Here is a 57,671-nt window from a genome sequence, read left to right as displayed (position 1 = left end):
TCGGGGCCGCCCAGTGGGGAGCGAGTGCTTCGCTTCCAGCTGGATGCCGCTGGCGAGGTGCTGAGCGAAGAGGCGGGCCCGCTCCTGCCTGGCGTGATGGCGCTCGCCGCGGACCACCCGGAGCCGTGTGACGACTCGGCTGAGCTGCTGGCGGCCGTCGCGCCCAGCACAGGGGCGCGCGTCACGGTGGAGCATGGGCAGGGGATCAGCCGCGTGTGGCTGGACCTGCCCGGCGCGGAGCGCGTGCTGGTGTTCGAGGCACCGTGCATGGTGGCCGCGCCAGCCGTACTCCACGGGCCCGAGGGGCACTTGGTGGCGTTCCACCACGACCTGCGCGAGGACCGCCTCGAGACCGACGTGGCCAAGTGGATCGCGCTGCGGCTGGTGCGTGATGACGGCCAGGTGCTGGAGCCGGCGGCGCCCATGACCGACCGCGACCGCGACCGCGCCGACGTGGAGCAGAGCTTCGAGTTCCCCGCGCTGGCGGTTGGCCCGCGTGGCGCGGTGGCGCTCTTCGGGCGCGGCTCGCACAATTTCTGGCGTCAGGATCTCGATGCCACGGGCTTTCACGCCCGCGTGGCGCTGAGTGACGGCGAGTGGGGCTCGCGTGGGCGCTGGGTGACCGTCGCTGCGGTGCAGGGTGCGGACGGGCAGCGCTTGCTCACGGCCCAGCGCGACCGGCGCGGTGTGCTGCTGCAGTCCCTCGAGCCGCCGCTCGGCGAAGCGCCTGCGTGGGTGCCGGCCGAGGTCCGCCCGCGCGTGACCCCCGCCTCGTTGGTGGCCCGCGCCCCCGAATCCGACCCGGCGCGCGCTCACGGGCTGCAGACGTTCTTCGGCGACATCCAGCAGCACAGCGCGCACTCGGACGGTGTGGGCAGCGCCGACGAGGTCTACCTGCGCGCGCGCTACCGCTACGACGACGACTTCGTGGCGCTCACCGACCACGAGTCGTTCCTGGGCAAGCGCACGGGCCCCGGCGAGTGGGCCTACCTGCAGGACGTGGCCGACCGCTTCGACGAGCCGGGCGCGTTCGCCACGCTGATCGCCTACGAGTGGACCGGCAAGATGTACCCGGGGCCGGGCCACAAGTGCGTGTACCTGCCGCGCCGTGGGCTGCCGCTGGTGTCGCGCGACGACCTGCCCGAGGGCGGTGACCTGGTGCGCGCCGTGCGTGCGTTGGGCGGCATCGCGTCTCCGCACCACATCGGCTGGACCGGCTGCGACGAGCCCGGGCACGACCCCGAAGGGCAGCCCGTGTGGGAGATCTGCTCGTGCCACGGCTGCTACGAGCACGCGGACCACCCGCTCGGCATGCGCGGCGAGCACGTGCACCAGCTGGCCGACGTCATGCTGAAGAAGGGCCTGCGCTTCGGCTTCACCGCGTCGAGCGACAGCCACGGCCTGCTCTACCACCACGGCGAGGCACGCAAGCGTGACCCGTACCGCACGGGCCTGACCGCCGTGCAGGCGCCCGAGCTCACGCGCGATGCCGTGTTCGAGGCGCTGCGCACGCGCCGCTGCTACGGCACCAGCGGCGCCAAGATCCTGCTCGACATGCGCGTGGATGGCGAGCCCATGGGCAGCACGCTGCAGCGCACGGGCGCGGTGCAGGTGAGCGCGCGAGCCCACGGCGAGAGCAGCGTGGCGCGCCTCGAGCTGATCACCCGCGACGGCGTGGTGGCCACGGCAGCGGGCAGCGACCGCGACGCGGTGATCGAAGCCGAGGTGAGCGCGGACTACGTGTACGCCCGCGTGGTGCAGCAGGACGGCGAGATGGCCTGGGCCTCGCCCGTGTTCATCGAGGGGTGAGCGGCGCCGAAAGGGTGCATCATCCGTAGATGAACCGCCCTTCCCTGCTGGCCCTCGCGCTGACCACGCTCACCTCCTCCCTCGCTGCGTGCAGCGGCGCCTCGAATCCGGCGTCCACCACCACGCCCATGGACGGCGCGGACTCCACCGTCACCATCGAGGACGCCATCCGGCACCTCGAGCGCGGCGAGCCGCTCGACCGCGTGTGCTTCGGCGAGTCTCCGCGCGGCGACGTGATGTGTGCGGTGGGCTCGCGCAGCATCCAGGACGGCGCCACCCTCAGCATCCGCGTGCTGGGCCCGGAGCCGGTGGAACTCACATACTACCAGCACCCCGAGGGCCAGCAGTTCCTCGAGGTGGACCCCGCCGTGGTGGACCGCAACGCCATCGCGAACGCCCGCAACCTCGCAAACGCAGGCGGCTTCGAGCCGCTCGCGGACCCGGGCGTGATGGTCCCCCCGGGCAGCGACTCGTCTGTGGGCGTGCAGGTGCTGCGCCGCACCCGAACGCGCACTGGCCAGGAGGGCGACCCCACCACGGGCGAGTGGCCCGTGTTCCGAGACACGCTCGAGCTGCGCTGCGGCGAAGAGTTCCGCACCATCCCGCTCGAGGGGCCCGCGTTCGGCCACACCGTGGGCGAGCCCACCATCACGGCGCGCGCGCTCGCGGACGGCACACTGCTGCTCGCGGCCTCCGTGAGCTTCAGCCTCGAGGGCGACCAGGGCAGCGCGACCGACGCGGTGATCATCCATCCCATCGCCATCTGCGAGTAGCCCCCGCAGGCTATCGTGTGCGCGTGCGTGCCCACGCGCTCCCGCGATGGGTCGTGGATGACGACGAGTCGATTCGTGCCGAGAATCTAGCGAACGCGCCAGATGCGTGTGGGGACGGTCATGCCCACGCACTCGCCGGTACCCGCCGCGTCGCCGTTGGCCTGGCTGCTCATCACGAAGATGGAGCGCGTGGGGAAGTGGAAGGCCGTGGTGAAAGGCTTGCCCATGCGCGCGTTGGTGCCCGCGCCCGCGACGTCGCCGCAGGTGTTGGGCGCGCCCACCAGCGTGCTCGAGCCAGCGGTCAGCAGGTCGGCCTGGCGCAGCGTGAAGCCGTTGTACTCGGCCCAGTACACGCTGGTGCCGTCCGAGGTGATGTCGCGCGGCCGGCTCAGCTGCGCGAGCGCGGGGTTCGGGCTGTCCTGGTAGCCTGCGGTCCCCGAGCCCAGGAACACGTCCAGGTAGCCGGTGGCCACGTTGTAGCGATAGATGCGGTGGTCGCCGTTGTCGGTGAGGAACAGGTTCCCCGAGCCGTCGCTGGTCATGTAGCGCGGGCTGCCGAGGCGCGCGGCGCTGCCGTAGCCCGTCTGCGCGGCCGTGCTCGGACACGTGGGTGAGCTCGGCCCCACCAGCGTGCGCACCGCCGTGGTGGCCGGGTCGAACGAGCGCAGCGTGCCGCAGTTGCCGTCCAGGAAGTAGACCTTGCCGTTGTAGTAGGTGAGCCCGCGCAGCTCGCCGATGCCCGCGGCCGTGCCGAGCCCATCGCTGTGGCCGCCCCACGCGGCGGTGCCGGCTTCGATCTGCGGCAGGGCGTTGCACGGCAGCCCCGCGCTCTCGCACGCGGCGATGTCGAGCGACATGATGTACGGCCCGAAGTTGTTGGCCGAGCCGTGCGCGTACCACAGCGTGGTGCCGTCCGAGACGGGGGTGGTGGCCGCGCCGGTGAGCCCCGAGATCACCGTCTGCACGGTGCAGCTGCCCGCGGCCGCGAGCGCGGTGATGCAGGCTGCGATGTCCACGCGGGTGATCGCCCCCGAGCCCTCGACGGCCATCCACAGGTACGTGTTGTCGGCGTACATGGTGGTCACGCCGGCCACGCTGAGGAACGGCGAGATGTTCCCGAGCAGGTTGCAGGTGGGGTTGCAGCCGTCGCCGTTCATCAGGTCGCCGTCGTCGCAGACCTCGCCCGTGTCCATGTTCCCGTCGCCACACATCGCACCCACGGGCTCCAGCTGGCACGTCGCCGAGCAGCCGTCGTTGGGGGCGTTGCCGCCGTCGTCACACGCCTCGCCCTGCGCCGCCTCGAGCATCCCATTGCCGCACGCGGAGCCCACCTCCAGCACGCAGGCCGCGCTGCAGCCGTCCCCCGAGTTCGGGTTCCAGTCGTCGCACTCTTCCCCGCGCGCGTAGTCCACCACGCCGTCGCCGCACGCCGGGCAGCGACACGTCGCGCGACACACGTTGGGGCAGGCACCCGACGCGGTGTTGGAGTTGTTCGCGCCGAGGTCGCACGACTCGCCCGTCTCCGTGGTCCCGTTGCCGCAGGTGGTGGACTCCACCGAGCACGTGGCCGAGCAGCCGTCCCCCGGCGCGTTGCCGCCGTCGTCACACGTCTCGGTGCCGCCGTATGCCGCGATGTACATGAAGCCGTCGTTGCAGCTGGCCGCCTGGCAGGTGCCCGTGGGGCCGTCGGGGCAGGCGTCGGCGAGGATGCCGTTGCCGTCGTCGCAGGCCTCGCCGCTGTCCACCACGCCGTTGCCACACAGCGGCATCACGACGGGGCCCTGGTCCGTGGCGGCGTCGTCGATGGTGCCGTTGTCGGAGGGGCCCTGGTCGGCAAGAGGCCCCTGGTCGGCGGCCGGGCCGTCCCCCGAGGACCCACATCCCCAGCCAAGAAGAGAGAGGGAAACAAGCAGGATGAGTGCGCGCATGAAGACACCCCCGGTGACGAGACAGCGATAACACTATCACAGTGTCAGTGGGCTCGTCGCTAGGCTTGCCGATGCCCGGGGGCCCGCCCAGACTAGGCCCGATGTCCCTGCTCACCACGCCCCGCGCGCTGTTCGCGCTGCTCATCGCTCTCAGCGCCAGCGCCTGCCTCAGCCCCGAGTCCGCCAGCGGCGAGGTGGCCAGCGCCGAGACGCAGCAGGCCAACCAGTACACCACCAACGGCGTGGTGCGCGGCATCGACCGCGACCGGCTGAGCATCACCATCCAGCACGAGGACGTGCCGGGCTACATGCCCGCCATGACCATGCCCTTCAGCCTGCGCAGCGCGAGCCAGGTGGACGGCCTCGACGTGAACGACGCGGTGCGCTTCACCTTCGCGGCCGAGGGCGGCGGGCGGCACGCCATCGTGTCCATCACGAAGCGCTGAGCCCATGCACAACCCCGTTGGCGTCTCGCTCCCCGAGCTGCTCGAGAACTTCGAGTTCCTCGACGACTGGATGGAGCGTTACCGCTACATCATCGAGCTGGGCAAGCGCCTGCCGGAGATGCCCGAGGCGCTGCGCACCCCCGAGAACAAGGTGCTGGGCTGCCAGAGCCAGGTGTGGCTGGTGGTGGCCGAGAGCGACGACCCCGAGCGCATCGTGTTCGAGGCCGACTCCGACGCGCACATCGTGCGGGGCCTGGTGGCCATCCTGCTGGTGATGTTCAGCGGCAAGACGCGCGACGAGATCCGCGCGCTCGACCCGCGCCCCACCTTCGCCGAGCTGGGCCTCGACCAGCACCTGAGCCAGGGCCGCAGCAACGGGCTCTTGTCCATGGTGGGGCGCATCAAGGCGCTGGCCGCGGCGTAGCGCTCCCGTGCGCTAGCGCTTGCGGCTAGCGTAGTACGCGGCGATGCGCGGGTGCTCCCCGATGCGGGCGCAGTGCGCGGCGAGCGCGGGCGTGAGCTCCTGCACGAAGGTGGTGGGGATGTGGTCGAGGTAGCCCGCCGTGAGGGCGCGCACCTGCACGAAGACCTTGAGGTCGGCCACCGTGAGGCGCTCGTCGGCGAAGTACTGGCCGCCGCCGCGCGTGAGCAGCTGGTCGAGGCCCTTCAGCAAGCAGGTGAGCGGGCCCTTCACGAGCGCCTCGCGCGCGTCGCGCATGGCGTCGCCCTTGAGGCCGAAGGTGCGCCCCAGCTGGTGGCCGATGTCCTCCACGGCGTCCAGCGCCTCGTCGCAGTAGAGCGCCTGCAGCGCGTCTTGGGGGTAGAGCCCGGCCAAGCGGCCCACGTAGCGGTTGAGCGCGTTCGACTGCGTGACCTGGGCGCCGTCGATGGTCATCACGGGGAGGGCGTTGAAGCGCAGGGTGCCGCGCTTCTGGCCGAACTCGGGGAACGCCCAGCGCTCGTCCTCGAAGGGGATGTCACCGATGTGGAAGGCCAGGCGGATGGACTCGGCGCGGCCGCCGTCCATGTCGAAGTAGGTGAGCTTGTAGTGGGTCATGGGGCTCTCCCGTAGCACGAAGGGATTTCTCAACGCCCAGGTTTCGTACCAGAGTAGGACCCGTGAGCGACCTCCTCCACCCATCCGGCAAGGCAGCAGACCCCGTCGTCCGGCTTCGCGGCCTGATCCGCCGAAAGACCACCGAGAAGCAGCGCTTCCAGAAGGAGATGGAGCAGCTCGACCTGGCCATGGGGCCTCTCCGCGAAGCGGCGCAAGAGGCGCTCACGGTGGACGGCGAGGTGCACGCGCGCTTCCAGCAAGCGATGGCCAAGCCGGGGCTCTCGAAGGCGAAGAAGAAGCAGGTCCGGGAGCTGTACGAAGAGCTGATGCGCGACGGCGTGCTCGCCCCCCCTCCCGGCGCGACGGAAGAGGCGGACGACTGCCCATGCCCGGCGTGCACCGCGGCCCGCGCCGCGCGAGGCGGGCGCAACGACGCAAGTGAAGCGGAGGCGGGCGCCGAGGGCTTCGACGGGACACCGTTCGGCGCTACTCCGTTCGAGGGACGGCCCACGGGGAGCATGCCTGCCGACCACGCCGCCGCGAAGAAGCCCGACCGCGACAAGGGGCTGCGGGCGCTATACCACAAGCTCGCGCGGCAGTATCACCCCGACCGAGCGGAGGACGACGCCGAGCGCGCCGCGCACGGAGACGTGATGCGTCAGGTGAACGACGCCTACCACAGCGGCGACACGCAGCGCTTGCTGGAGCTGAGCCGTGAGCTCGGCATCGACGTCGAAGGGCTCGTGGGGGGCACGGGCCTGCTCCAAGAGCTGGTGCAGCAGTACGAGAACCTGAAAGCCGAGCTCCGCGCGATGCGGGCCAGCTTCCTGGGCACGCTGGTCATCGACACCCGCCGCGCCGCGCGCGACCGCAGCGACCCTCCCCTCGAGATGCTGCTCGCGTACGAAGTGGCGAAGCGCGACGAGCTCCGGCGAGTGCGCGACTTCGTAGGCGGCTTCGTCGAAGGGAAGGTCTCGCTCACGGAGCTGATGGAGGGCCCCCCGCGGGACGATGCCGAGGAACTGGAAGGCTTCGGAGGCCTCTCGGGCCTGGACATCTTGGAAGGCCTCGACGACTTCGACGACCTCGACCCGGAGGACGTGGCGTTGCTGCAAGAGGTCCTGCGCGGCGACCCGCGGGGGGCCGCGTTCGAGAGTATCTTGCGCGCCGTCGGGGAAGTCGTGAGGAGCACCGGGCCGGTCAGGCCTCGCAAGGCGCGGGCGAGCGCCAAGGGCAAGAAGAACGGTCCACCGAAGAGGCGGTGAGGCACCGCGCCCGGTGGCTCACATCCGAACGACGAGCTTCCCGAGGACGCGGTCGCTCTCCATCAGGGCGTGGGCCTCCCGCACCTGGCCGAAGTCGAACGTGCGCACCCGGAGCGATCGAATCCTGCCCGCCGCGATACCGGCTGCGATCGCGCCTAACGGCGAGTCGATGAGCGGCAGAGCCGCCGTGCCGAGCAGGCCGCTCGGGAAGAAGCTCAGCCGTATCGCGTTCGGGAGGTCCTGCATCAGATGCAGGTTCTCCATCACCGGGGGACCTCCGAGCAAGCCGATGACGGCGACACCGCCAAACGGCTTGAGCGTCTTGATGGTGTCGCGCAGGGTGGCGGCGCCTACCACCTCGAGCGCCGCATCGACCCCTTCGGGAAACGCGCGCCTCACGTCCTCGTGGACCTCGCCACCATCCACGACGACCAGGTCGGCGCCCACCTCACGCAGTCGCGGCGCGTTGTCTGCCGAGCGCGTCGTCGCGATGACCTGGGCGCCGAGGCTCTTCGCGTAGACGACAGCCGCCATTCCAACGGAAGCCGTGGCCCCACGAACCAGCAGAGTCTGGCCCTTGGCGAGGCCGAGGCTCTTGGTCAGCGCACCCCACACCGTGAGGTACGACTCGGGCAGCGCCGCGAGCTCCTCCCAGGACAGCGTCGTGTCCTGCAGGTCGATGACGTTGCTGCGCAGCACCGCCACCTCTTCCGCGTAGCTTCCGCTCCGCGAGAACTGCAGGCCGCCCATGGCCGTGCCGACCCTCTGGCCCGCCGCGAACGTGCCGGACGGATCCGAGATCACCTCGCCCACGGCTTCGATGCCGGGCACCACAGGAGTGCTGATGGGGCCCATCTTGCCGGTTCGGCGATAGACCTCGGCCCGGTTCAGACCGAAGGCGCGGACGCAGATCGTCACCTCGTCCGCCTTGGCCTGCGGCGCGGCAACCTCAGCCAGCGTGAGCACCTCGGGGCCGCCAGCGCGTTCGATGATGTAGCCTTTCATGGTGGTGCCTCAGGCTGGGGGTTGGTTGGTGGCAAACAGGTAGCGGTGGATGCGCCACTCACCGCTCTCGCGGCGAAAGACGAAGAGCTCGTTGTTGCCTTCGGAGACTTCGGAGTCGGCGGCAAGGATGCGCGTGCGGCCGGCGGAGCTGGTGCGACCCCAGGCCCAATCGCCCGCCTCGTGGATCTCGTGGACTTCGAACCGGACACTGAGCTTGAGGGTGGCGAACACCTGCTCGTAGCCGGCGCGCACGGCATCGCGGCCAACGAGCGCGGGCGCGTGCTGCGGCATGAAGACGGGCTCGCTGCCGTACAGCGTCAGGATTCTCTCGACGTCGCTGGCGTTCAGCGCGGTCTCGTACTGGGCGATCAGGTCCTGGATGGTCATGGGCGGTTCTCCTTGGGCAGCGGTGACTCGCTGCCGACTGAAGAGACATAGACCTACCGGATTTGAAACATCAGGCCGAAGAATGGCACCATGCCTTCCACAAATGGAAGGAACCACATGGACCTCAACGCGACCGAGCTGTTCATCGCCGTGGTTCGGGCGGGCAGCCTGTCTGCGGCGTCACTCGAGACCCGGGTGCCGCTGGCCACGCTCAGCCGCAACGTCCGCCAGCTGGAGGAGCAGCTCGGCGTCCAGCTGCTCGAGCGCACCGCACGGGGCGTGAAGCTCACGGACGCGGGCATGTTGCTGTACGAGCACGCCAGCCGCGGCATCGACGCCCTGCACGAGGGCGAGCTCGCGGTGACCAGCCACCAGCACGTGCTCAAGGGACGTTTGCGGCTGTCCATACCCCCGTCGTTCGAGCCCTGGTGGGAGCTGCTGGCCGCCTTCCAGCGGGAGCACCCGGACATCCAGGTGGTGGTCTACACGACCGAGCGCGCCGTCGACCTGAGCGCCGAGGGCATCGACGTCGCCCTGCGCATCGGGCCCGTGGTTCACGAGAGCCTGGTGGCGAAGCGCCTGCTGCGGTACCGCCACATCCTCGTGGCGAGCCCCACCCTGATCGCGCGCTGCGGGATGCCCACGAGCCGGGACGCGCTGCTGACGTTCCCGGCGGCCATGTGGGTGCGCGACGCGAACGCTCGGCGGCCCTGGCGTCTCGGCGAGCGTGAGGTCGAACCGACGCCGCTCCTGGCCGTGAACGACTATCTCCACCTGCGCCGACGCGCGATCGCGGGAGACGTGGTGACGGAGCTCCCTCCGTTCCTCGCGGCGGAGGCGCTCCGTGAGGGGCGGCTCGTGACGCTGCTGCCGGACCACCCATTCCCCGAGCAAGAGGTGAGCTTGCTCTACAAGCGGCAGCCGCATCCTTCACGGGTCATCCGCGCGTACCTGGACTACTGCCAGCGGACTGTGGCCGGCTACCTCGGTGGAGCTTGAGCCGGACACTCGCCGCTTCGTTCTCTTGCGCGCTGGAGGACTAGATCAGGCAGGCAGGGGTTCAACGACGGGGTGGGCCACCCACCGTTGGCCACCTCCACCCCGCGTGTCATCCTGCGCGGGCGCGGTCGACACCCGGCCCGCTTCGAGGACGTCTGGACATGAATGCTCTCAGGGTGCCACGCGGCGGGGTCATGGCCGCGTGGTTGGTGTGGATGGTTGGGGTGGCTTCCGCGATGGGTGGGTGCACTCTCCTCTTCGGGGCGGATGAGCACCAGGGCGGCGTGCCGGACGGCAGCGTGGACCTGGGCGCGGACACCGGGATAGACGCGGCCGAAGCCTGCGCCGAAGACGCGGACCGAGACGACGACGGCGCGGACGCCATCGAATGCGGCGGCATGGACTGCGACGACACGCGCGACGACGTGTATCCGGGGGCTCCCGAGATCTGCGCCAACGACGTGGACGAGGCGTGCGGTGGCGCTGCGCTGCGTGAGCTGTTGGCCGTCGAGTCCACGGTGACCGAGCACCCCGCGCGGACACTCTTCAGCTTCGACCAGCTCGACCTCGAAGCCACGCCCTTCGTGGCGCCCATCAGCCTGGCGTCCACCACGGCTGGCGAGAGCTGGTTCGTGGCCGCCTCCATCGAGTCGGACGGCGGGAACAACTCGGCGTTCATCATCCGAGCCACGGGCAATGATCCCACGTCGTTCGTGCAGATCTCGAACTACATCGCCGCCCCGCCCGAGCTGAGCAACCTGGTGAGCATCGCGGTCATCCGCGATGGGAACACGCCCGCCGATCCCGACATGGACCTGATCGCCGTGCGGCGCAGCCCCGATGGGAATGACATCGCCGCGTACTACGGCGACATCGACACGTCGGGCACCGACATCGCCATCACCAGCCTGGGCGGCATCACCACCACGGAGGACGTCTCGTTCCGGCCCGGCGGAATCATGACTGGCGGCGCCGAGCCGCCGCGCTGGGTGGTGGGCGAGATCGGCGCGGCCTCCCTGCCGGACCGCCTGAACTCGTGCCGTCAGGGCTCGCCCGCCACGTGCGTGGAGGTGGACTCCACGCTCGCGCCGGCGGAGTCCAGGGACCCGGTGAACGCGGCGGGGTCACCCTCCGGCCACGTGTTCTTCACCACCAGCAACGGGAACCTGGCGGTCTGGGACCTGACGTCCAACGGCGAGACCATCGTGGGCGCCGCGGACGTGATCTCCGATGCCACCACGATCCAGGGCCGCCCCGCGGTGGCCCAGGTGGGCGTGATGGCAGGCGCCCCGAACCGGCACCACTACGTGCTCGCGCTGCGCTACCAGGTGCAGGGCGGGGCCATCCGCCTCGCGCTGGTGCCGGTGGTGTGCAGCCGCGCCCAGACGCTGGGGACGTGCTCGCTGGGCGATCGCGTCGAGGTCACCGGGACCTCCGGTACTCCCTCGGGCCCGCTGGCCATCGTGGGCTACGGGGCTGGCCGCTTCGCGCTCTTCTTCGGCACGCGCGCGGCGGCCGGTGACGCGCTGCGCATGCTGACGGGCAGCTATGACGTGAGCGCGCCCGACGACCCCATCAGCCTCGGTGGGACGCGCGTGATCGAGGCCTTCCCCGGCAACAGCAACCGCCTGCGCGACGTCGCTGCGGCGTACCTCGAGCGCGTCACGGAGCGCTCGGTCATCTCGGTCATGTGGCAGGACGGAACCTCCCAGATCGCGCTCGACACCACCGCCTTCTCCTTCTGCCAAGAGCCATGATGCGAGCCCTCCCCATGACCATCGTCTTCCGTTCACCCTCCGCGCGCAGGCTCGTGGGTGCGGCGCTGTTGCTGTTGGCCACGCTGCTCGGCGCCCCAATGCAGGCCACAGCGCAGCCCTCGGAGTCGAGCGACCAGATCGCCCGCGCGCACTTCCTGGCGGCCACGGGCTACTTCGACACCGGCGACTACGAGTCCGCGCTGCGCGAGTTCGAGCGCGCCTACGCGCTCACGCAATATCCGCAGCTGCTCTACAACCTCTACGCGTGCCACGAGCGCTTGGGGCAGCTTCAGCCCGCCATCACGCGGCTCGAGCAGTTCTTGGCGGCGAGCCCCGAGGCGCCCAACCACGCCGCGCTCGAGGAGCGCTTGGTGAACCTGCGGCGGCGGCACGCGGCGCAGCAGAGCGGGGCCGGCACCACGCCGCCCAGCGATGACCCGCCGCCCACGCTGATGACGCACCCCGAGACGGACGAGCCGGGCGAGACCCAGCGGGCCGGGACCGACGTGGGTGACCCCGAGCTGGACGAGAGCACGGACACGAGCAGCAGCGGCGGCAACGGGGCCGCGATCGCCATGTTCGGGGTGGCGGGCGCGGGTGTGGTCACCTTCGCGGTGGCTGGGCTGATGACGCGCAGCGAGGACCGCGCGCTGGCCCGCACCTGTGGGCGCGACGGCGCGCGGAACTGCACGGACGCGGAGGTGCGCGGCCTGCGGCGGCGCTCCATCACGGCCGACGTGGGGCTGTCGCTCGGGGTAGTGAGTGGCGTCATCGGCCTGGTGCTGTTGCTGGTGCAGGGCGACGACGACACCGATGACGACGACGTGGCGGTGCAAGCCGACGTGCGGCCCGGCGGCGCGTCCGTGACCGTGGGCGGGCGCTTCTGAAGAGCTACGACGCCGTGGTGATCGGCTCGGGCCCCAACGGGCTCGCGGCCGCCATCCGAATGGCCGAGCGGGGCGCGCGCGTGCTGGTGCTGGAGGGCATGCCCACGCTGGGCGGCGGCATGCGCACCGCCGAGCTCACGCTGCCGGGCTTCCATCACGACGTGTGCGCCGCGGCGCACCCCATGGGCGTGCTGTCGCCGTACCTGCGCACGCTGCCGCTCGAGCGCCACGGCCTGGTGTGGGACGCGGGCGAGGCCTCGGTGGCGCACCCGTTTGCCGATGGTCCCGCCGTGCTGCTGCGGCGCTCGCTCGACGCCACCATGGAGGAGCTGGGCGGCGACGCGGCCACCTACAGCAAGCTGGTGCGGCCCTTCTTGAAGGACCCCGAAGGCTTCCTGGGCGACGCGCTGGCGCCGCTGCGCCTTCCGAAGCACCCGCTCACCATGCTGCGCTTCGGGCTCTTGGGGCTGCGCTCCGCGGTGGGCCTCGGCAGGCGTTTCGAGGGCGAGCGCGCGAAGGCGCTCTTGGCGGGCTGCGCCGCGCACTCGGTGCTGCCGCTCGAGAAGCCGCTCACCGGGGCGCTGGGCTTGGTGTTCTTGATCACGGCGCACGTGGCCAACTGGCCCGTGGTGCGCGGCGGCTCGCAGATGCTGGCCAACGCGCTGGTGGCGCACCTGCGGTCGCTCGGTGGCGAGCTCGAGACGGGGCACTGGGTGCGTGGGCCAGCCGACCTGCCGCCCGCCAAGGTGTACCTGTTCGACACCAGCCCCGACCAGCTGGCGCGCATCGCGGAGGACGTGCTGCCGGGGGGTTACCGCAAGCGCCTGGGCAAGTACCGCTTTGGCCCCGGGGTGTTCAAGCTGGACTGGGCGCTGGACGGGCCCGTCCCGTGGAAGGATCCGCGCTGCCTCGAGGCGTCCACCGTGCACGTGGGCGGCACGCTGGGTGAGATCGCCGCGGCCGAGGCGGCCGTGTGGCGCGGCGAGCACCCCGAGCGGCCCTTCGTGCTGATGGTGCAGCAGGCCGACATGGACGCGAGCCGCGCGCCCGAGGGCAAGCGCACGGGCTATGGCTACTGCCACGTGCCGGCGGGCAGCGACGAAGACCTGACGCAGGTGGTGGAGCGGCAGATCGAGCGGTTTGCGCCGGGCTTCCGCGACCGCATCCTGGCGCGGCACGTGACGCGCACGCCGGACCTCGAGGCACACAACCCCAACTACGTGGGCGGCGCGGTGACCGGCGGCGTGGCCGACATGTTCCAGCTGTTCACGCGGCCCGTGGCGCGCCTGAACCCGTACAGCACGCCCAACCCGCGCGTGTTCCTGTGCTCCGCGTCCACTCCGCCGGGCGGCGGCGTGCACGGCATGTGCGGGTTCTACGCGGCCGAGAGCGCGCTCCGGCGGATCCCCAAGCAGACGGCGCGGGGCTTGCTGGAGTAGCGCCTACGCGGCGCAGTAGCGGGCGAACATGCGGCTCGCCTCGCGTGCGATGCGGGCGGAGTCATCGCCGCGCGTGAGGTTCAGGACGATGCCCTCGCTAGCGTTGACCACCATGCGCGCGCGGACCGCCACCTCGTGGGAGTCGAGGCTGCTCGTGGGGTCGGAGAGGAGCGTGCCCACGAGGTCGATGGCCTGAAGCCGCAGGACCGAGAGGCGGGCTTCGAAGGCGGTGTCGGTCGCGGCAGCGAGCTGGCGCAACACGGTGGGGTAGGGGGCAATCACCCTGAACCCTGCATCCAGCGCCCGCTCGATGCGGTCCTCCACAGTGCCCGCGGGCGCCGCGACCACCGGCGCCACGGCCAGCATGAGGCGCTCGATCAGCTCGGCGGTCAGCGCGTCGAAGAGGGCCTCCTTGGTGCCGAAGTACTGATACAGGGACCCCACGCTCACGCCCGCCTTCGCGGCGATGCGCGCGGTGGTCGCTCCCTCGAAGCCGTGGACCTCGAGAACGTGAGCGGACGCCTCCAAGATGGCCGCCACGAGCACGCGCGCGCGCTCCTGATTCGGCACTCTTCGTGGGGTTTTCGGGGGTGATGACTTCATGGCGGACGGAGCCCGGAACGCGAGTGGAGAGCGGAGCGGACGGCGCCTAGATCTAAGCACATGATCGACACGACACGAGAGCTCATCCCGCAGATTCCTACCTGGCCCGTGGTGGGCCCGCTCCCCTTCGTGCTCACGCGCGAAGGGATCATCCCCGGGCTCACGCGCATGGCCGACCGCTTTCGGCGCGAGGGCGTCTTCCGTGTGCCGCTGCCCGGCATCCCAGACCTCACCTTCGTGTGCAACGCCCGGCTAGCGGCCGAGGTGGTCGACGACGAGCGCTGGGAGAAGGTGATCGACCCGTTGATGCTGCGCGTTCGTCTGCTGGGAGGTGACGGCCTCTTCACCGCGCACAGCGACGAAGCGGCGTGGGGGGCGGCGCACCGGGTGCTCGCGCCCGCGTTCGCCGGGAGCGCGATGGAGCGCTACTTCGACGCGAAGCTCGAAGTCTTGAACGAGCTCCTGGATCACTGGCAACGCAGCGAGAGGCCGGTCGACGTGGTGGGCGACACGATCAAGCTCACGCTCGAGACCATCTCGCTGGCGGGCTTCGACCACCGCTTCGGCACGTTCGACCGCCCGAAGCTGGACCCGTTCCTGATCGCGCTCGGCCGCGGCGGGCAGGAGATCGTGAACGGCGCCTTCCGACCGCGCCTCAGCCAGTGGTACGAAGCGCACAGACAGCGCGCGTTCGAGCGCGACGTGGGGGCCCTGCACCACCTGGTGGATCCCGTCATCGCCGGCCGGCGCGCCATGCCGCGCGACGCCTGGCCGAAGGATCTGCTCTCGCGGATGCTGACCAGCGCGGACCCGAAGACGGGCGAGCTGCTCAGCGACGCCAACGTGCGCTACCAGATCCTGACCTTCCTCATCGCTGGGCACGAGACCACGGCCGGCCTGCTCGCGCTGGCGCTGCACTACGTGGCGCGCGACCGGGCGCTGGCTGCTGCCCTCCGCGCCGAGGTGGACGAGGTCTTCGCGGGTGGGACGCCGACCTTCGCCGCCGTCCGCTCCCTCGAGCGTGTGCGCTGCGTGCTGGACGAGACGCTGCGGCTCCACCCGACGCTGCCGTTCATCTCGCGCGGTCCCAAGGAAGACGCGCTGCTCGGTGGCCGCTACGCGGTGCAGCGCGGTCAGCCCGTGGCCCTCTTGCTGTCTGCCATCCAGCGGGACCCGGAGGTCTGGCCCGACCCGCTGCGCTTCGATCCCGACCGCTTCCTGCCCGAGCGCGCGCGCCAGAGGCCGGCGTATGCCTACAAGCCCTTCGGGGTGGGTCGCCGCACCTGCCTCGGGCGCAGCTTCGCGCTGGTGGAGGCCACGCTGGCGCTCGGCATGATCGTGCAGCGGTTCGAGTTCGACGACCCGGGCCCGCTGCGCCTCGCGCTGAGCCCGGTGCCACGGCCGCAAGCGTTTCGCCTCGGCCTTCGAGCGAGGCGCCCGGACGCGTAGACGAATCGTGGGGGGCCCCTTGCAGCGCGCTTCGGGCCCGGCGCCGCATCTGATACGGTCCGCGCATGCGCATGGTCGAGAGCATGGTGAGCGGGATCGAAGGCACGGCCGAGGTGCTGTATCCGGAGAACGACTTCGGAGCGCCGGACTGGCGCAGCACGGACGTGGCGTCGCGCACGCTGCGCTACCTCGAAGACCTGCCGCCGCACCGCACGCAGCTGGTGGGCGCGCTGTTCGTGGCCGCCGACGTGATGCTGCCGCTCTCGCTGGGGGAGCGGCCAGGCTTGAAGCGTGTCCCCCTCGCACGTCGCCGGGAGGCGTTCGAGCGCTGGTACAAAGAGCCCTTCTCGCCCATGGGGCAGTTCGTGGGAGCGCTCAAGGCCACGCTGGCCATGACCTACTTCGGGCACCCGAGCGTGGTGCGCTACATCGGGCAGGTGACGCACTGCGACCGGCCCAGCGACCCATTCCGCATCGACGTGGACGTGGACTACCTGGTGCGCGACCGCGCGCGGGTGTCGGCGGTGGAGAACTCGAAGGGCGGCAACGCGTGATCCACCATCTCAAAGACCTGACGGGCGGCTTCGACGACCACGCCGACGTCATCGTGGTGGGCAGCGGCGCGGGCGGCGCCGTGGCGGCTAGGAACTTCGCGGCCGCTGGGCTGCGCACGGTGGTGCTGGAGGCCGGCCCGCAGATCGCCCCCGAGGACATGACGCGCGACGGACCCGGCTTCATGAGTCAGTACATGTGGGACGGCGGCCTGCGCATCATCCAGGCCAAGTCCCCCGTGCCCATCATGCAGGGCCGCTGCCTGGGCGGCAGCACCGTCATGAACTCGGCCATCATGCTCAAGATCCCGGACTGGGTGCGGCAGGACTGGTCGCGCAGCAACGGGCTCCACTGGCTGGAGGGCCCCGAGCTGGACGCCGCGTTCGAGCGCATCTTCGAGGGCACGCGCACGGCCCCCACGCCCATGTCGGTGATGGGCCCGCGCAACCGAGTGGTGCAGAAGGCGCTGGCTGCCGCCGGGCAGCCGGGCAAGGCCCTGCCGCGCGCGGTGCACAACTGCGAGGGCTGCGCCGACTGCCTGGTGGGCTGCGCGAGCGGGGCCAAGCAGTCCACGGACCGCAGCTACATCCCCTATGCCGTGAAGGACGGCGCGCGCGTCTACACCTGCGCGCACGTGGAGAACATCGAGATGGAAGGCACCCGCGCCGTGGGCGTGACGGGCCGCGTGGTGGACCCGCGTGGCCGGCGCAGCGTGGGCACCTTCCACGTGCGCGCGCCGCGCATCGTGCTGGCCGCCGGCGTCATGAACACGCCCGTCATCCTGCAGCGCAGCGGCATCAACCCGCGCGGCCGCATCGGCGCCACGCTCAACGTGCACCTCACGGGCGGCGTCATCGCGCGCATGGAGGAGCGCGTGGACCCGTGGATCGGCGCCACGCAGGGCTGGGGCGCCATCAGCGAAGACATCCGCGGCATGAAGTTCGAGTCGCTGTGGGCACCGCCGGGCCTCTTGCTGGCCAAGTGGGGCGGCATGGGCGAGGCGTTCCTGCGCGAACTCTCCGAGATCAAGTACATGGCCGTCATCGCCATCGTCTACCGCGGGAAGTGCAGCGGCAGCGTGAAGGCCGACCGCCACGGGCGCCCCAACATGAAGTTCCAGGTGCCGGACTTCGAGGCCCGCAACGTGTTCCGCGGCATGAAGATGGCCGCCGACGGCTTCTTGGACGTGGGCGCCCAGTACGTGTCCACCGGCACCATGCCGGGCGTCCCCAGCAAGCTGCGCAACAAGCGCGACACCGAGCACCTGCTGAGCTCGAAGCTGGGCGCCAAGCACATGATGATGACCGGCAACCACGCCTTCGGTTCGTGCCGCATGAGCGCCTCCGAGAGCGAAGGCCCCGTGGACCCGAGCGGCGCCGTGCGCGGGGTCGAAGGCGTCTACATCTGCGACACGAGCATCTTCCCGAGCCCCACCGCCGTGAACCCGCAGGCCACCTGCATGGCCATGGCCGACGTGCTCACCCGGCAGATCGCCGCCCGAGCCTAGAGTCCACGTCCCCTCGTTGTCGTTGTCGTTGTCGTTGTCGTTGTCGTTGTCCTGAGCGTGGACGGCGACGGCGACGGCGACGCTCCTCCACACTGAATCATCCTCGCAGGCCCAGCGTCTGTCGTCGCACCGCGCGACCCGCTCGCGCCCTCCCCCCTTCGATAGACCCCCATGAAACGCATCTCCCTCCTCTTCCTCATGCTCCTCATGCTCGCTGCCCCCGGCTGCAAGCGCGGCGAGACCTCCAGCACCACGCCCGACGAGACCACCGAGGGCACGTCCGACCCCCGCCTCTCGGCCTACCACTGGCAGCTGGTGGACGCGACGAGCGCTGACGGCACCCGCCTCGACGCGTTCTTCCCCAACCCCGAGCGGCCCGTGACGCTGGACTTCACCGACGGCCGCGTGTCGGTCTCGAACGCCTGCAACCGCATGGGCGGCAGCTTCAGCGTGGCGGACGGCGCGTTCTCGGTGGGTGGGCTGATGCAGACCGAGATGGCCTGCGAAGAGCCGCTCATGCGCGCCGAGAGCGCGATCGCGGGCGTGCTCGGCGGAGGCGGCACGCTGCAGCTCGAAGCCGACGACGTGCTGGTGCTGACCACCCCAGAGGGCGACACGCTGCGCTTCCGCGGCGAGCCCACCGCCGACACGCGCTTCGGCACCGCGGGCGAGCGCGTGTTCTTCGAGGTGGCCCCGCAGCGCGTGGCCTGCCACCACGCCATGATGCCGGACTACCAGTGCCTGCACATCCGCGAGGTCCGCTACGACGACAACGGCCTCCAGGTGGAGCACGGCGAGTGGGAGTTCCTCTACCAGGACATCGAGGGCTACACCCACGAGCCGGGCACCCGCAACGTGGTGCGCGTGCTGCGCTACCGTGTGGCCAACCCCCCGGCCGATGGGTCGTCGGTGGCCTACGTGCTCGACATGGTGGTGGAGTCCGAGCTGGTCGAGAACTGAGCCCGGCGCTAGGGCAGCGACCCTGACACGACCTCGCCATCCACCATGGTGGCGTCCACCCCGGTCTGGTGAATCTCGTGGAGGGGCAGCTCGAAGATGTTGCCGGCGAGCACCACCAGGTCCGCGCGCTTGCCCACCTCGAGGGAGCCCACCTGATCTTCCATGTGGAGCTGGTGGGCCGCGTCGAGGGTGTAGCCACGCACCATGTCCTCCACGCTCGTGCGCGCGCCGACACCGCCCAGGATCGGCGCGCTCGGATCGCCGATGGCCTGGCGCGTGGCACCCGCTTCGATGTTCCAGAGGGGGCTCATGGACAGGAGCTCCTCCCCCGTGGCGGGGAAGTCGCTGCCGTAGGTCACGCGCGCTCCGGACTCGATGAGCTCCTGGAGGCGGTAGAGGCGCATCATGCGCTCGGGACCGATGACGAGCTCCTGGCCCGCGTAGTCGGAGGAGTACCAGTACGGCGTGGTCTGGGCCGTGACGTCGAGCGCCGCGAAGCGTGGCACGTCGGCGTCCGTGATCTGCTCGACGTGGGCCAGCGTGTGGCGCGTGTCCGCGTCGGGGTTCTCGGCGCGAGCGAGCGCGATGGCGTCCAACGCCTCACGCACCGCCCTGTCACCGATCGCGTGGATGTGGACGTCGATGCCGGCGCGGTCGATGGCGACCACGAACGGGTTCAGCACGCTCGGGTCGAGCAGAACCGCGCCCGACGAGCTGGGCACGTCGGTGTACGGCTCCAAGTAGGCTGCGGTGCGCGCCTCGGTGGTGCCGTCGTTGTGGATCTTGATCATGCCCATGTGCAGAAGGTCGCCGTCGAAGGTGCTGCGCAGCTCCGCGAAGCGCTCGATGGCGGAGGCGACCTGGTCGGGGTGCTGAATCTGATGCGAGGCCACCACGCGAAAGGGGAGCAGGCCCCGCCGATCCATGTCGGCGAGCGCCTCGAGAGCCTCGGCTTCGAAGGAGGACATCCCCGCGTCGTAGACCGTGGTGATGCCCACGCTGGAGAAGAGCCCATAGACCAGGTTGTTGGGCCTCGCGGCGGCCGTCGCGTCGAAGGCCCCGAGCGCGGCGAGGTGGGGCATGTAGGCCTGGGACTCGACCAACCAGCCGGTGGGCGTGCCGTCGGGATCGCGCTGGTAGTAGTGTCGCCCCGGGATGGGGTCGGGGGTGGACGCGTCGATGCCGAACTCCGCGAGCGCGGCGGAGTTGACCCAAGCGCTGTGGCCGCCCTGGTCGATGAGGATGACGGGGCGGTCCGAGACCACGCTGTCGAGCATCTCCCGGCGTGGTCCGTCGGGCCCGAACGCGGTCTCGTCGAAGCCGAAGCCGAGCACGAAGGCGCGGTCGGGGTAGCGGGCCGCATAGGCCTCCACCTGGAGCACGACGTCCGCCGGACTCACCGACGACGACACCCGCAGTGCATAGGCCAGCCCGGCCGCCTGCACGGGGTGAGCGTGCGTATCGATGAACCCCGGAAGCACCAGCCGTCCGCCGAGGTCCACCGTCTCGGTCTCGGGGCCGACGAAGCGCTCCACACCATCCGCATCGCCCACGTAGACGATCTCGCCGTCGCGGATGGCGACCGTGGTGGCGCGCGGCATGGCCTCTGCGACGGTGTGGATGGTGCCACCCGTGAGCACCAAGTCCGCGGGCTGCAGAGGGCTCGCGCAGCCCACCCACACGACGCCCAGAAACACACTGACCAGGAGTCGTGAGCTCGAGCAGCTCGCCAGCGTCAAGGGAGCACCCACTCGTCGATGAGCACGCCCTCGGGCGGCGCGCGGAACGCCTCGGCGGGGCTCCCGGGGCCACTCCCCGGAGGGATCCACCCCGCCGGGATGTTGCCGAACACCCGCCGAGGAGGCTGGTGGGGCTGACGGCGCGGGTCGTCTTCGAGCAGGACGCCAGGCCGAGCCTCGAGGGCAGCGAGCCCCATGCTGCCGATGCCGGCGGCGCTGTGGCAGCTCAGGCAGAACGCATTGCTGGACGAGTCCGGGCGCGGCACGCCGGCACGCAGGGGCCCCTCGGGGAAGATGATCGCGTCGCGGATGGACTCGGTGCCCGCGGGGATGCTCGCCAGGGTGGCGGCGTTGTCGGCGCTGTAGTCGTGGAAGCAGGCATAGCGCGCTCCCTCGGGGCGCCCGGCGGCCGCAGCCACCTCGGCGTGCGCCCAGGCGGGGTAGCGGTCGGCCTGGGCCCCGAGCACGTCGCCGCCGAGCTGCACCAGGGTGCCACCCGCGTGGTTGCAAGCCACCTCGGCGTCCACGGCGTGAGCGAGCACCTTGAAGTCGTCCACCCAGCCGCGCACGCCCGCGTCGCGGTCCCCCGAGCGGCGGTCCGGGCCGCGACCGAGGAACAGCTCGCCTTCCGGGACGCCGAAGTACGGCCGCGTGGGCTCGAAGCGATCCAACGGGAATCCATCGACCAGCAACGTCAGCTCGCGGTGGTCGCGACGCACGTGCCACCCGAGGTGAATCCAGCCGGTGTCGTGAGGCGGGAGCGCCACTTCGTGCTCCACGCGCTCGTTGAACACGTACTGCAGCGTCTGCCGGTCCACGAGGCGCACGGACGTCCCGTCGGGGAACGAGATCAGCGCGCGGGTGGCGCCCTCGGTGGTGCGCGGGTCGACGAACAATCCCACGTACCAGTCGTCCGTGGTCGGCTCGGGCTGCGCGGGCGTGGCGTAGCGAATGCGGTTGTCACCATCCAGCCAGAAGCCGCGGCCGTAGAACCCGCCGAGCGCCACCGGCTCCGAGCGGCCGGTGCCTGCCTCCACCACGCCATAGGCGGGCACAGGCAACACCAGCGAGGTGGCCGCGTTCTGGATGTGCACGTCCACCTGCTCGCCGGGGATGATGGTGTAGCTGCGCTGGTTGCTGATGCCCAGGTTCAAGCCGAGCCTGCGCTTCTGGCCGTTCCAGTGGATGGGCACCCCCGTGGTCGCGGGGCCTCGGCCGCGGTCCTCGCGCACCTGGGTGACCGACGCCTGCATGTTGGACACGATGTACGCGCGCGGATCCAAGAAGTCGTCGAACACCACCTCGTCGGTGGCCACGCCGGTGTTCATGATCCACACGACGTCGCGGGGCGTGATGGTGCGCGCGGCCGGGCGGTGGTTCAGCATCGCCTGGAACGAGTCGAGGATGTTGGCGTTGCCGGGGTACCCGGGGATCTGGGCATCGAACCCGCGGCCCGATCCGAAGCGCACGGACACCGGATCGCCCGCGTCGTCTCGGTAGAGGTCCACCAGGTAGTGGGTGTCGGGGCGCACGCCCACCGACCAGTCCACGTTGTTGATGAGCGCGTCGAGGTGGACGAGCTTGCCGTGCGTCCAGAGGCCCGCGACCAGGAAGCCTCGATCGAAGTCCCGCTCGTACTCCAGCTCTTCACAGCCCGCGACCACGCAGCGCCGTGGGTAGTCTTCCTCGGACTGCTCCGTGATGACGCCGGGCACGCCGGTCATGAAGACGTTGGCGCCTTCGCGGTCCACCCACGGGTAGCTGCCGCCCATGTCCTCGCCATCGCCGAGCAGCTCTCCTTCGCTGTCGCGGAACGGGTACGCCGCGAGGCCGTAGCGCGTCATGTTCGGGTCGAAGGGCGCGTGGGTCATCGGGTGGAAGTCGGTCCAGCGCGTCACGTCGCACGGGTCGGCGTCGTCGGGGAGCACGGAGTAGACCAGGTCGTACGGGCGCGTGAGCTGCTCGCCCGTTTGCGGGTTGGTCCAGTAGCGGTTGGCGCCGCCGAGCCGCCCGGTGAGAAGCCGCCCGTCCATGGTCACGGCCACCTCGGCGAGCTCGGGCGAGTTGGAGATCTCGGCTCCTCGGACGGAGGTCCCCAGCTCCACGCGGACGATGTTGGCCTGCGCCGTCTTGGGCGACGCCACCTCGACGGTGACCGGGGTGCCCCAGATGTACAGCGTGATCAGGGGCACCGAGATGGAGCTGATGACCGTGAAGTCGTAGCAGTCGTTCGCGAGGTCCGTGCCGCAGGGGTACGGGTTGGGCCGCTCACCCGGCACCGGAAACTCCTCCGTGGGGTCGCAGATGGTGTGGTGTCCCACCCGGTACAGCCCCGGCTCGGCCGCAGGCGGCAGCGTGACCTCGAGGGGGGTGGCGCTCGCCAGCATCCGTGGGCCCGACGGGCCCGTGAGGATGGGCTCGTCGAGGGCCTCCGGGACGAAGAGGTAGAACCCGAGCGTGGACGGTCCGCCCTGCACCCGGAGCGCGACCCGGCCGTCCATGGTGGTGCGCAGCCCGGGGACGTGCGGGCCGTTCCACTCCTGCTCGTCGTTCACCCTGGCCACGTCGCGCAGGATGGATGGCGGCTGGGGCGCTGCGTCGTAGGTGAGCGGCGCGGGGCCGCCGAGCGGCTGCCCGGTCGGCGAGGAACAGCTGGCCATCGCGATCAGGGCGGCGAGGGAGACGAGCGGGCGCGGGACCAATGGGAGTGATGGGGAGTTCATGTTCAGCTTTGTCCTCGGGACCTCACGACGCACATCCGTCGCCTACCCGCACGCGAACCTCGGAGCGCGTCGACTGTACGCCAGTGCGGACGGTGAGCGCCTGCGTCGCAGCATCATACTCATAGCCTGGCGCTGCGCCGCCCCGTGCCGCCTCGTTCTCGCCTACGCGGACGCGGGTGGGGTCGGCCACCCCCACCACGCGCACGGACCACGAGCGAGACGAGAGCGCGCCCGCGAAGGAGCGTCCCTCGGAGGGGCTGACCACCACCTCGCGGCAACCCGCACGGTCGACGAACCGCACCCGGGTGAACTGGAGCTGTCCGCGCTCATGGCCGAAGCCCTCTCCGGCGTCTTCGTAGAGGTCGAACTCTCCGTCGGCGCCCGCCCACACGTTCAGCGTGAGCTCGTCTTCCGGACCAGCGCTGCTGGTGGGCAAGTCCGGCTGCGTGGGGATGATGGTGCCCGCGCGCGCATACACCGGGTACTCCGCGAGCGTCACGTCTCGGACGATGGTGGCTCCCCCGGCGACCGCCTCGCCGCTGAAGAAGTCGTACCACTGCCCGGGGGGAAGCCAGAACTCCACCGACGTCTGCGCACCCGGTGCCGCCACCGTCGCGACGAAGAGGCCATCCCCCAGCGTGAAGCTGGAGGGTGCCAGGTACGCCTCTTCCAGCGCTGGCCATTGCAGGTACAGCGCTCGCACCAGCGGCAGCCCCGTGTCGTGCGCCTGGCGGCCGAGCGTGTAGAGGTACGGCACCAGGCGCTCACGGAGCCTCAGGAAGTCGGTGGCGATGACCGCGGCGTCGCCCGTGTACTCCCACGGCAGCCGCTGCCCGTGCTGCGAGTGCAGCCGCAAGATGGGCTGGAACGTGCCCAGCTGGATCCAGCGCACGTACATGTCGTCGGGCAGCACCGGCGTGAAGGGGGCGACGTTGCAGGCCTCGCCCGACTCCCGCGGACCGTGGAAGCTCCCGATGTCGTGGGAGACGTAGGGCATGCCGATGGCGGCTCCCTCGGCGGCGCTGAACTCGGCGGCGAACTGCAGCAGCTCCCAGGAGGAGCAGGTGTCTCCCGTGAAGTGCAGGGTGGCGCGATGCTCGGCGAACGCCCCCTGGCCCACCAGGCCCTCGCCCGCCGCCGGCCGCGCCCCCCACGCGCCGCGGGCGCTGCCGATGCGCGAGAACGCCGGCCAGCGCGAGCCCATGCGTCGATGCTCGGCCAGGTAGGCCTCGTTGATCCAGGTGTCCGCGGTCAGGCCCTCTGCCTCCACGCTCGTGCTCTCGCAGCACCAGTCGAACCACCAGAAGTCCACCCCTCCTGCGGCGATGGGGCGATGCAGCTCGAAGTACGCCTCGAGCTGCGCCGGGTCGCCGAGGTCGAGCACCATGCAGCGGCTCCCCGGGTCACCCTGCAGCACGGCGCAGCCGAAGTCGCTGCGCAACTGGTCTGCGGCGGCACCGAACGTGGCCAGCGCGGGGTCGTCCTGGTTGACGGAGGGGTGCACGTTGAGCCCCACCTCCACGCCCTGCTCGTGGGCCCACGCCAGAAACCCCTCGGGGTCGGGGAAGAGCGCGGTGTTCCAATCCCAGCCGTTCCACGAGCACGGCGAACCCTCGGGCGCCCCAGTGAACGAGTTGACGAGCGAGCAGTCGCTGCCCTCGGGCGTCTCCTTCCACTCGGTGTCGAGCGAGAGCGTGTCGAGCGGCACCTGGTGCTCCTGGAACTCGCTCACCACCCCCTGCCACTCCGCGCCGGAGTACGGCCAGTAGCGCGAGAACCACACGCCGAAGGCCTTGCGCGGCAGCAGCGGCGCGGCGCCCGTGAGCGCGCGCAGATCGGCGAGGGCCCCCCGATAGTCGAGGCCGTAGCCGAAGAAGTAGCCGTCTTGGTAGGCCCCGTCGCGCGCCGGGCGGGTGGCGTACCCCGGGCGCGCGCCGACCAGGAGCGCGGTCGCCGAGTCGTCCAACAAGAACCAGCCGCGGCGGCTCAGGACACCCGGGTTGAGGGGCGCCGAAGTGCCGAGCAGGTCGAGCCCGCGGAGCCACCCGCCGAGCTGGTCGTCGTTGGGCGTGGCTTCACCCCACTCCGGGCGCGCCACCACCTCGGTGGCCTGGCGGAGCGTGACCGTGAGGTTGTCGGCGCCGAAGGGGCCGGAGGCGACGCGGTAGCGCAGGGTCAACGCCTCGGTCTCGACCACGCGCTCACCCGCCTCCACGCGCGTGGTGTAGGGCGTGCGGCTCGCGGGGCGGGTGCCCACCGTCTGGGTGGGTCGGTCCTCGAACGCACCGTCCTCCGCGTACTCCATGCGGATGAGGGTGGGGGTGATGACCGTGAAGCGAGCGTTACCCTCCGTGACGGGTGGCTGCGCCCCATTGGGGCTCGCGCACGCGGCCATGACCGCGGTGGTCACGAGCACCGCAAGAGACGCACTCCGAGGGGCGCGGCGACGGCCGTACAGGGCTCGCGAGGAACTCATGCGATGCAACTATCACCGAGTTCCGGGCCGTGCAGGGGTCACTTGGCATCCGGGCATAGGTCATTTGAGGCGCTCCTCGGCAGCCCGGCGTGGACCGCTGGCCTCGAACCCTGGTAGCCTCCCCCGGTGATGGACGAGTCGCACCGGGCCAGCTCGGTCGCTTCCGGGGAAGCCCCCTTGAGCATGCGGCAGGTCGCCGGGATTCTGACGCGCGCCCTAGAGGACGAGGGCTACGCGCTGGGCGACCTCCTGGCCGAGACGACCATCTCGCCGGCCCGCATCGACACCATGGGCGAGCACTCCGACTGGGGCGACTTCCAGCAGCTGGTGCGAAACGCGCTGCGACTCACCGAGAACCCGGCGCTCGGGCTCTGGTTCGGCCGGCGCGTGCGGCTGGCGTCCCTGGGGCTACTGGGCTTCGCCGCGATCAGCAGTCCATCGCTCATGGACCTGGCGCGCTTGTTCACGCGCTACGGCTCGCTGCACGCCACGCACGTACGCGTTCAGATCGAGTTCATCGAGATCGACGCCGGGAGCCAGGGGAAGCGCAGCGTGCCGTCGGTTCGGCTCGACGAGGACAAGCCCCATGACGACATCGCGGTCTTCCTCATGGAGGCCACCATTCGCTTCGCCGCCGACGTGGCCCAGACGGTGTGGGGCAATCGCATGGACGGGCTGCGCTTCGAGCTGTCGTACGACGAGCCCGCTCACTGGAAGAGCGTCTCCTTCGAGTATCCCGTCCAGTTCTCGCGCCCGGCGCACCGCATGTTCGTGGTGGACCCCGAGGCGGCGTTCGCCCCGCTGTTGAACGGAGACAGTGTCTCGCTGCGAGGCATGGAGCCGTTGCTCGAGCGGGACCTCCAGCGGCAGGCCGAGGACCGCGGCGTGCTGGCGAGAGCGCGGGATGCGATCCAGGAGGCCTTCCGCACGGCGCGCGGCGACATTCCCGATGCCACCGAGATGGCGGCCCTCCTCGGCTGCTCGGGCCGCGACCTCCGGCGCGCGCTCACGGAAGCGGGCCTCGACTACCGCCAGTTGATGAACGAGGTGCGGCGCGAGCTGGCCGAAGAGTCCCTCACACGCACGCAGCAGAGGGTCCACGACATCGCCCTTCGGCTGGGCTACCGCGACGAGGCGAACTTCCGCCGGGCGTTTCGGCGCTGGACGGGGCTGAGCCCCGCGGCGTTTCGCGCGGAGCGACAGGGGTAGCGTCGCGCCACCGGGGCGTGCCCGCGGCACGGGCTCAGCGCGGGAGCAGCTCGTCCACCACTCGCCGCAAGCGTGGAGACTCGGCGAGGTCGCGCGGGGTGACCATCCGCGTGGCCTCGGTCAGGCGGCCTCCCGAGAGCGAGGCGACGCGCGCCCGCTGGTCACCGAGATCCACCGTGTGCGGCGTGACGAAGAGCTCGCCGCGCGCTCCGGCGAAGGCCTTGATGATGAGCTCGCTGCAATAGATGGCCTCGTCATCCCACTGGTAGTCGCCGTCATAGGGGCGGCCGCGCATGCGCTCGATGCCGCGGCGGGCGGCGGGCAGGTCGGCCAGCAGGGCGGCGTCTGGGCGGTAGACCGCGATGTGACCGTGGACTCCGCGCGCCACCCACTCGGCCAGGGGCGTTGGGCCCACCGGCTCGTACGCCTCGTACACCACGCGCTCGCCGCCTTCGACGAGGACGATGCCCACGTGCACGTAGCGGCTGTCGGTGGCCTGGCGAATGAGCGCACAGCGCACGCCGCAGGCCAGGTCCTGGAACACCACGTCGCCCTCGCGAATGCCGCCCCACGCGGACTCACGCTCGGCCAGGGCCCGCTCGGGAGCGCTGGCCAGAAAGTAGAGGAGCGCGGCCACGCCCAGGAACGAGAGCCCCAGCGAGTGAGCGAAGGTGAAGCGTGGCGCGCGCACATGGGGTTGGACACCGTGCGCGACGGGAGGTTCCGGTGAGGCTCAGGGACCCGCGATGGCGCCCGCGAACGAGGCCGCGGTGGCGAGGATCATGACGGAGATGGCCACGCGGGGGATGAGCATGCGGGGTGGCTCCGCTTGGCCCGCGGCGGCAGCGCGGACTCGGTGGATGAACGTCGACAGCGGGATGCCCGTAGTGCCCCAGGCCACGGCGCAGAGCACGAAGGCCACCGTCAGGCGGACGTTCGTTCGCCCGCTGCCCGAGTTGATGCTGAGCAGGACGATGGCGACGCTGATCAGGGGCACCAAGACGAACGAGACGATCAGCGCGGCGCGACTGTCGCTCGGGGTGCGTGGCCCGTCACCATAGTGGGCGCACGCCAAGAAGAGGGCCAGGGCGGGGAGGGCCGCGCCCAGGACAATGGGGAGAAGGTCCACGCGGTAGGCGACGAGGCAGGGAATGATGAGCAGGCCCGCGGCGATTCGGCCGAGGCCCAGCGAGGCGATCAGACCCCCGAGCGCGATGACCACCAAGAGGACGCCCACGGCCATACGGCCGTCGATCACCTGTCGGGTGAGATCGGAGAACGCGTAGGCTCGAGGCGCACTGTTGGTCTCTACCCGCTCGCGAGGAGTGCCCACCGAGGCGAGAAGCTGTGCGCAGGCGCTCTCGACGCGACCAAGAGGCTCGCTGGCTACGATGCGCACCAGGACGTGGGCGTTGTCCGCGCGGCCGCAGCGCTCCAGCTCACGCTCGAGCTCGCGTTCGTCCTCGTCCTCCGTGTCGCTCGAGAAGAAGTAGAACGAGTCCCCTGGGTCGCTGACCTCACCGAGCGGCACGATGCCGACGACCCCGAGAGGAATCAGGAGGAAGGCCATGATCCGGGCTGCGATTCGGAGGCGTGCACGCATGTGGCAGTGTAGGGCCGAATCTCGATCGTCGAGAAGGGACCCCCGCGGCCACCTCTCGGGTGGTCTCGGTCTTCTCGAGCTTCGGCTTCAGGGCGCGCGCCATCGCGCGAGTCTATCGCGTGTGCGGGCGCACCACGTGGAGCACGCGGCCAGCCTCGGCGCACACCTTGAACCCACCGAAGCGCGGTATGTACTGCGCGGGCGGCGGCGTGGTGCGCTGACCGCGGACCATGCGGAGCGTCACGAGGCGCTGCTCCACGTCCACCTCGCTCACGTACTCGGCATCGCCCACGCTCACTCGCGGCGGGAACTCTTGGGCCAGCAGCTGGCTCTCGTAGGCCGGCAATGCGTCGGGCAGCACGTCCTCGGCCGACAGCAGCGCGAGGTCGGCCACGCGCTCCACTCCCAGCTCGAGCAGGCGCTCCGCGAGGAACACGTCGAGCGGTGGCAGCGGCTTGGTGGGAGACAGACCGAGCGAGTCACCGAGGCGCGTGCCTGCGAGCCCCGCCGCGAGCGCGCGCTCGCTCACGCGGCGCTTGGCTTCGGCTAGTGAGCCCTTGAACAGGCGGCCTTCGAGGAACAGCTTGGCGATGGCCTCACGCGCCAGGGGGCCTTCGGGCTCGGCCTCGCGGCTCTGCAGCACCACGCCCGCGTACAAGCGCTCCAGGCTGGCCGTGATGTGGCCACGCTCGCGCGTCACGTTGCCCAGGCGCTCTTCGCCGAGCCCCGCCTCCACCAGCCACGCGACCGGCACGGGCATCACACACGTGGCGATGAGCCGCGTCTCGCGGGCCGAGGCGCCGATGGCGCACGTGTCCAGCACCAGCACGGCGTCCACCTTCGCGGCGTCGCGTCGCCCGGCGTCGCGCTCCTGCTTGAGGCGCAGCGCGCTCTCGCGGCCGAGGTCCAGCTCGGGGCCACCGTTGGCCCAGGCCGTCTCGTGCTTGCGGTGGCGCGCCACGTAGGCCGAGCGCGAGTCTGCCGCGAGGATCACCTGCGCCACGGCGTGCCGGTCGATGGCGTTGCCCGTGCGCTCGGCCTCACGCCCGGGCCAGCCCAGCGCTTGGCGCAGGCGCTCTTGGAGCTGACGTGCCTCGCGCAGGGCCATGTGGTGCAGGCCGTCGCGGCGCGCGTCCCCCTCGCGCATGGCGCGCACCAACGCCACCACGTCGCAGCCGCTGGCGCGCAGATCCGTGCCGTCCGCCACGTCCAGCTCGCGCGGTGGCCCATCGAAGAGCGGGCGCCCCACGGCCAGCGCCGCCACCAGCGCCACCACGTCGTCGGACAGCGCGTGCTCGCCCGCCTCGCGGCGCGCCTGCGCCTCCACCACCAGGCGGCCCAGGTGCGCGTCGAGAGGCAAGCTCGACAGCGCGCGCCCCTTGTCGGTCACGCCCGCGTCGTCGAGCGCACCGAGCGCCCGCAGCTCGGCCTCGGCCTGCAGCAGCGCGTGCTCTTTGGGCGGGTCCAGGAACGGCAGCGCGCGCACCGACACACCCGCACCCGCCGCGCCCAGCACCAGCGGCACGAGCGACTCGCGGTGCACCTCGGGCGGGGTGGCTGGCGCCAAGCGCGTGGCCTGGCTCCACAGGCGGTAGCAAACACCCGGCGCGGTGCGCCCGGCACGGCCGGCGCGCTGCTCCGCGCTGTCGTCGGCGATGGGCATCAGCGTGAGGAAGCCGCGCCCCTGGTGGTAGCGCGTGCGGCGCACCAGCCCCGAGTCGATGACCACGCCCACGCCCGGCACCGTGAGCGAGGTCTCGGCCACGTTGGTGCACAGGATGACCTTGCGCTTCTGGGCGGGCTCGAACACGCGCGCCTGCTCGTCCAGCGTGAGCCCGCCGTGCAGCGTGAGCGTGGTGATGTCGCGACGCGGCGCGAGGCGCTCGTACACCGCGTGGATCTCGCCCTTCCCGGGCAGGAACACTAGCACGTCGCCCGGGTCGTTCGCGGCGCGCGTGAGCGCCTGCTCCACGCGCTCCACCAGCTCTTGCCGGTCGGGCGGGCGGTCCCCCACGTGCGTGATGCGCACGGGAAACAAGCGGCCCTCTGCGTGCAGGTGCGTGCCGCCCAACCCGGCTGCGATCTCGTCGCCCGCGAAGGTGGCGGACATGACCACCAGCCCCGCCGCTCGCTCGTAGCGCAGCAGCGCCAGCAAGAGGTCCACGTCCAGGCGCCGCTCGTGCAGCTCGTCCACCACCACGGCGTGGCAGGCGCGCACGTCGGCCAGCTGCCGCAGCGCGATGCCGGGCGTGGCGAAGACCAGCTGCGTCTCCGCGCTGGTGCGGTCGTCGTCGCGCACGCGGTAGCCCACGCGCCCGCCGAGCCGCGTGCCCTCCATGGACGCCACGCGGCTGGCCAGCGCTCGGCAGGCCACGCGCCGCGGCTCGATGACCCACACCGGCCGGCTCGGGCTTGCGCCCGCCAGCAGCCACGCCGGCACACGCGTGGACTTGCCCGACCCGGTGGGCGCCGAGACCACCACGGGACCCGCGCGGAACGCGTCGTCGAACGCGGGCCGGAGAGACTCGATGGGCAGGCGCTCGGAGGACACGCGCTCGTATAGCACGCAGCCGCAGCGCTCGGGCCCGAGCGTCCTACCCCCGGAACGCAGTGTTGCCGAATGAGCGACAACGCGCTGGCCGAGTCGGCATAGGCTCTTTCCCTTCCAACCGAGGAGAACCGCCATGACCGAAGTCGTTCGAGGAAAACACGCGCTCATCCGCTTCGAAGCCAAGAAGTGCATCCACTCGCGGCAGTGCGTGCTGGGCCGCCCAGACGTGTTCGTGCCCAACGTGGAGGGCGAGTGGATTCACCCCGACGCAGCCACCCCCCGACGAGCTGCTGGCGCTGGCGATCAGCTGCCCCTCCGGGGCCATCGAGGTGGAGCGCCTGGACGGAAACCCCGGCGAGACGCCGCCCAAGGTCAACCTCGCGCGGGTGCGTGAGAACGGCCCGCTGGCGCTTCACGCCGAGATGACCATCGCGGGGCACGGTCCACAGCTGCGCGCCACGCTCTGCCGCTGCGGGGCGTCAGCCAACAAGCCCTTCTGCGACGGGAGCCACACCGCCGCGGGCTTCGTGGCCACCGGCGAGCCGGCCACCAAGCCCACCGAGCCGCTGGCCGTGCGCAACGGACCGGTGGACGTGAAGCCGCTGCCCAACGGACCGCTGCAGGTGAAGGGGCCTCTCGAGATCGTCTCCGGCACCGGGCGCACCACGGACCGCGCGGAGAGAGTGTTCTTCTGCCGCTGCGGGGCCTCGGCAAACAAGCCGTACTGCGACGGGACGCACAACAAGATCGGTTTCACGGCGGAGTGAAGGGGCTGGTGTAGAGTGCGCCCTTCATGCCGCACCGCTTCGACACCCGGCGCCGCCTCGCGCTGCACCGCTTTGCGGAGTTCTTCGCGGAGCTGAAGGGCGCCTTCCGCGAGCGTGACGAGGTCCTGGACCAAGTGGCGCTCGCCCTGCTGGCGCGAGAGCACGTGCTCATGACCGGCCCTCCTGGAACGGCCAAGAGCGCGCTCTCGAGCGCCGTGGTCGGTCGCATCCGCTGCGAGGAGAGCGGCGAGCCGAGCCTCTTCGCGCGGCAGTTCACCGAGAGCACGGTCCAGACCGACCTCATCGGACCCGTGAATTTCAAGACGCTCACCGAGACGGGGCGCACCGAGCACTTCACGGACGAGGGCATGCTGGGCGCCATCCACGCGTTCCTCGACGAAGTCTTCGACGGCCGCGACATGCTGCTGCGCAGCACGCTGAACGTGCTCGAGGAGCGCGAGCTGAAGCACGGCACGAAGGTCACGAAGGGCGCCATCGAGTGCGCCCTGATGACGACCAATCGCTACCTCGCCGAGGTCCTGGAAGACAGCCGCGAGACCCTGCTCGCGTTCGTCGATCGCGTCGCGTTCGTGAACTTCGTGCCGCGTGGGTTCGCGCGCTCCGAGAGCATGGACGCGGTCTTGGGTCAGTCGGTCGGGGCCCACGGCGCGCGAAACCTGCGGGCGGAGCTGAGCATCCAGGATCTCGACGTGTTGCAAGCCATGGTCGAGCAGGTGGAGGTCCCCACCCACGTGCTCGTTCAGCTGCGCCAGCTGGTCGAGGCGTTCGAGGGCGAGCAGCGCCTCGCCGCGCGCGCGGACCCCCAGTTCGTCCCCACACGCTACCTGTCGACGCGCACCGTGGTGCGGCTGGGGAAGCTGCTGCGGGCCGTCTGTGTGTTCGACAAAGCGACCCATCGACCGGAGCGCCCGCTGCGTGTGGACACAGACGACCTCGGCGCACTCCGGCTGAGCTTGCTGCTCACGGGCCCCAGGTACGCGGACATCGAAGGCCTCTTGGAGCGCGAGAGCGACGCGCGCGAGCGACGGCAGCTGAAGCTCATGCAGCGCGAGCACGAGCTGTTCACGGCCTGCATCGCGCGGCTGCCGCAGGTCCAGCCGGGTGCGGAGCCGACGGTCGCTGCGGAGCACACCGTCCCACCATCCGTAGCGACCAGCGCCCCGAGCGTGAGCGTGGCAGCCATGCGGGCCGTTCTCGCCGAGCCGGGGGCGGGTGACCCTCTGCGGGTCGCGCGGGATCTCGCCGCGCGAGCCGAGGCCCTGAGTGCCGACATGGGCGAGCAGGCCTCCTCCACCGAGTTGGCCAGCTGGCTGCGCGCCAGCGCCCTGCGTGAGCTGGCCATGGCGGCGCGTCTCGGTGGGCTCACCCCTGCGCTCGGAGCGGGGGCTGAGGTAGCCCAGACGATCACCCTCGACACGGCGCTCCGCGATACTCGGACGCACATCGAGACGACGGAGGTCGCTCTGACGCTTCGCAGCGAGCTGCTGGCCGCGAGTCCTCACGAGTCGCACCCGGACGACCGCGGCGACTGGCTGGAGGCGCTCGACGGTCTGCGCGGTCACCTGCGGAACGTCTGGGACGCAGCCTTCCGAGCGCAGCTGGAAGAGGCACAGCGCAGCGCCCCCGTCGACGACCTGAGCGCCATGCTGCGCGCCCTCGAGGGGCTCCGGAAGCACCTCGATGCGCTCGACGAGGATCTCGCGCGACTGGACGCGCACCTGGTGTTGGGCGCGGCAGCGGCGCCGCGCGACCCCTTCGCGGTCGAGTTGGCTGGCCCGCGGCTGCGTCCGATCGTGGCCAGCGCCTACGCGCGCCTTCAATTGGCCGACCGTCGCGAGCTGGCTGCTGCGGTGCGGGCGTTCGCCGAGCGCCTGGATGGGCTCTCGCTCGGGCACGCCGTGAACGCCGACGACCACATTCGCTGGGCAGCCGAGGCGCTGCTGCGCAGCGAGGTGCGGCACGCCGCCCCGAGTGAGCCCGTCACGGATCTCGCGAGCTACCGCCAGCTGCGCGCGGCCGAGGCCACGAGCTCGGCGGCCACCGTGCTGGCGGAGATCACCCTGACGCTCCTCGAGCTCGAGGGTCACCGTGCGAGCGTGAGTCCCAAGCCGACCGAGCTGGACGCGTACCTGAGCGGTCAGGACGCTGCCACGGCCAAGCCACTGGGCCTCGCAGACCTGGCACGCATCGAGCGCGCGGTTACCGGGCTCGAGTCCTGGTGGGCGTCGTCGCAGCAGCGTGGCGCTGCTTTCCCGGAGGCCCTCGCGGACGTCCTTTTCGAGGAGCGCGCGCTGCTCCGGTTCGCGCTCGAGTGCCGCCTGACGTCGTACGTGTTCGCCGCCGTGCGTCCCGAGGGAGCCGCGCTCGAGCGACGCATCGCCGCGCTCCATGACACGCTGACATCCGCGCTCGACAGAGAGGCACGCCGCGCCGCAGAGGCTGCGTGGGAGCGCTCGCTCGGCGCCGGCACGTGATGAAGCAGCGCCTCGCGGAGGTGCGCCAACGCCTAGAGCGGCTACACAGGGAGCCGCGCCGCGACCCAGCGGGCTTCGAGCACATCCTGGTGCCGGTGCTCAAGGTGTTGGGTTGGCGACCTGAGCTGGAAACGGAAGCGGCGCGCGCGCTGCTCGACGAAGCGCGTGAGCGGCTCTCGGCGCCCCTCGCGTCGGAGCCAGCGGCCCTCGATGCGCGCTTGGTGCAAGCCGCTCTCGAAGAGCTCGAGGCGAACGCAGCGGTCGTCGAGAGGGCAGCGCTCGTGCATCGGCTTCCGCCCAGCCACTACGTCGGCTGGCTGACGCGAGTGCACGCGTGGCTGGAGGGCATCCACCTGGCGGGCAGCACGTCGAACCATGACGTACTGAGGATGGCCGCTGGGCCCGCTCGCAGCAGCCTGCATCCGCCGCTCACGAGTGACACCGGGGACGTGGAGGATGCGGTACTCGGTATGGGCGCGGTCGATGCGTTGCTCGCGGCAGCCCGCGACGAAGTGGGCACGCTCGATCGGCGACGGCGGCTGCTCGAGGGGGCCCGCCGCGTGCTGCTGGAGCTCGGGGCCAGCGCGATGCTGTCGGAGGGCGCCATCGAAGCCCGCCGGGCGGACATCACCACGGGCATCACCGAGCTGAATCGGCTCCAGGCGGCCGGGGTCGACCCCACGGTGCGCGTGGACTACCAACTGCGGCGCGCTCGAACACGCCGCGACGCCCGAGGCGCCTACCTCGCCCTCAAGACGCTGGACGTCTTCGCACGCCAGCGCGGCGACGTGGCGCTGGCGCAGCGCACCGCGCGGTGCATCGAGCACCTGGAGCGCGGTGCCCCCTCCTATGAGCGCGGCGCGGTGACCGGCGACCCCGGTCTGCACTCCGCGCTGCCCGAGTCCGTGCGCGAGGCCCTGCATGCGAGCTACCGCGACGGGCGCGATGAGGCCATCCGTGCGCTGGCCACTGCCACCATGAGCGACACCTCGGAGCTCCGGCGGCGCGCCGCGCATCTCTCGGAGCAGGGCGCGCTGGCGACGGCGCTGATGGGGCTCGTGGCGGACGGCTGCTTCGACATCGGCGGATCGGTGTCGCCCGTGCGTGTCAGCGAAGACCTGCGCACACGTCTCGAGGTGCGGCACCCCACGGCCACCCTCACGCTGGCTCGCGCCACCGGGCCCAGCGACCTCGGCAGCGCGGTCATTGACGACCCGCGCCTGCTGCTCTACGAGCTCGCAACGGGACGTCTGCTGTGCCGGCGCTACCTCGACGAGCGCGTGGAGCGTCGCTCCCGCACGGGTCTCCTCGCTCAAGTGCGCATCTACGTGCTGGACGGCTCGAGCTCGATGGTGGGTGCCCGGGCGAGGATGCGTGACGCGCTGCTGGTCAGCGAGCTCGGAGCGCTGGTGGGTCGTCTCACGGCGCGCGAGGCCTACGTGCACTCGGTGCTGTACTTTCGGTACTTCGACCATGAAGCGCGCCCCACCCGGCGAGTCGCCACGGTGGACGACGCGCTCGCCGCCGTGCGGGAGGCCGTGTCGTCACGCCGCGGGGGACGCACCAACATCGAAGGCGCGCTGATCGACTCCTTCGCGCAAGTGGAGGCGGCGCGAGAGCGGGACCCCGCCCTGACCCACGCGCAGATCGTGCTGGTGACCGACGGCGAGGCCGACGTGAGTGCTGAGAGCGTGTTGCGCGCGCGCGCCGCGATCACGGAAATCCCCGTCGGCGTGAGCGTCATCGCGCTGGGTGACGAGAACCGCGATCTGCGGGCCCTCGCGGACCAGCAGCGGCGCGCGGGTGAGGCCGTGTTCTATCACCACATCAGCGACGCCGAGCTGAGCCGCTGGGAATCCGGCGACGTGGATCTCGGCGTCCCGCTGCGCCTCGACGCCAGCGTGGCGGACCCAACGTGGCTCGACGCCCTGCACGATGAGCTCGACGCGACGGAGGCGGCGGCGCGAGGCGAGGCATCGAGTACCGATCAGCTCGAGTCGGCGGGGGCCATGCTGAGCGCCCTCGATGAGGTGGGGTTGAGCGCCGAAGGTCACCTGGCCGACGGGGAGCGCGCCCGGTCCGAGGCTCTCCTGCGTGACAGGGCCGCGCTCGAGCGTCGCTTCGCACGCTGGTTCCCTGCGCTGGAGGAGCACGTGGTGAGCCTCTGGCCCACGGAGACGCACCCCGATCGCATCGCGCTCGTCTCGCTCGTGAACCTACTGTCCGTGGTGGTGGAGGTGATGGACCTGCTCGGCTCGCGGGGTCTCCCAGCCATGGTCGATGCCATCGAACTCACGGGCCGTCTGTTGTTGGACGGTGGCATCTCGCCTGCCCGCTACAAGGAGCTCCTCGCGGGGTACCCCGCGCTGCTCCGACCCGGCGTGAATGCCATTCGGGTACGCTCGGCCCCATGAGCCCGCGCAACCGTCTGCAGTTCGCCGTGACCCGCGAGGACCCGAACGTGGAGCTCGAGGTGCTGGCCCGCTTCCCGCGCTCGCGGCTGCTGCTCATCGCCTCGGGCGGGTGCACGGCGCTCACGCTGCGCGCGGTGATGCCGGACGCGCACATCACGCTGGTGGACGCCAACCCCGAGCAGCTTGCGCACGTGGACCGCAAGCTCGCCGCGCTGCGCGACCTGCGCGGGGCGGACAGGCTGCGTGCGTTCAACGTGGGGGCGCCCAGTGACCCTGCCGGGCTGTCGGAGTGCGGCAACTTCGAGTCCCTCTTCCGGGGGCTGCGCGGCTTCGTGCACGACTTCGTGCTGCCGGGCGAAGCGTGGCTGCGCTTCTTCGGGGAGGGCGCCTTCGACGTGGCGGAGTTGCACGCGGCGTTCGCGAGCGCGTACTGGCCCGTGGCGTTCCAGCTGTTCTTCTCCGACGCGCTGCTCAACACCATGTTCGGGCCCGACGCCACGCAGCACGCCGTGCCGGGCAGCTACCCGGGCTACTTCCAGGAGCTCTTGGAGCGCGGACTGCTGCGGGACGACGCGCGGAATAATCCCTTCCTCCAGCACATCTTCTTGGGTCACTACATGGACCGCGAGGCGTGCGTTCCGCCCTTCCTGCAGCGCCCTGTGGCGCCTTCCTTCGAGCGCTTCCATGGCTTCGTCGAGGACGTCCCGAACCTGCACGAGCACGACTTCGTGAACCTCTCCAACATCCTCGACTGGACCGCGCCCGCGGGTGTCACGCGGCTGTGCACGCTGCTGGCAGACCGGCTCGCGCCTGGCGCCGTGGTCTTGTGGCGGCAGCTCAACCACGCGCGCGACATCGAGGCCTGCTTCGGTGAGCGCTTCACGTTTCACCCCGAGCTCGGCGCGCAGCTCCAGCGGCGCGACCGGAGCCTCTTCTACTCGAGCATCCATGTGGGAGTCCGCACATGACCACCTCCACCCTCTCCGCGCTCGTGGAGCAAGTGCTGCGCGACACGCCCTACCACGACAACCCCTACTTCACGGCCCTGCGCAGCGGCGAGTTCACGCACGAGGACTTCATCGAGACGCAGATCCAGTTCTACTTCGCCGTGGTCTTCTTCGGCCGCCCGATGGCCGCCGTGGCCGCCAAGATCCCGAGCGCGAAGCTGCGTGTGGAGGTGCTGCGCAACGTGTGGGAAGAGCACGGCGAAGGAGAGGACGGCGAGACGCACGGCTCCACTTTCCTCACGCTGCTGCAGCGCCTGGGCGGCATCACCGAGGCCGAGGTCGATCGCCGCGCGCTGTGGCCCGAGGTGCGCCTCTTCAACACCATGCTCACCGGCGCGTGCGTGATGGACGAGTACCTGGTGGGCGTGGGCGTGATGGGCATGATCGAGCGCATGTTCTCCGAGATCTCGGGTTGGATCGGCGCGGGCATCGTGGAGCGCGGCTGGCTCACCGAGGAGCAGATGATCCACTACAGCCTCCACCAGAAGCTGGACGTGCGGCACTCCGAGGACTTCTTCGCGGTGCTGGCCGAGCCCTTCGAGCGCAGCGCGGAGAGCCGCTACTTCATCGAGCAGGGGCTGCGCCTGGGCGCCTTCGGCTTTCACCGCTTCTACGAGGACCTGTATCGGGCGCGCACACGGCGAGCGATGCGCGACGTCTTCACGCCTCACTTGCGCACGTGATGAGCCTGCACGTCCGCGAGCTTCACGTAGACGACTTCTCGGCGTACCAGGCGGCGGTCGGCGCGCTCGAGCACGGCGTCACGTATCCGCTCGGCAGCGACCGCTTCACCATCGACCACGGCGCCGACTACTTCGCGTTCTTTCGGCGTCTGGGGGAGCTCAGCTACTTCGTGGCGCTCGATGGCGCGCGCGTGGTGGCCGTGTGCGCCGCCGTGCTGCGCCACCTGCCGCGTGCGCCCGGGGCGGCCCCTGAAGCCACCTGGTACCTGGGCGACCTGAAGGTGCACCCGGACTACCGCACGCAGCGCATCCCCTGGCGCATGTTCCTGCACGGCTTCCCCGGCAAGTACGCGCGCTGCCAGCGCGGCTACGCCATCAGCATGAACCCGGGCGACGGCAGCCCCAACCCCGTGGTGCGGCTGGCCACGCACTTCCATCTGGCGCCGGCCTCCGTGGCCACCACGCTGGGGCTCTACTCGCTGTCCGCCGAGGCCATGCGCGAGGTCGCGCCGCTGCTCGAGCGCGAGCGCGGGCCGCTGGGCTACCTCTCGCTCGGGGGCGTGAAAGACATCGTGCTCGAGAGCACTCACGCGCCCATGCCTTTGTTGCACGTGCAGTTCGGCCCGGCGCGGCAGCAGCACGGCGCAGTGCACGGCGCGCCAGTGGCAGACCACGTGCACATGTTCTGCCTGCCCGCGGGCGACCCGCTCGAGGGCGCGTTGCGCACCCGTGGAATCACAGCGGGCGCGGCGGCCAGCGTCATCCATCACCGCATGGCCGGCTGGGACTGGCGCTTCGTGCTCACCAGCGACATCTGAGCCCGGCGCGTCAGCGCACGCGGCAGACCACCACGGGCCACTCGGGGCTGCCCTGGCGCGGCTGCACGCTCCGCTCACGGCGGCAGTCGCGCTCGGCCAGCACCACGGGCATGCGGTGCACGATGTCGGTGTCCGCGTTCCCGCGCGCGTCGGTCCACGCGAGCGACAGACGCGTGGCCTCCCCCTGCGGGTCCACCACGTCGAGCGCGCCGTCGAGGCTGACGAACACCCAGGGCGTGGCGAAGCCCATGAACATCTGCGCGTCGGCTCCATGAAACGGCACGTACACGTCGAGGCTCTCCCCTGCGGGCAGCTCGGTGAGCGTCCCCGCGCGCAGCGCCGCACGCAGGGCCTCGCGGTCGGCCACGCTGAGCTCCCCCACGTTGTGTCGCATCTCGTCCACCACCTGCCGCGCCTCCGTAGTGAGCGGGCCCCACTGCTGCGGGCCCACCAGCGTGGGGGACGCGAGGTCCAGGTGCAGGCTGTGGTTGGTGAGGTTCGAAACGCGAAAGCGCACGCTGAAGGTGTTGCCCTCCTCGCGGAAGAGGTCCTTGGCCGGCAGGAGCAGCCGCGCCACTGGGCTGGTGGCGAGGACGCGCGGCGCGGGCTCGGGAGGAGCGCTCGCGGTGTGCGGGTCTCCGCCACTTCCTGCCGGAGCAGCCGAGGCCGTAGGCGCCGGGCCCGTGCTGCGGCACGCGGCGGCCCCGAGGACCAACAGTCCCGCGAGGGCGAGCAGCGAGGTGCGGGCGTGCATGCCGCCATGATACGCGCACCGCGGCGCACTTGTTCCAGCCTGCGCTACCCTCCCGCCCGGAGCACCCCATGACCACCCTCGAGACCACCACCGTCGGCCCCGTCACCACCCTCACGCTGAGCGGCCTCGGCAGGCGCAACCCGCTGACCCCAGCGCTGCTGAGCGCCATCGTGAGCGCCTGCGACGACCTGCGCACCCGCGACGACGTGCGCGTGGTGGTGCTGCGCGGAGCGGGCGGCTTCTTCAGCGGCGGCGCCGACCTGATGAGCTTCATGGCCGCCTTCCAGACCACCGACCGGACCACGGTGGCCGACCTCGGGCGGCGGGCCGGTGAGGCCCTGGCGTCGCTGCCGCAGATCACGGTGGCGTTCGTCGAGGGGCACTGCGTGGGCGGCGGCGTGGTGCTGGCCGCCGCCTGCGACCTGCGCTGGGCGGCCGAGGGCGCGTGGTTCTCCATTCCGGAGCTGGACATCGGGATGCCCCTCACCTGGGGCGCGCTGCCACGGCTGGTGCAGCTGCTCGGCGAGTCGCGCGCGCTCGACCTGGTGCTGTCGTGCCGGCGCTTCGACGCGCGCGAGGCCCACGCCATGGGCTTCGTGGCCACCGAGCTGAGCGGTGACGTCGCGGCCACGTTCGAGGAGCGCCTCGCCGCGCTGGCCTCGCTCCCCAAGAACGCGCTGCGCACCACCAAGGCCCAGACCCTGGCCATCCGCGCGGGCACCTTCGACGCGGCGAGCGACGCCGACGCGCTGCTGAAGGCGCTGGCGGACCCCGAGACGGCCGCGCAGGCTCAGGCCTACATGCAGCGGCGAAAGCGCTGACCCAGGGGTCCCCCACGCCAGCCGCGCGCCGTGATACTCATGGAGGGGTCATGACTCCGAACGACCTCGACGTGCTGATCGTGGGCGCTGGCATCTCGGGCATCAGCGCCGCGTATCACCTGCAGACGCTCTGCCCCGGCAAGACCTTCGCGCTGCTGGAGCGCCGCGAGCGCATGGGCGGCACGTGGGACCTCTTCCGCTACCCGGGCATCCGCTCGGACTCGGACATGTACACGCTGGGCTTCTCGTTCCGGCCGTGGACCAACCCGAAGGCCATCGCCGACGCGCCGGACATCCTGGCCTACCTGGGCGAGACGGCGCGGGCCTACGGCATCGACCGGAAGATCCGCTACGGCCTGCACGTGAAGCGCGCCTCGTGGTCGAGCGACACGGCCCGCTGGACGGTGGAGGCCGAGCACACGGCCACCGGCGAGGTGCAGCGCTTCACGGTGGGCTTCCTGTTCATGTGCAGCGGCTACTACAACTACGACCGCGGCTACCAGCCGGACTTCCCCGGCATGCACGACTTCGGCGGGCGCTTCGTGCACCCGCAGTTCTGGCCGGAGGACCTCGACTACGCGGGCAAGCGCGTGGTGGTCATCGGCAGCGGCGCCACCGCCATCACGCTGGTGCCCTCCATGGCGAAGACGGCAGGCCACGTGACCATGCTGCAGCGCTCGCCCACGTATGTGGCCAGCGCGCCGGCCGAGGACGCCATCGCCAACTGGCTGCGCGAGCACCTGCCCGGCGAGCTGGCCTATGGGCTCACGAGGGCCAAGAACATTGGCTTCGGGATGTTCGTGTTCGCCTACTGCCGGCGCTTCCCCGAGCGTGCCAAGGCGCTCATGGTGAAGATGGTGCGCGAGGCGCTGGGCCCCGACTACGATGTCGAGAAGCACTTCACGCCCACGTACGCGCCCTGGGACCAGCGCGTGTGCCTGGCGCCCGATGGCGACTTCTTCGACGCCGTGCGCGCCGGACGCGCGTCCGTGGTGACCGACGGCATCGAGCGCATCACGCGCGACGGCGTACTGCTGCGGTCGGGCGAGCTGCTGCCCGCCGACATCATCGTGTCTGCCACGGGCCTCGAGCTGCAGTTCCTGAGCGACCTCGCGCTATCTGTGGACGGCAAGAAGGTCAACCCGGCGGACACCGTCACCTACAAGGGCATGATGTGCAGTGGGGTGCCCAACCTGGCGCTGGCCATCGGCTACACCAACGCGTCGTGGACGCTGAAGTGCGACCTCACCGCCGCGTACGTGTGCCGCCTGCTGAACTACATGGACGCGAAGGGCGTGAGCACCTGCTGCGCGGTGCTCGATCCCGGCACGGTGGAGCGCATCCCGTTGTTGGACTTCACCTCGGGCTACGTGCAGCGCGCCATCGACAAGATACCCAAGCAAGGCAGCAAGGCGCCATGGAAGCTGTACCAGAACTACGTGGTGGACCTACTGACCTTGCGCTACGCGGGCCTGGAAGATGGCGCCATGCGCTTCTCGGGCCGCGCGGCAGCTCGGAAGTCGCAGGGCGGCGCGGTGCGCAAGCTGCGCCTGGTGAAGCCGGTGCCTCAGAGCACGTGACGCACCAAGAACGCGCGTGAGATGGCGTTCGGCGTGGGCGTCGCGATGATGCGCGCCACGCGGTCGATCTCGTCGGGCGTCATCATGTAGATGAGCACGTCCAGCACTGGCTCGGTGCGCCTCCAGCGCTCGGCCTCCTCGGGTATCTCGGCCACTTGGTCCTCGGCCTGCTCCTCGAGGGGGTCATCGGTCACACGGCTGGGCGGTGGAGCGTCGAACAGCTCCTGCCACCAGGCGCGCTGAAAGGCCGCGCGCTCCTCGTCGGTGAGGCCACTGTCGCGCAGCGCCGTGTTGAGCGCCGCCGCCGCGTCGGTCCACGGCTGGCTCGGGGTGGGCAGCAGGTGCCAGGCCTGGCCCAGCGTCACCGGCACGGCGCGCACCTCGCCGTCCACCACAGCCACTCGCCAGCCGCTCACGCCGTCGCGCGTGGCGCGCGCGCTCACCTCGCTGCCGTGCACGCGCACCTCGGTGGGCAGCGTGATGTGGCCCGTCGGCGCCCAGCCGGTAGAACAGCAGCGGCAGCTGGTGCTCGCCCACGCGCAGGCAGGCCGCGTCGGTGGTCTCGTAGCGCGGGAGCTCGGGCACCTCGCAGACGCCGTCGGGGCTGGCGCACGCGCTGGGATACGTGTGGCGCTCGGGGCAGGCGCCCGGGGTGGCCTGCACGCTCCAGTGCATGTTGTTCGAGGGCGGATAGTGCTCGGGCACGCTGAAGCCGGCGCCCACCAGCACCTCGAGCTGCACTGCGAGCGGCGCGCTGGCGTGCAGGTAGAGCACGGGCTTCTCCACGGCCATCAAGGGCACCGGCGCGCCGGGTGGACCGGCCGACACCACAGTCCCGGCGCTGCTGGTGGTGATGACGCCCCACTCGTGGATTTCGAAGGCGGGCGTATCGGTCGCGGTTGCCGCACCGGATGTCCCACGCGAGCCCCCACAACCCAGGACGAGGCCACACACCAACCAGACGACAGCGGGTTTCATCCAGTCACCATACACGAGCGGGTGGCCGCGCAGGAGTGGTAGTCTCGCCGCGCGCAGAAGGCGCAAGAGAGAGGTGAGTGCATGCCGAGTGATCAGTCCCGCTGGCGCGTGAGGCGCTTCGACGAGGCCCAGTTCGAGCACCCCACGAGCGAGGCCGAGCTGATCGCGCTCATCCACGCCGCGCGGGCCAACGGCGCGCAGCTGCGCGTGCGGGGCAGCGCACACTCGGTGGCCGCCGCGGTCTACACCGACTCGTTCGACCCCGAGACGGGGCCCACCCACCCCGGTGCGCCTGTCGTCAACGTCATGCTGGACCAGTACCGCGGGATCACCTTCGCCGAGGTGAGCGGGGTTCACTACGTGACCGTGGAGGCGGGCCGCAACCTGGGGTCGGACCCGTATGGCCCGGGTGAGACCCCGGACGAAGGCGAGGGCCTGGTGATGGCGCTGGCGGCGCGCGGTCTGGCGCTGCCTGCGCTCGGCGGCATCTCACATCAGACGCTCTCGGGCTTCATGAGCACGGGCTCGGCAGGCGCGAGCGTGCAGCACGCGTTCCACAGCGCCATCACGTCCATCCGCGTGCTGGACGGGCTCGGCGTCCCGCGCGACGTCACGCCAGCGGACCCGGAGTTCGCCCACGTGGGGCTGTCGATGGGCCTCTTGGGTGTCCTCTCCACGGTCACGCTGAAGCTCGAGCCCGAGTACATCTTGAACGGCTGGACGTCGGTGCAGCAGGCCGGGGACTGTCAGATCGACCTGTTCGGCGACGGTGACGCCACGCGCCCATCGCTGCAGAAGTTCTTCGAGACCAACGACTACGCGCGCCTGCTCTACTGGCCACAGAAGGGCGTGGAGCGGGTGGAGATCTGGACCGCCGAGCGCGCCGCGAAGCCGCCCGGCTGGAAGCCGAAGCCCTACCGTCAGTTCACGACCGCGCCGTTCCTCACGCAGTGGTTCGTGCGCTTCTTGTACACGCGCGTGCTGCCGCGCATCGACCTGGTGCCCGGAGACGCGGACGCCGCCGCCGCGGAGGCCTGGCTGCGCAGCACGATCGATGACGCGTTTGCGGACGCGGGCCTGGGCGCGCCAGCGCTGTCGGGGCCGTTCCTGGACAACCTCATCGACAACCTGGCCGACACGCTCGAGGACGTGGATGACGGCGTGGACAGCGTGAAGGAGGTGCTGGTGCGCGAGCTCATCCGCATGGTGGTCTCGCTCAGCAACAAGAGTGGCGGCGTGTACGAGAGGAAGGGCTTCACGGACACCTGGTACGACGGGCTGCCGCACGACAACCAGATGGACGACCAGCTGATGCCGGTGCTCTTCACCGAGCTGTGGGTGCCGCTCGACAGAGCGCCCGAGGTGATGCGCGCGCTGCGCGACTTCTGGGCGGCTGGCGGTCTCGAAGCCACCGGCACGTTCGCCACCGAGATCTACGCCGCGCCGGCCAGCCCCTTCACGCTGAGCGCGGCGCACGGCACGCCCGTGCTGCGCATCGACCCGTTCGTGTTCTGGCGCGACGGCGCGCAGCCCGAGCTCGACTTCTTTCCACAGTACTGGGAGCTGCTGAAGAGCTTCGACGCGCGCTTCCACTGGGGCAAGTCGCTCTCGGCCCCGGGCAGCAGCACGGGCTCGGCCTACCGCCGCGACAAGTGCGGGGCAGCCGCGTGGGACTCGTGGAAAGCTCTGCGCGCCGCATGGGACCCGCAGCAGGTGTTCGTGAACCACTACTGGCGCGCCCACCTGGGGCTATGAGCACGGGGCTGGCTCGGGCCGCCCTCAGGGCATGGGGGGCAGCGTGAAGAGCGCGTCCTGCAGCAGCTGGAGGGTGGGCACGCCGTAGAGCGTGTGGGCCCCTTCGTAGTGCTGATGCATGTACTCCTCGGGGGTGGTGTAGTAGCCCGCGTAGTCGCCCGCATAGCCAATCAGGCTGGCGCTGCTCACGCCCCCGAGCGCCGCGAGCGCCGCCAGCTCCACGCGCCGGCCCGCCACGGTGGTGGGCTCGCCCGGCACCGTCAGGAACACGTGCGTGCCCAGCTGCAGGCGGTGCACCGGATGCCAGGGCGAAGGCGAGAGGCCCACGCCGCGCAGGAAGCGCTGCAGCACGGGCAGCACCGAGCGCTTGGGCCACTGCGTGTCGCCGGGCGGCTGGGTGCCGGGGCGCTTGCGCATGCCCTCGCGCAGCACGCTGCCCAGGATCTCGGTGCGCCCGTCCTCGGCCCCGAACAAGATGGGGTAGCCCACGTCCCACGGGTGCGCGGGCCCGGGAATCAGCGCGCCGCCGGCCACGCTGAGCGTGAGCGGCGTGCTGCTGCTGGGCAGGTTGGCCAGCAGCTCCGCCACCACGGCGCCCACGCCTGCGCCCACGCCCTGCGCCAGGTGCTCTCCCTGCGCCGGGCCCTCCACTTCGCCGGGAGGCAGCGGGGTCACGTCGCCCGCGCAAGCGAGCCCCAGCGCGGCCACCACGCCGGTGGGGTGCGCGTTCTCCACGGCGCCGATAGCGTAGCCCGGCCAGTCGCGGTGGTAGGTGGCCTGCTTCGGCCCGAGCGCCGTGGCGTGGCACGCATAGAACGCGAACGCCGCCGCGTCACCCGTGCCGCTGGGGCGCGCCGCGATGCACGTGACGCGCGGGTCGATGGCCTTCTGCGTGGGGTCGAGACCGGCTGGCGCGCTGGCCGCAGGGTGGCCCGCGGTCGCCCACGCGCTGGCCTCGGGGTTGGCCACGAAGGGCGGCTCGGAGCGGTTGCGCGCGAGCCCGAAGCAGTCTTTCTGGCCCACCCCCACCACACCCGGGCGCAGCGCCGCGCGCGCTGCCATGACCCCGCTCGCGATGGCGTCGGCCAGCTGGTCGATCCACGCCGTGTCGGGCGTGAGCAGCGCGTCGGGCCGCACGGGCTGCGCGAACACCCGGTAGAACGAGTCCGCGTAGTAGTGCCCCGGGGCGGTGTGCGTGTGGGTGCCCGCCAGGATGAGGCGCTCGGCGGGGACGCCGCTCTTGGCCACCACGGCCTCGAAGACCGCGAGCGACGGGCACATGAGGTCCACGATGCACACCACGGCCTCTTCGCCGCTAGCGTCTTTGAGCGCGAGGCTGCGCGCGTAGAGCGTCTGGCCCCCCACGGCGCCCTTCTTCCCGCCCAGCGAGTAGCCGGCCATGCCGTAGTCGTCGGGCAGCGGGAGCGGGTGTTCGCTGGTGCCGTACTCGAGGGTGCCGACGCTGTGCCAGGTGATGCCGGTGGTCATGGGGTGGGCTCCCTGCGCTCCACGCGCATGCCGGGCAACATCGCCTCGAGGTTGCACATGTTGATGGTCTCATCGATGACCTCCTCGAGCTCCGCGCTCGTCAAGGCCGCAAGGCGGTCGAGACGCGCGCTCTGCAGCGCGCCATAGCCGGCCATGATCAGGCGCCGGTAGGTGGCCACGTACGTGATGGCGGCGGTGCTCACCTTCTCCATCTGGATCGCGCGGAAGATGGTGGGGTCGACCGCACGCTGGTAGTCCGCACGCAACTCGAAGAGCCCCACGAGCTGCGCGGAGAGGTAGATGCTCACGAGGAAGCGCCACTCCGCGACCTCCGCCTCGCTGGGGATGAGCAGCTCATAGAGGTGACGGCAGTCCGGATAGGTGATGCCCAGCTGCTGGGCCAGGCGGGTCCCGCGCGTGACCACCGCGAGGCTCATGTCTTCGGGAGAGTGCACATAGCGACGCAGGTCACTCATGGCCTGCTGGATCTCGGGCTCGCTCAGCGGCGCGAGCTCCTCTTCACAGTGGTAGCCGTCCACGTGGATGGGCACCGCGCCCTCGGGGCACGGCACGTCGTACAGGTCCAGGATGTGTCCGTCGGGGCCCGCGCCGATGTTGCCGCGCCGCGCCGCGCCGCCCGCGCGCACGTCACCCCCGAGCGGCATGGACCCGTCGGCGCAGCGGTACTCGGCCACGCGCCGGTAGTCACTGCGCGTGTCGAAGCACGCGTGCCACGCGGTCTCGGGCGTGCGCCCGTCGCGGCCGTCGGGCATGGCACCCACCTCGCCCACCTGAGCCGCCGGGCGAGGTGCCGTGGCGGCCGATCCACCGCAGCCGGCGAGGCCGAGCGCGATCGTGATCAGAGACGCACCAACGCGAGGCGGCGCAGGGAGGTGGGCAGTCCTCTTCATCGCCACACGGTAGGCGTGAGGTCGCCCGAGCGTCAATCGCGTCGTGTGCTCGGCTCGAGACGCGGTGTCCCCTCAGGGACAGCGCCTACAAGAACTGCCCCTCGCCGAAACCCGGCGTGAGGTACCGCGCCCAGCGCGCGGGCGCTGTCATGCCGTGGTCCGCCAGCACCGGGCCCAGCGGCTCGTCCGACTCGCCCCGCAAGCGCAAGAGCGCGCGCTCCGCCATGAGCCCATGCGCGCCCAGCCGGGCCACATCGCAGGCGGCCTTGGCCCGCACCAGCTCGGCCTCGGCCTGCGCGCGCGAGCCCGCCGCCAGGTGCAGCGCGGCCTGTGCGATCTGCCCGAGCGCGGGGCCGTCCGGACGCTTCACCGCGCGCAGCTCGTCGCACGTGCTCTTCACGCGCTTCCGCAAGCGACCATCCCCGCGGTTCTCGGCCCACGCCGCCATCTCGGCGGCCAGGCGCACGTGCAGGATGGCGGGCAGCACCACGGGCACGCGCAGCAGGTTGGCCGTGCGGATGGCAGGCCAGGCGGCGTCCACCAGCTCGAGGGCGCTCGCGGGGTGGTCGCCCATCAGGCGCTCCAGCACTTCCAAGCGCAGGCGGTAGAAGTCCCACATGCCGAAGTCCACCGTCCACGAGTCCATCGTCTCGCGCATGTCGCGGATGGCACGCGACAGGCCCTCGGCGTCGCCGGCCGCGGCCAGCGTGTAGCCCAGCGCGCTGGTCACCATGACGAAGGTGATCTGCTCGCCGCTGTTGGCGGTCTGCCGCAGGAACTCTTCGCTGCGGGAGCGCATCTCGCGCAGGCGCCCGCGGTACTCGAGGCACGCGGTGATGGTGGTGCGCGCGATGGCCACGCTCCACGCCGTGGGCTCGGGCGACGACGTGAGCAGCTCGACCGCGCGGTCGCCGTGCTCGATGGCCGCGTCCCAGCCGCCCTCCAAGAGACCGCGCTGGCACCACGCCACGTGCACCAGGCCGCGCAGCGTGGGCGACTCCTCGGCGTCGGCGATGCGCCGCGCCAAGGCCATGAAGTCGTCGGGGCGCGTGCCCATGAACGGCACGAAGCCGGAGCCCACGAAGAGCAGGCCGTTGGCGGCCGCGCGCGGGCAGCCCGAGTCCAAGCCATAGAGCAGGCTGCGCAGGATGGTGACCGTGCCCTCGACCGGCGCGATGTTGCTGAGCCCCTTGCCCACCGACCAGCACAGCGCGCTCTTGAAGAGGGCGTCTTCGTTCACCTTCGGGCGTGGGGTGAGCGCCGCCTCCCGCACGCGCATGCGCACGCGCGCCGTGGCCAGCAAGAGCCCACGCAGCGCAGCCCCGCTGTCCTTCGGGAAGGGCACGTCGGCCGCCGCGAAGAGCGGCCGCAGCACCTCGAAGGCCTCCTTCACGGCGCCCGCCGCCAAGAACGCCTCGGCGGCCAGGCGCTGCAGCTCCATGCGCGCGCGCCCGTCCTGCACACCCTCCACGGCCGCCAGGTAGGCCGCGCCGGCTTCGTCGCAGCGCCCCGCTTGGTGCAGCGCGTCGGCGCGCGCCCGCTGCACCGCCGCCACGTTGGGCAGCTGGCCACCGGACCACAGCAGCGCGTCGCGATACGAGTCCGCCGCGGCCTGATACGCGAGCGTGCGCTGGGCCTCGGCCGCGGCCAGCAGCGCGTACTCGGCCGCCTCGCGCAGCTGCCCCGAGCCGTGCAGGTGTGAAGCCACCAGCTGCGGCGCCACGTCGGGCTCGGCCAGCAGCTCGCGCGCCAGCGCCGCGTGGCAGTGGCGCCGCTCCTCGGGCTCGAGCGCCAGCAGCACGCCCTCGCGGATGCGGTCGTGATAGGCCACCACGTTGGCGTTCAGGCCCGCGCCATCCACGCGCAGCAACGACTTGGCCGCCAGCGTGGCCACCGTGGCGCGCGCGTCGCTCACGGCCGCCGCGCGCAGCAGCAGCTGCTGGGGCAGCGGCTGGCCCGCCACCGACACCGTGCGCAAGAGGCTGCGGGCCTGGTCGGACAGCTCCTCGTAGCGGGCCTTCACCACGGACTCCACGCTCACCCGCTGGCCCGTGCGCGCGCCGTGCAGCGCCAGCTGCTCGATGAGGAACGGGTTGCCGCCCGCGTCGGCCGCGATCTCCGCGAGCTCCAGCGTGTTCACGTCGTGGCTGCAGCGCCGCGCCAGCTCCACGCCAGCGGCCGCGGAGAGCGGGGCGAGGTCCAGGTGGCTCTCGTGGTGCAGGTCACGCCCCGACAGCGGCGCCAGCTGCTGCAGCAGCGCGCTCGTGGGCCTCGTCGGAGCGGTAGGCCAGCACCCAGAAGACCGGCAGCGAGATGGGCGGGCTCATCAGCGAGGCGAGGATGCGGCCCGCGCCGGCGTCGCCCCACTGCGCGTCGTCCAGCACCAGACACAGCGGGCGCTCGAGGTGCAGCGCCGAGAGCAACGTGGCGAGGCCGGCATAGGCCAGCTCGCGCACGTCGGCGCCGCCTGGGAGGGCCGGCGCGTCGGGCAGCTCGGGGAAGGCGCCGTAGATGGCCGGGAACATGCGCGCCGCGTGCGTGGTGTCCTCGGTGTTGAGCGCCTGCCGCACGTCCGGGGGGAAGCGACACAGGCGCAACACCGCCTGGTCGATCAGGTCGTCCAGGCCCTTGTACGGAATCGCCTCGAATTCATGGCACTTGGCGTTGAGTACGGTGGCCACGCTGGACAGGCGCAGAACGGCCTCTTCGATGAGCCGCGACTTCCCCACGCCCGAGCGCCCGCGCACGTGCAGCACCGTGGGGCGGCTGGTGTCGCGCTCGTGGTAGGCCGTCAAGATGGTGTCCAGCTCCTCCTCGCGGCCCACCAGCGCCACGGCCGTGGCCCCGAGCGCGCGGCCAGAGCTGGCCAGCTCCGGCCGCAGCACCGCCAGGATCTCGTCCAGCGTGGGGCGCGCTCCGGGGTCGCGCTCCATCAGGGCGTGCGCCAGGTCGGCCAGCGGCAGGCACTCGGGCGGCAGCGCCACCACCTCGCTCGGGTGCGGCAGCGCCTCCGAGCACTTGCGCATGATGATGGTGAGCGCCGAGTCGCCGGCCTTCTCGAAGGGCCGCCGCCCCACCAGCGCCTCGTAGAGCATGACGCCCAGCGCATAGAGGTCCGCGCGCGTGTCGGTGGGTGCCCCGCGCGCCTGCTCGGGCGCCATGTAGAGCGGCGTGCCCACCACGCGGTGCCCTTCGGTGCCGCGCGTCTGCCCGCCCTTCAGCGCAGCCACGCCGAAGTCCAGCAAGAGCACGCGGCCCTCGTCCGACACCATCACGTTGCTGGGCTTGAGGTCCAGGTGCCGGACCCCCGCGGCGTGCAGGGCACCGAGGCCATCCACCAGCTGCGCGAACACGTCGCGCAACACACCGGCCTGCAGCGCCCCGGGCGGCGAGCGCAGCGTGAGGTGCTCGCCCAGGTCCGCGCCCGGCACGTGCTCCATGGTGAAGAACCACGTGTCGTTGGCCACGCCCAGCTCGTAGAGCTTCACCAGGTTGGGGTGCGCCAGCGCGGCCGTGTAGCGGAACTCGCTCTTGAAGCGCATGAGCGCCACCGGGTCGGGCGAGCGCAGCGTCTTCAGCGCCACCGCGCGCGCGTCTTCGGGCTCGAAGGGATCGCGCGCCAGGTACACCACCCCCATGCCGCCAGAGCCCAGCACCTCGTCGATGCGGAAGCGCCCGATGGTGGCCGGCGCCGCCGGATCCGAGCGCCGCACCGGGTCCGCGCGCGTGGCGGTTCCGTCGTTCGTGACCACGCCGCTGTCCTGGCGCGTGTGCGCCTCCGACTCGGCTTCGGGTGGATCCCACGACATGCCCCGGTGTACCACTTCTGGGTGCGCGAACGGCGCGGAATCAGGTGTCCGTTCGTCCTCGTTCGAGGCGGATGAACGCGGTGTAGCGCTCGCCGAGCTCGAGCCGAAGCGGGCCCTGCGAGGCCTCGCGCAGATACTGGAGCTTCATGGGGAGAGCACGCATCGGCTCCTTCTCCAAGCGGTCCAAGAGCCGTCGAAAGCCATCGAGCGCAGCGACGGCATCTCCGGCCCTGAGCTGGCAGTAGGACTGAGCTTCGAGGATGACGTCCACCAGCCAGGCCGCCGACCGCTTGAACGAGTCCAGTGGCAAAGCTTGGTACGCGGCGATGGCTTCGTGCCAGCGTTCCGCATCGTGCAGGCAGTGAGCTCGGTAGAGCAGCGCGGTGTGGTGTCGCGGCTCGAGAGCAAGCGCTCGCTCGAACCATGAAGCCGCCTCGTCGAGCGACTCCCCGTAGTCGTAGTGCCACTGGCCGATGTGGCAGAGGATGTTCGGGTCGAGGGCGTCCAGCTCGAGCGCGGTGTGGAGCCACCGGAGCGCTGGCAGTGCGGCTCTCGTCGCGGCTTGCGCATCGTCTTCCATGTCCCCCGCGAGGCACGCGGCGATACCGCGCGAGTGCCACACGGCCGCCGCGCGCGGCGCGAGCTGCAGCGCCGCTGCATAGATTCGGTCGAGGTCCCGCGGGTGAACGCCGGGGACCTTTCGCTCCAGCAGGATGGCGAGGCAGCGCAGCCGCTCCTCGGGCGGCATGTCGAAGTCGGGCGTCTCGCGCAGGAAGCCGACCGTATCGATCCGAGCGACGGCGCTGGCCTCGAGAGCGGCATAGGGCGAGGAGACCAGAAACGCCCACAGCGCATCCCGGGCCGGTCGCGCTGGCGGCTCCACACGGTCTCGTCGATGACGGACCTTCGCGCGGTCACGGGCGTCGAAGCGACCCGTCAAGACTGCAGAACGCGCCATCTTTGCCTGCCTCCCTGTCGGCCATCCGCATCGATCCACAGTCGCCGCATCGTCGAGACGTACCAAACCCTGGCGCGGTCGTCACGGCGTGGCAGCGCGGAGGGGGTACCTTCAGTCCGGGGTGCCCATAGTGCCTTGCAGCAAGGCCGTGTGGGCCCAGCTCATGCGCCACAGCTTCGGCCTGGACGTCCTGGCCTGCCTCCACGGCGGCGGCCGCATGCGCCACATGGCGACCGTCCTGGAGCACTCGAGCATTCAGCGCATCCTGCGCCACCAAGGCCTCGACACCCCCGAGCCCCGCGCACCCTCCTCCCTGTTTGAGGAAGACCTCTGCTACGAGCCCAACCGGCACGCTCTCGCGGACGACTTCTGCCAGCTCGACCCCAGCGACCCGCGGTGAACTGCCGAGGGAAGCACCGCGAGACCGGCGATGTACCGCTGCGTCCGCGCGCCTCGTGGCAGGGCGTTCACCGATAGCACTGGCGCCCAGAGCCCCGAACGTGCCATCTTGAAGAGGCCGGCAGGGGCTTCATGCGCGCTGACCGCCAGCGTATTGCGTGGTTCGAATGCTATGTAGACTCTTCATGCAACACGTTGCAAATGTTCATGTTTCCTATGGACGTGACCGCGGACGAGTTGCTGGCCGGCATCGCTGTACATCATCCCGCAGACCAACGGGAAGGTGCTCTGGCGGGCCAAGCGCGCGCTGGGGCAGGGGTTCTAAGCTGCGATCCGCACGGCGCTGAAGCGCGACGGCGCGGACGCGGTGTTCAAGTAGACGGCTTCGTGAAGACGATGAGCTCGGGTCGACCGCGGCACCTGCCACGCTCCATCGCTGCTGTCGCTCTCGGGGTCTCGTGCGTGGTCGTCGCAGGCTGCGCTGGTCACGCCGAAGTATCCCCATCGGAGCGGCAGGAGGCGTCATCTCCACGGCGCGCGCAAACTCCCATCACGACCGGGGGAGAGTCCACACCAAGCACTCCGTGCGAGAGCGACGAAGACGACGTTGCGCGCCAAGTCGGAGACCTCGGCAACGAGGCGTGCCGGAGACGCGCCATCGCCAACCTTCACCGCATCTACTCCCTCGTCCTCGCGGACAGCGGAGGCGACCACACGGCGCACCCCGTCGTTGCGCTAACGAACGTCATCGTCCCTGCGCTCACGCATACGTACATCAGCTTCCCGGACGAACGCAGTAACGGCATCGAAATCCTCGAAGTTTTTCGGGAGGCCCGAGACGCTCGGGCCTTGCCAGCGCTCGTCCAGGGGCTCGCGTGGCACACGGGGTCTACTGAGCTGCATGCTGTTCGCGCCGCGCAGGCCATCGCGCGAGTGCGCGTGCCCGAAGGCGAGCTGAGCGCGGTGGCGGTCGCCCTCGGTGCCGCCTACGAGCGCATCTCTGACGTCCGCGAGGTCGACAACCAGATGCGCATCGAGTTCGTGCGTGCTCTCGGGAGCCTGAGAGGCAACGTGGCTACCCCGGCGCTGGTTCGCATCATGGGGGTCCACTCGGAGAGCCAACACTTCTTGATCAATCGCCTGGCTGCGCGCGAGCTCGGTCAGAACGGCGACCCTGCGGCGGTGGAGCCCATGATTCGGGCGCTCTTCCAGTTTGCACCGCGCAACCCGCGCATGCGCATGAATGACGTGGCGGCCGAGGCTCTGGTGCGCATCGGGCGTCCGTCGTTGCAGCCCCTGCTGAGCGTGCTCGACGGAACCCACTCCGCGGCCAACATCGCAGCGGACGCTCTCATCGCGGCCTTTCGAGAGGGCGATCCCAATCTGAGCGTCAGCCGCGAGCAGGTCGTCACCCCGGAGGCCACGTACGCGCTCGGCATGCTGGGTCTAGCGGACGCGTTCGAGCCACTGTTCGCCGAGACGCGCGCGCGGGAGCGCTCTCGCCAGCTCAACGGCCTTGTCGCGCTCGTGCGACTCCGGTTGACTGCTGCTCAGCAGCGGCGCGTGCGCGTCGCGGTCACCGCGATTTACCGCAGGCTTGGCGCCGACCAGATCGAGACCCGAGCGCAGCTTCTCGCGACGATGGCCAATACCTTCGACCCCGCCTACCTCCCGCTCTTCTTCACCGTAGCGCGCGACCAACGCGCCCACACCGCCACTCGTGAGACCGCTTTGGTCAGCTTGGCCAGGCTCGCCAATCGTGCTCAGGCGGCTCAGCTACGATCCATCATCGCCGCCGACGCCGACAACGCCGCGCGCTACGACGAGTATCTCGTTCCCTACCTGCTAGCGGCCGAGCAATGCGACACGGATCTGGCGTGCTACGTCGCTGAGCTTGTGGACCCGGACGCGATGGCCGCCGAGAAGGCCGCGTGGATGCTCGGCCTCTTGGCCCCTGACGACCACCCCGCGGCGCTGGAGGGCTTGACGCAGCAGCTCGGTCATCCGGCCTTCGACGCTCGCTTCGCCGCCCTCCAAGCGCTCGACCACATAGCGGCCAGTGGCAGCCAAGCGGCCATCGACCGGATCGACGAGCTGCGTGCGATGGAAGAGGGACGAGCCATCTGGGATAGGTTCAAGGGTTTAGCCTTGCCCATACAAGCCCGGTTGCGGGTCCGTATGCAGGGCGCTGGGTGGGTCACCGTGGCCGCGGGCTCTGCCGCCAAGTAGGTGCGTGATCAATCCCGCCGTCGGCAACCCGCAGAAGTTCGGGGCCTACGTGCGCGTGCCGTTCTTCGCCTCGTACTTCTTGGTGAACACCCCCGAGGCAGCCGGTCCGGTGCGCATCTGCCCGACGAACGTGCTGATCCCCTGACTGGTCAGTGGCCGCTGGCCACCCCCCGAGAAGGCGCGCGGTGACGGGCGAGCTTCGCCCGGGTAGCCGGTGCTCCAACCCCGTCTTCCCCGCGGGCACCGCGGCGTCCACGTTCGCGGAGTCACTACGGTTCATGCGCACACCCAAGCCCATCAGCGGTGTCCCGAAGCGCACGATCCGCAGTCCACAGCTTGGCGCCGGCGACGATGGTGGCTGCGAGCAGATGCACGTCCACCCAGCTCAGACCAAGCCCGTGTAGGCGGTGCGCCTTCGCGAATTCCATCACCTCCTAGTGCGCCACGACGGGCAGCCGGTCCATCAAAGCGGTAGTCGGCGATCAGCGCAGCCCGCCCACCCCGGTCCCCGATGAACAACTCGCCCTCCACGAGCTCGTGACCGAGGACGCTCTCGTCCAGAAGCAAGCGCTGGAGCGGAGCGAGCACCGTGGCATCGGCGCGGAGGAAGCGGATCCACACCGACGTGTCCACGAGCACCATCACGCGGCACGCGTCCGCGAGGACCTCGCCTTCTTCTTTGGAGCTTCCCGCGGCCTGCGGACGTCGTTGGCCAGCGGCTCCGAACCTCCGAGCCTAGCCAAGCGTGCGTACGCGGCTTTCCGCACGAGCGCCTCCAGGCCGAGCCTCACGGTGTCCGTGTCGGTCTGAGCACCGACGGCCGACTTCGCGCGCGCGAGGAGGTCTTCGTCAATGTTGAGCGTCTTCTTCATACGGAAGAATGTGCCATACCGAGATGCCTATTCCTACCATACCCACCGAGGTTCACGCCGTAGTCGCGCTCCATGCTGGCGGCGCGCAGCATGGCGCGCGGAATCAGGCCCGCCGCAGCGCCGACGGGAGCCGGATGACGCGACCTCTCGCCCCCGGGGCAGGAGCCTCCGACGCGGCCTCGGGAGTCGCCTGCGCCGGCGCCGGCAGCGCGTGCTTGGCCCCCTGCCGCAGGAGCGCGCGCCACTCGTCGGCGCTGTGGGTGCAGGCGCTGGTGCTGGCGTAGAACTCGCGGAACACGCGCAGGAAGCGGGCCGGGTCGTGCTGGTGCGGGAAGTGCCCCGCGCCCTCGAACACCTCGAGCCGGCTGTCGGGCAGGCATCGTGGATGCGCCCCGCGTGCTTGACGGGATGACGCCGTCGCGTCGCCCCAGACCACCAGCGTGGGCATGTCCTGGCCAGTAGCAGCGGTCCAGCATGGTGATGGCCTGCCCGCGCCAGTCCCACGGCTGCCGCGCAGCGTGCGCACGAAGGCGCGCCGTGAGGCCGCGTTGGGCAGCGTCGAAGATGCGGATGAGCTGGGCGAGTCGAGCCCGATGTTGGTCGTCGAGCGCCCGCAGCGCCACGAAGACCCCTTGCTCCACGAGCCGGGCGCCGGGCACCCCAGCAGCGGCGCACCGGACAGCGTTGGGCGCCTGACCGAAGCGCAACACGGGGTTCCTCACCTCGTGAATCACGCCGCCAGTGCCCACCAGCACCGGGCACTCGCAGCGCTCGGTGCACTGATACAGGCGAACTGCATGGCCACGCCGCCGCCCAGCGGGCGCCCCATGACCGTCACGCGGTCCACGTCCAGCGACGCTCAGCAGAGTCGCGCATTGGCGTTGGCGCACGCACATGGAGTCGGCGCGCGGCTTGTCCGATTTCGCCGTGCGCGCCTCGATGAAGGCGCGGCGGTACCCATGCACGTTGCGGAACTGCCGACGCAAGCTGGTCACGATTTGCACAGCGTAGCCGTCCGGGGGCTGGCTGGCCCTCGGGAGGGACGCCTCCTGGTCGAAGTTGCGGGGCTGATATGCCTTCGAAACAACGCTGAAACAGGTGCGCGGGTGGAGCGTGAGCGCCCGCACGGTTCGTGGTACCCCTCTCGGTCGGACAGCCCTCATGGACCAGGTCGACATCGCTGGTTTTTGAAGGTGGGGCTGGGCGTGCTGGTTGCCACGCGCGGCGAGCAGCTGGTCCCGCACCGTCGCCCGGGCTGCGCTGTCGCTCACCGGGGCCTGACACGAAGGTTCCCTGCCCCAGTGGTGAGGCTGGGCTGGCTATCGCGAACGTGACCGCCAACGGCGCCATCGCCGTGGTCATCGAGCAGCCCACCACGCACCGGGGCATCCAGCTGAAGGGGCGCGCCACCACGGTGCGCGACACCACGCCCGTCGAGGAGGCCGAGATCGCGGCGTTCGTGAGCCGCACGCTCGCGGAGTACGCCATGATCGGGCTGGCCCCCGCCGTCATCGCGCGCATGGTCTTCACGCCGTGCAAGGCCGTGGAGTTCACGTTTCACCAGCGTGTTCGAGCAGACCCCGGGCCAGGCGCAGGGCGCGCCGTCACGGTGCGTCGATGAAGCTCGCGGACTTCTCTTGCTGCTTCCAGGGCGTCGCACCCCGCGGGCATCGCCACGTGCGGTGCCGACGGCGTGCCGAACATCGCTACGTTGAGCCAGGTGCACTACCTGGACGAAGCCCACGTGGCGCTGTCCTGCCAGTTCTTCAACCGGACGCGCCGCAACGTGGACCAGAACCCGTTCGCCAG

47 protein-coding genes and 1 pseudogene (1 of these 48 running past the window's edge) are annotated in these 57,671 nt (G+C 70.9%); 28 read left to right on the top strand and 20 right to left on the bottom strand.

Annotated elements, in window-relative coordinates; genetic code table 11:
• Both IPI43_23605 and IPI43_23600 read left to right on the top strand, forming a co-directional pair.
• A protein-coding gene (locus tag IPI43_23605) for a CehA/McbA family metallohydrolase (protein MBK7777074.1) crosses the window boundary here: on the top strand, window positions 1-1,809 show its 3' portion. Its footprint begins 120 nt before the window's first position; the window shows 1,809 of its 1,929 coding nt (coding positions 121-1,929); its start codon lies beyond the left edge, outside the window; it ends in the stop codon at window positions 1,807-1,809.
• Window positions 1,810-1,838: 29 nt separating this feature from the next.
• Entirely contained in the window at window positions 1,839-2,582 is a 744-nt protein-coding gene (locus IPI43_23600) for a hypothetical protein (protein MBK7777073.1), read from the top strand.
• A gap of 86 nt (window positions 2,583-2,668) precedes the next feature.
• Here IPI43_23600 and IPI43_23595 read toward each other — a convergent pair whose 3' ends face one another.
• Window positions 2,669-4,510: a hypothetical protein gene (locus IPI43_23595; GenBank protein ID MBK7777072.1), complete on the bottom strand. Its 1,842-nt coding sequence runs from the start codon at window positions 4,508-4,510 to the stop codon at window positions 2,669-2,671.
• Between the two features lie 101 nt (window positions 4,511-4,611).
• On the opposite strand from IPI43_23595, the gene IPI43_23590 reads away from it, so the two are divergent.
• Together IPI43_23590 and IPI43_23585 are read left to right on the top strand one after the other, a co-directional pair.
• Window positions 4,612-4,956 carry a copper-binding protein gene (locus IPI43_23590; protein ID MBK7777071.1) on the top strand — a complete coding sequence of 115 codons (345 nt, stop codon included), beginning with the start codon at window positions 4,612-4,614 and terminating at the stop codon, window positions 4,954-4,956.
• A gap of 4 nt (window positions 4,957-4,960) precedes the next feature.
• A complete protein-coding gene (locus tag IPI43_23585) occupies window positions 4,961-5,380 on the top strand; it encodes a SufE family protein (GenBank protein ID MBK7777070.1) in 420 nt (139 codons plus the stop codon).
• Between the two features lie 12 nt (window positions 5,381-5,392).
• On the opposite strand, the gene IPI43_23580 is transcribed toward IPI43_23585, so the two are convergent.
• Window positions 5,393-6,013 (bottom strand): glutathione S-transferase family protein, encoded by a 621-nt coding sequence (locus IPI43_23580; GenBank protein MBK7777069.1) that lies wholly within the window; start codon window positions 6,011-6,013, stop codon window positions 5,393-5,395.
• 62 nt (window positions 6,014-6,075) lie between these two features.
• Here IPI43_23580 and IPI43_23575 point away from each other — a divergent pair, with 62 nt between their 5' ends.
• The gene (locus tag IPI43_23575; GenBank protein MBK7777068.1) at window positions 6,076-7,278 is read left to right on the top strand and encodes a J domain-containing protein; all 1,203 of its coding nucleotides are present in this window, start codon (window positions 6,076-6,078) and stop codon (window positions 7,276-7,278) included.
• 18 nt (window positions 7,279-7,296) lie between these two features.
• Here IPI43_23575 and IPI43_23570 read toward each other — a convergent pair whose 3' ends face one another.
• Together IPI43_23570 and IPI43_23565 are read right to left on the bottom strand one after the other, a co-directional pair.
• Entirely contained in the window at window positions 7,297-8,283 is a 987-nt protein-coding gene (locus IPI43_23570; protein MBK7777067.1) for a zinc-binding dehydrogenase, read from the bottom strand.
• 9 nt (window positions 8,284-8,292) lie between these two features.
• Window positions 8,293-8,670: an SgcJ/EcaC family oxidoreductase gene (locus tag IPI43_23565; GenBank protein ID MBK7777066.1), complete on the bottom strand. Its 378-nt coding sequence runs from the start codon at window positions 8,668-8,670 to the stop codon at window positions 8,293-8,295.
• 117 nt (window positions 8,671-8,787) lie between these two features.
• On the opposite strand from IPI43_23565, the gene IPI43_23560 reads away from it, so the two are divergent.
• From IPI43_23560 to IPI43_23545, 4 genes are all read left to right on the top strand, one after another.
• Window positions 8,788-9,669, top strand: a complete 882-nt coding sequence (locus IPI43_23560) for a LysR family transcriptional regulator (GenBank protein MBK7777065.1) — start codon at window positions 8,788-8,790, stop codon at window positions 9,667-9,669.
• Between the two features lie 161 nt (window positions 9,670-9,830).
• Window positions 9,831-11,426 carry a putative metal-binding motif-containing protein gene (locus tag IPI43_23555; protein ID MBK7777064.1) on the top strand — a complete coding sequence of 532 codons (1,596 nt, stop codon included), beginning with the start codon at window positions 9,831-9,833 and terminating at the stop codon, window positions 11,424-11,426.
• Between the two features lie 14 nt (window positions 11,427-11,440).
• Window positions 11,441-12,313, top strand: a complete 873-nt coding sequence (locus IPI43_23550; GenBank protein MBK7777063.1) for a tetratricopeptide repeat protein — start codon at window positions 11,441-11,443, stop codon at window positions 12,311-12,313.
• On the top strand, window positions 12,310-13,752 hold the full coding sequence (locus IPI43_23545) for an NAD(P)/FAD-dependent oxidoreductase (protein ID MBK7777062.1): 1,443 nt from the start codon (window positions 12,310-12,312) through the stop codon (window positions 13,750-13,752). Before IPI43_23550 ends, IPI43_23545 begins: the two co-directional genes overlap by 4 nt.
• A gap of 3 nt (window positions 13,753-13,755) precedes the next feature.
• On the opposite strand, the gene IPI43_23540 is transcribed toward IPI43_23545, so the two are convergent.
• Window positions 13,756-14,355: a TetR/AcrR family transcriptional regulator gene (locus tag IPI43_23540; GenBank protein MBK7777061.1), complete on the bottom strand. Its 600-nt coding sequence runs from the start codon at window positions 14,353-14,355 to the stop codon at window positions 13,756-13,758.
• A gap of 60 nt (window positions 14,356-14,415) precedes the next feature.
• Between IPI43_23540 and IPI43_23535 the strand changes: the two genes are divergently transcribed.
• The 4 genes from IPI43_23535 to IPI43_23520 all read left to right on the top strand — a co-directional run bounded on the left by IPI43_23535 (window position 14,416) and on the right by IPI43_23520 (window position 18,823).
• On the top strand, window positions 14,416-15,804 hold the full coding sequence (locus IPI43_23535) for a cytochrome P450 (GenBank protein MBK7777060.1): 1,389 nt from the start codon (window positions 14,416-14,418) through the stop codon (window positions 15,802-15,804).
• Window positions 15,805-15,869: 65 nt separating this feature from the next.
• The gene (locus IPI43_23530) at window positions 15,870-16,358 is read left to right on the top strand and encodes a hypothetical protein (protein MBK7777059.1); all 489 of its coding nucleotides are present in this window, start codon (window positions 15,870-15,872) and stop codon (window positions 16,356-16,358) included.
• Window positions 16,355-17,863: a GMC family oxidoreductase gene (locus IPI43_23525; protein MBK7777058.1), complete on the top strand. Its 1,509-nt coding sequence runs from the start codon at window positions 16,355-16,357 to the stop codon at window positions 17,861-17,863. Before IPI43_23530 ends, IPI43_23525 begins: the two co-directional genes overlap by 4 nt.
• Window positions 17,864-18,034: 171 nt before the next feature.
• A complete protein-coding gene (locus IPI43_23520) occupies window positions 18,035-18,823 on the top strand; it encodes an META and DUF4377 domain-containing protein (protein ID MBK7777057.1) in 789 nt (262 codons plus the stop codon).
• 8 nt (window positions 18,824-18,831) lie between these two features.
• On the opposite strand, the gene IPI43_23515 is transcribed toward IPI43_23520, so the two are convergent.
• Genes IPI43_23515 through IPI43_23505 form a run of 3 tightly spaced genes read right to left on the bottom strand, consistent with a single transcriptional unit; the run spans window position 18,832 to window position 25,695 of the window.
• Window positions 18,832-20,520 carry an amidohydrolase gene (locus tag IPI43_23515; GenBank protein MBK7777056.1) on the bottom strand — a complete coding sequence of 563 codons (1,689 nt, stop codon included), beginning with the start codon at window positions 20,518-20,520 and terminating at the stop codon, window positions 18,832-18,834.
• A gap of 38 nt (window positions 20,521-20,558) precedes the next feature.
• Window positions 20,559-23,285 (bottom strand): hypothetical protein, encoded by a 2,727-nt coding sequence (locus IPI43_23510; GenBank protein ID MBK7777055.1) that lies wholly within the window; start codon window positions 23,283-23,285, stop codon window positions 20,559-20,561.
• Between the two features lie 22 nt (window positions 23,286-23,307).
• A complete protein-coding gene (locus tag IPI43_23505; protein MBK7777054.1) occupies window positions 23,308-25,695 on the bottom strand; it encodes a DUF5110 domain-containing protein in 2,388 nt (795 codons plus the stop codon).
• Between the two features lie 192 nt (window positions 25,696-25,887).
• On the opposite strand from IPI43_23505, the gene IPI43_23500 reads away from it, so the two are divergent.
• The gene (locus IPI43_23500; GenBank protein MBK7777053.1) at window positions 25,888-26,970 is read left to right on the top strand and encodes an AraC family transcriptional regulator ligand-binding domain-containing protein; all 1,083 of its coding nucleotides are present in this window, start codon (window positions 25,888-25,890) and stop codon (window positions 26,968-26,970) included.
• A gap of 34 nt (window positions 26,971-27,004) precedes the next feature.
• On the opposite strand, the gene IPI43_23495 is transcribed toward IPI43_23500, so the two are convergent.
• The 3 genes from IPI43_23495 to IPI43_23485 form a co-directional block, all read right to left on the bottom strand.
• Entirely contained in the window at window positions 27,005-27,661 is a 657-nt protein-coding gene (locus IPI43_23495) for a hypothetical protein (GenBank protein ID MBK7777052.1), read from the bottom strand.
• A 42-nt stretch (window positions 27,662-27,703) separates the two neighbouring features.
• Window positions 27,704-28,573 carry a hypothetical protein gene (locus IPI43_23490; protein ID MBK7777051.1) on the bottom strand — a complete coding sequence of 290 codons (870 nt, stop codon included), beginning with the start codon at window positions 28,571-28,573 and terminating at the stop codon, window positions 27,704-27,706.
• A gap of 112 nt (window positions 28,574-28,685) precedes the next feature.
• Window positions 28,686-31,124 (bottom strand): ATP-dependent RNA helicase, encoded by a 2,439-nt coding sequence (locus IPI43_23485; protein ID MBK7777050.1) that lies wholly within the window; start codon window positions 31,122-31,124, stop codon window positions 28,686-28,688.
• A gap of 133 nt (window positions 31,125-31,257) precedes the next feature.
• On the opposite strand from IPI43_23485, the pseudogene IPI43_23480 reads away from it, so the two are divergent.
• The 6 genes and pseudogenes from IPI43_23480 (at window position 31,258) to IPI43_23455 (ending at window position 39,308) form a co-directional block, all read left to right on the top strand.
• A pseudogene (locus tag IPI43_23480) lies at window positions 31,258-31,891 on the top strand (CDGSH iron-sulfur domain-containing protein).
• 26 nt (window positions 31,892-31,917) lie between these two features.
• On the top strand, window positions 31,918-34,386 hold the full coding sequence (locus IPI43_23475; protein MBK7777049.1) for an AAA family ATPase: 2,469 nt from the start codon (window positions 31,918-31,920) through the stop codon (window positions 34,384-34,386).
• Entirely contained in the window at window positions 34,386-36,800 is a 2,415-nt protein-coding gene (locus IPI43_23470; protein ID MBK7777048.1) for a VWA domain-containing protein, read from the top strand. Before IPI43_23475 ends, IPI43_23470 begins: the two co-directional genes overlap by 1 nt.
• Window positions 36,797-37,768, top strand: coding sequence for a DUF3419 family protein (locus tag IPI43_23465; GenBank protein ID MBK7777047.1), 972 nt, complete (start codon window positions 36,797-36,799; stop codon window positions 37,766-37,768). The genes IPI43_23470 and IPI43_23465 overlap by 4 nt, the downstream gene beginning before the upstream one ends.
• On the top strand, window positions 37,765-38,490 hold the full coding sequence (locus IPI43_23460) for an iron-containing redox enzyme family protein (protein ID MBK7777046.1): 726 nt from the start codon (window positions 37,765-37,767) through the stop codon (window positions 38,488-38,490). The genes IPI43_23465 and IPI43_23460 overlap by 4 nt, the downstream gene beginning before the upstream one ends.
• The gene (locus tag IPI43_23455) at window positions 38,490-39,308 is read left to right on the top strand and encodes a hypothetical protein (GenBank protein ID MBK7777045.1); all 819 of its coding nucleotides are present in this window, start codon (window positions 38,490-38,492) and stop codon (window positions 39,306-39,308) included. Before IPI43_23460 ends, IPI43_23455 begins: the two co-directional genes overlap by 1 nt.
• 10 nt (window positions 39,309-39,318) lie before the next feature.
• Here the strand turns inward: IPI43_23455 and IPI43_23450 are convergent, their stop codons facing one another.
• A complete protein-coding gene (locus tag IPI43_23450) occupies window positions 39,319-40,062 on the bottom strand; it encodes a hypothetical protein (GenBank protein ID MBK7777044.1) in 744 nt (247 codons plus the stop codon).
• A 68-nt stretch (window positions 40,063-40,130) separates the two neighbouring features.
• Between IPI43_23450 and IPI43_23445 the strand changes: the two genes are divergently transcribed.
• Complete coding sequence (locus IPI43_23445; GenBank protein MBK7777043.1) at window positions 40,131-40,883, top strand: enoyl-CoA hydratase/isomerase family protein; 753 nt, start codon at window positions 40,131-40,133, stop codon at window positions 40,881-40,883.
• 50 nt (window positions 40,884-40,933) lie between these two features.
• Window positions 40,934-42,463 (top strand): NAD(P)/FAD-dependent oxidoreductase, encoded by a 1,530-nt coding sequence (locus IPI43_23440; GenBank protein ID MBK7777042.1) that lies wholly within the window; start codon window positions 40,934-40,936, stop codon window positions 42,461-42,463.
• On the opposite strand, the gene IPI43_23435 is transcribed toward IPI43_23440, so the two are convergent.
• The gene (locus tag IPI43_23435) at window positions 42,451-42,921 is read right to left on the bottom strand and encodes a hypothetical protein (GenBank protein MBK7777041.1); all 471 of its coding nucleotides are present in this window, start codon (window positions 42,919-42,921) and stop codon (window positions 42,451-42,453) included. The two genes, IPI43_23440 and IPI43_23435, sit on opposite strands and share 13 nt — an antisense overlap.
• Before the next feature lie 601 nt (window positions 42,922-43,522).
• Here IPI43_23435 and IPI43_23430 point away from each other — a divergent pair.
• Complete coding sequence (locus IPI43_23430; protein ID MBK7777040.1) at window positions 43,523-45,196, top strand: hypothetical protein; 1,674 nt, start codon at window positions 43,523-43,525, stop codon at window positions 45,194-45,196.
• Window positions 45,197-45,220: 24 nt separating this feature from the next.
• On the opposite strand, the gene IPI43_23425 is transcribed toward IPI43_23430, so the two are convergent.
• The 5 genes from IPI43_23425 to IPI43_23405 form a co-directional block, all read right to left on the bottom strand.
• Window positions 45,221-46,684 (bottom strand): neutral/alkaline non-lysosomal ceramidase N-terminal domain-containing protein, encoded by a 1,464-nt coding sequence (locus IPI43_23425; GenBank protein MBK7777039.1) that lies wholly within the window; start codon window positions 46,682-46,684, stop codon window positions 45,221-45,223.
• Complete coding sequence (locus IPI43_23420; protein MBK7777038.1) at window positions 46,681-47,595, bottom strand: hypothetical protein; 915 nt, start codon at window positions 47,593-47,595, stop codon at window positions 46,681-46,683. The genes IPI43_23425 and IPI43_23420 overlap by 4 nt, the downstream gene beginning before the upstream one ends.
• Before the next feature lie 85 nt (window positions 47,596-47,680).
• Window positions 47,681-49,735: a hypothetical protein gene (locus tag IPI43_23415; protein MBK7777037.1), complete on the bottom strand. Its 2,055-nt coding sequence runs from the start codon at window positions 49,733-49,735 to the stop codon at window positions 47,681-47,683.
• An 82-nt stretch (window positions 49,736-49,817) separates the two neighbouring features.
• Window positions 49,818-51,404, bottom strand: coding sequence for a serine/threonine-protein kinase PknK (locus IPI43_23410; GenBank protein ID MBK7777036.1), 1,587 nt, complete (start codon window positions 51,402-51,404; stop codon window positions 49,818-49,820).
• A gap of 40 nt (window positions 51,405-51,444) precedes the next feature.
• Window positions 51,445-52,362 carry a hypothetical protein gene (locus tag IPI43_23405; GenBank protein MBK7777035.1) on the bottom strand — a complete coding sequence of 306 codons (918 nt, stop codon included), beginning with the start codon at window positions 52,360-52,362 and terminating at the stop codon, window positions 51,445-51,447.
• Between the two features lie 121 nt (window positions 52,363-52,483).
• On the opposite strand from IPI43_23405, the gene IPI43_23400 reads away from it, so the two are divergent.
• From IPI43_23400 to IPI43_23390, 3 genes are all read left to right on the top strand, one after another.
• Window positions 52,484-52,762: a hypothetical protein gene (locus IPI43_23400; GenBank protein MBK7777034.1), complete on the top strand. Its 279-nt coding sequence runs from the start codon at window positions 52,484-52,486 to the stop codon at window positions 52,760-52,762.
• Window positions 52,763-53,724: 962 nt separating this feature from the next.
• On the top strand, window positions 53,725-54,990 hold the full coding sequence (locus IPI43_23395; protein ID MBK7777033.1) for a hypothetical protein: 1,266 nt from the start codon (window positions 53,725-53,727) through the stop codon (window positions 54,988-54,990).
• Between the two features lie 4 nt (window positions 54,991-54,994).
• Window positions 54,995-55,135 carry a hypothetical protein gene (locus IPI43_23390; protein ID MBK7777032.1) on the top strand — a complete coding sequence of 47 codons (141 nt, stop codon included), beginning with the start codon at window positions 54,995-54,997 and terminating at the stop codon, window positions 55,133-55,135.
• A 496-nt stretch (window positions 55,136-55,631) separates the two neighbouring features.
• On the opposite strand, the gene IPI43_23385 is transcribed toward IPI43_23390, so the two are convergent.
• Window positions 55,632-55,862, bottom strand: a complete 231-nt coding sequence (locus tag IPI43_23385) for a type II toxin-antitoxin system VapB family antitoxin (protein ID MBK7777031.1) — start codon at window positions 55,860-55,862, stop codon at window positions 55,632-55,634.
• Between the two features lie 103 nt (window positions 55,863-55,965).
• Window positions 55,966-56,310, bottom strand: a complete 345-nt coding sequence (locus IPI43_23380; protein ID MBK7777030.1) for a hypothetical protein — start codon at window positions 56,308-56,310, stop codon at window positions 55,966-55,968.
• An 882-nt stretch (window positions 56,311-57,192) separates the two neighbouring features.
• On the opposite strand from IPI43_23380, the gene IPI43_23375 reads away from it, so the two are divergent.
• Together IPI43_23375 and IPI43_23370 are read left to right on the top strand one after the other, a co-directional pair.
• Window positions 57,193-57,483 (top strand): hypothetical protein, encoded by a 291-nt coding sequence (locus tag IPI43_23375; GenBank protein MBK7777029.1) that lies wholly within the window; start codon window positions 57,193-57,195, stop codon window positions 57,481-57,483.
• A gap of 72 nt (window positions 57,484-57,555) precedes the next feature.
• Window positions 57,556-57,671, top strand: a 116-nt coding sequence (locus IPI43_23370; GenBank protein ID MBK7777028.1) for a pyridoxamine 5'-phosphate oxidase family protein, incomplete at its 3' end; no start/stop codon positions are given.

The sequence above is a fragment of the Sandaracinaceae bacterium genome, assembly GCA_016706685.1.
Classification (GTDB): domain Bacteria; phylum Myxococcota_A; class Polyangia; order Polyangiales; family Houyiibacteriaceae; genus JADJJE01.
This window is presented reverse-complemented; position numbering and strand designations above follow the sequence as displayed.

Excerpts from the sequence above, each read along its gene's own strand:
- IPI43_23420 (MBK7777038.1), bottom strand. The coding sequence starts at position 47,595 with ATGAAGAGGACTGCCCACCTCCCTGCGCCGCCTCGCGTTGGTGCGTCT.
- IPI43_23430 (MBK7777040.1), top strand. The coding sequence starts at position 43,523 with ATGCCGAGTGATCAGTCCCGCTGGCGCGTGAGGCGCTTCGACGAGGCC.
- IPI43_23465 (MBK7777047.1), top strand. The coding sequence starts at position 36,797 with ATGAGCCCGCGCAACCGTCTGCAGTTCGCCGTGACCCGCGAGGACCCG.
- IPI43_23520 (MBK7777057.1), top strand. The coding sequence starts at position 18,035 with ATGAAACGCATCTCCCTCCTCTTCCTCATGCTCCTCATGCTCGCTGCC.
- IPI43_23600 (MBK7777073.1), top strand. The coding sequence starts at position 1,839 with ATGAACCGCCCTTCCCTGCTGGCCCTCGCGCTGACCACGCTCACCTCC.
- IPI43_23470 (MBK7777048.1), top strand. The coding sequence starts at position 34,386 with ATGAAGCAGCGCCTCGCGGAGGTGCGCCAACGCCTAGAGCGGCTACAC.
- IPI43_23555 (MBK7777064.1), top strand. The coding sequence starts at position 9,831 with ATGAATGCTCTCAGGGTGCCACGCGGCGGGGTCATGGCCGCGTGGTTG.
- IPI43_23550 (MBK7777063.1), top strand. The coding sequence starts at position 11,441 with ATGACCATCGTCTTCCGTTCACCCTCCGCGCGCAGGCTCGTGGGTGCG.
- IPI43_23595 (MBK7777072.1), bottom strand. The coding sequence starts at position 4,510 with ATGCGCGCACTCATCCTGCTTGTTTCCCTCTCTCTTCTTGGCTGGGGA.
- IPI43_23425 (MBK7777039.1), bottom strand. The coding sequence starts at position 46,684 with ATGACCACCGGCATCACCTGGCACAGCGTCGGCACCCTCGAGTACGGC.
- IPI43_23380 (MBK7777030.1), bottom strand. The coding sequence starts at position 56,310 with ATGCCCACGCTGGTGGTCTGGGGCGACGCGACGGCGTCATCCCGTCAA.
- IPI43_23510 (MBK7777055.1), bottom strand. The coding sequence starts at position 23,285 with ATGAACTCCCCATCACTCCCATTGGTCCCGCGCCCGCTCGTCTCCCTC.
- IPI43_23475 (MBK7777049.1), top strand. The coding sequence starts at position 31,918 with ATGCCGCACCGCTTCGACACCCGGCGCCGCCTCGCGCTGCACCGCTTT.
- IPI43_23460 (MBK7777046.1), top strand. The coding sequence starts at position 37,765 with ATGACCACCTCCACCCTCTCCGCGCTCGTGGAGCAAGTGCTGCGCGAC.
- IPI43_23540 (MBK7777061.1), bottom strand. The coding sequence starts at position 14,355 with ATGAAGTCATCACCCCCGAAAACCCCACGAAGAGTGCCGAATCAGGAG.
- IPI43_23535 (MBK7777060.1), top strand. The coding sequence starts at position 14,416 with ATGATCGACACGACACGAGAGCTCATCCCGCAGATTCCTACCTGGCCC.
- IPI43_23490 (MBK7777051.1), bottom strand. The coding sequence starts at position 28,573 with ATGCGTGCACGCCTCCGAATCGCAGCCCGGATCATGGCCTTCCTCCTG.
- IPI43_23585 (MBK7777070.1), top strand. The coding sequence starts at position 4,961 with ATGCACAACCCCGTTGGCGTCTCGCTCCCCGAGCTGCTCGAGAACTTC.
- IPI43_23450 (MBK7777044.1), bottom strand. The coding sequence starts at position 40,062 with ATGCACGCCCGCACCTCGCTGCTCGCCCTCGCGGGACTGTTGGTCCTC.
- IPI43_23580 (MBK7777069.1), bottom strand. The coding sequence starts at position 6,013 with ATGACCCACTACAAGCTCACCTACTTCGACATGGACGGCGGCCGCGCC.
- IPI43_23560 (MBK7777065.1), top strand. The coding sequence starts at position 8,788 with ATGGACCTCAACGCGACCGAGCTGTTCATCGCCGTGGTTCGGGCGGGC.
- IPI43_23440 (MBK7777042.1), top strand. The coding sequence starts at position 40,934 with ATGACTCCGAACGACCTCGACGTGCTGATCGTGGGCGCTGGCATCTCG.
- IPI43_23590 (MBK7777071.1), top strand. The coding sequence starts at position 4,612 with ATGTCCCTGCTCACCACGCCCCGCGCGCTGTTCGCGCTGCTCATCGCT.
- IPI43_23530 (MBK7777059.1), top strand. The coding sequence starts at position 15,870 with ATGCGCATGGTCGAGAGCATGGTGAGCGGGATCGAAGGCACGGCCGAG.
- IPI43_23445 (MBK7777043.1), top strand. The coding sequence starts at position 40,131 with ATGACCACCCTCGAGACCACCACCGTCGGCCCCGTCACCACCCTCACG.
- IPI43_23570 (MBK7777067.1), bottom strand. The coding sequence starts at position 8,283 with ATGAAAGGCTACATCATCGAACGCGCTGGCGGCCCCGAGGTGCTCACG.
- IPI43_23455 (MBK7777045.1), top strand. The coding sequence starts at position 38,490 with ATGAGCCTGCACGTCCGCGAGCTTCACGTAGACGACTTCTCGGCGTAC.
- IPI43_23385 (MBK7777031.1), bottom strand. The coding sequence starts at position 55,862 with ATGAAGAAGACGCTCAACATTGACGAAGACCTCCTCGCGCGCGCGAAG.
- IPI43_23405 (MBK7777035.1), bottom strand. The coding sequence starts at position 52,362 with ATGGCGCGTTCTGCAGTCTTGACGGGTCGCTTCGACGCCCGTGACCGC.
- IPI43_23565 (MBK7777066.1), bottom strand. The coding sequence starts at position 8,670 with ATGACCATCCAGGACCTGATCGCCCAGTACGAGACCGCGCTGAACGCC.
- IPI43_23410 (MBK7777036.1), bottom strand. The coding sequence starts at position 51,404 with ATGTCGTGGGATCCACCCGAAGCCGAGTCGGAGGCGCACACGCGCCAG.